The sequence below is a fragment of the Photobacterium phosphoreum genome (assembly GCF_002954725.1).
Lineage (GTDB): Bacteria > Pseudomonadota > Gammaproteobacteria > Enterobacterales > Vibrionaceae > Photobacterium > Photobacterium phosphoreum.
Window position 1 is genome coordinate 475,435 of the sequence record NZ_MSCQ01000001.1, and the last position, 54,366, is coordinate 529,800.

Annotated in this window: 47 protein-coding genes; 25 read left to right on the plus strand and 22 right to left on the minus strand. The window is 38.3% G+C overall.

Features of this window, described 5'->3' with window-relative positions; all coding sequences use genetic code 11:
* The 3 genes from BTO21_RS02070 to phnW form a co-directional block, all read left to right on the plus strand.
* On the plus strand, positions 1-311 hold a 311-nt coding region (locus BTO21_RS02070), incomplete at its 5' end, for a DUF5690 family protein (RefSeq protein ID WP_211298253.1).
* Position 312: 1 nt separating this feature from the next.
* Positions 313-1,122, plus strand: a complete 810-nt coding sequence (gene phnX, locus BTO21_RS02075; RefSeq protein ID WP_045027068.1) for a phosphonoacetaldehyde hydrolase — start codon at positions 313-315, stop codon at positions 1,120-1,122.
* Positions 1,123-1,162: 40 nt separating this feature from the next.
* Positions 1,163-2,263, plus strand: a complete 1,101-nt coding sequence (gene phnW, locus BTO21_RS02080; RefSeq protein WP_045027070.1) for a 2-aminoethylphosphonate--pyruvate transaminase — start codon at positions 1,163-1,165, stop codon at positions 2,261-2,263.
* A gap of 93 nt (positions 2,264-2,356) precedes the next feature.
* Here phnW and BTO21_RS02085 read toward each other — a convergent pair whose 3' ends face one another.
* Together BTO21_RS02085 and BTO21_RS02090 are read right to left on the minus strand one after the other, a co-directional pair.
* The gene (locus tag BTO21_RS02085) at positions 2,357-2,743 is read right to left on the minus strand and encodes a VOC family protein (RefSeq protein WP_045027071.1); all 387 of its coding nucleotides are present in this window, start codon (positions 2,741-2,743) and stop codon (positions 2,357-2,359) included.
* Positions 2,744-2,887: 144 nt separating this feature from the next.
* Positions 2,888-4,369 carry a SulP family inorganic anion transporter gene (locus BTO21_RS02090; protein ID WP_045027073.1) on the minus strand — a complete coding sequence of 494 codons (1,482 nt, stop codon included), beginning with the start codon at positions 4,367-4,369 and terminating at the stop codon, positions 2,888-2,890.
* 431 nt (positions 4,370-4,800) lie between these two features.
* On the opposite strand from BTO21_RS02090, the gene nfsA reads away from it, so the two are divergent.
* Positions 4,801-5,523 carry an oxygen-insensitive NADPH nitroreductase gene (gene nfsA / locus BTO21_RS02095; protein ID WP_045027075.1) on the plus strand — a complete coding sequence of 241 codons (723 nt, stop codon included), beginning with the start codon at positions 4,801-4,803 and terminating at the stop codon, positions 5,521-5,523.
* A 68-nt stretch (positions 5,524-5,591) separates the two neighbouring features.
* Here the strand turns inward: nfsA and uvrB are convergent, their stop codons facing one another.
* The 4 genes from uvrB to ald form a co-directional block, all read right to left on the minus strand.
* Complete coding sequence (gene uvrB / locus BTO21_RS02100) at positions 5,592-7,556, minus strand: excinuclease ABC subunit UvrB (RefSeq protein ID WP_045027076.1); 1,965 nt, start codon at positions 7,554-7,556, stop codon at positions 5,592-5,594.
* 123 nt (positions 7,557-7,679) lie between these two features.
* Entirely contained in the window at positions 7,680-8,576 is an 897-nt protein-coding gene (locus BTO21_RS02105) for a DMT family transporter (protein ID WP_045027077.1), read from the minus strand.
* 170 nt (positions 8,577-8,746) lie between these two features.
* Entirely contained in the window at positions 8,747-10,000 is a 1,254-nt protein-coding gene (locus BTO21_RS02110; protein WP_045027079.1) for an SLC5/6 family protein, read from the minus strand.
* A 155-nt stretch (positions 10,001-10,155) separates the two neighbouring features.
* On the minus strand, positions 10,156-11,271 hold the full coding sequence (ald, locus tag BTO21_RS02115; RefSeq protein ID WP_045027081.1) for an alanine dehydrogenase: 1,116 nt from the start codon (positions 11,269-11,271) through the stop codon (positions 10,156-10,158).
* 427 nt (positions 11,272-11,698) lie between these two features.
* Here ald and BTO21_RS02120 point away from each other — a divergent pair, with 427 nt between their 5' ends.
* From BTO21_RS02120 to BTO21_RS02130, 3 genes are all read left to right on the plus strand, one after another.
* On the plus strand, positions 11,699-13,159 hold the full coding sequence (locus BTO21_RS02120; protein ID WP_045027082.1) for a glutathione synthase: 1,461 nt from the start codon (positions 11,699-11,701) through the stop codon (positions 13,157-13,159).
* 128 nt (positions 13,160-13,287) lie between these two features.
* Complete coding sequence (locus BTO21_RS02125; protein WP_045027084.1) at positions 13,288-13,761, plus strand: hypothetical protein; 474 nt, start codon at positions 13,288-13,290, stop codon at positions 13,759-13,761.
* Positions 13,762-14,023: 262 nt separating this feature from the next.
* On the plus strand, positions 14,024-14,647 hold the full coding sequence (locus BTO21_RS02130; RefSeq protein ID WP_045027086.1) for a MarC family protein: 624 nt from the start codon (positions 14,024-14,026) through the stop codon (positions 14,645-14,647).
* 79 nt (positions 14,648-14,726) lie between these two features.
* Here BTO21_RS02130 and BTO21_RS02135 read toward each other — a convergent pair whose 3' ends face one another.
* The gene (locus tag BTO21_RS02135) at positions 14,727-15,116 is read right to left on the minus strand and encodes a hypothetical protein (protein WP_045027087.1); all 390 of its coding nucleotides are present in this window, start codon (positions 15,114-15,116) and stop codon (positions 14,727-14,729) included.
* Positions 15,117-15,652: 536 nt separating this feature from the next.
* Complete coding sequence (locus BTO21_RS02140) at positions 15,653-18,307, minus strand: nitrate reductase (RefSeq protein ID WP_045027089.1); 2,655 nt, start codon at positions 18,305-18,307, stop codon at positions 15,653-15,655.
* Between the two features lie 459 nt (positions 18,308-18,766).
* Between BTO21_RS02140 and cobA the strand changes: the two genes are divergently transcribed.
* The 8 genes from cobA (at position 18,767) to BTO21_RS02180 (ending at position 31,133) form a co-directional block, all read left to right on the plus strand.
* Positions 18,767-19,591, plus strand: coding sequence for a uroporphyrinogen-III C-methyltransferase (gene cobA, locus BTO21_RS02145; RefSeq protein WP_239992721.1), 825 nt, complete (start codon positions 18,767-18,769; stop codon positions 19,589-19,591).
* 14 nt (positions 19,592-19,605) lie between these two features.
* Complete coding sequence (gene nirB / locus BTO21_RS02150) at positions 19,606-22,158, plus strand: nitrite reductase large subunit NirB (protein ID WP_045027091.1); 2,553 nt, start codon at positions 19,606-19,608, stop codon at positions 22,156-22,158.
* 6 nt (positions 22,159-22,164) lie between these two features.
* Entirely contained in the window at positions 22,165-22,509 is a 345-nt protein-coding gene (gene nirD / locus BTO21_RS02155) for a nitrite reductase small subunit NirD (RefSeq protein WP_045027153.1), read from the plus strand.
* 12 nt (positions 22,510-22,521) lie between these two features.
* Entirely contained in the window at positions 22,522-23,991 is a 1,470-nt protein-coding gene (locus tag BTO21_RS02160; RefSeq protein ID WP_045027092.1) for a NarK family nitrate/nitrite MFS transporter, read from the plus strand.
* A 102-nt stretch (positions 23,992-24,093) separates the two neighbouring features.
* Entirely contained in the window at positions 24,094-25,851 is a 1,758-nt protein-coding gene (locus BTO21_RS02165; RefSeq protein WP_052672589.1) for a bifunctional protein-serine/threonine kinase/phosphatase, read from the plus strand.
* A 160-nt stretch (positions 25,852-26,011) separates the two neighbouring features.
* Complete coding sequence (locus BTO21_RS02170; RefSeq protein WP_239997972.1) at positions 26,012-27,100, plus strand: efflux RND transporter periplasmic adaptor subunit; 1,089 nt, start codon at positions 26,012-26,014, stop codon at positions 27,098-27,100.
* Positions 27,097-30,180, plus strand: a complete 3,084-nt coding sequence (locus BTO21_RS02175) for an efflux RND transporter permease subunit (protein ID WP_045027095.1) — start codon at positions 27,097-27,099, stop codon at positions 30,178-30,180. The genes BTO21_RS02170 and BTO21_RS02175 overlap by 4 nt, the downstream gene beginning before the upstream one ends.
* Before the next feature lie 458 nt (positions 30,181-30,638).
* Positions 30,639-31,133, plus strand: a complete 495-nt coding sequence (locus BTO21_RS02180) for a hypothetical protein (protein WP_045027097.1) — start codon at positions 30,639-30,641, stop codon at positions 31,131-31,133.
* Positions 31,134-31,206: 73 nt separating this feature from the next.
* Here BTO21_RS02180 and rsmS read toward each other — a convergent pair whose 3' ends face one another.
* From rsmS to dinG, 4 genes are all read right to left on the minus strand, one after another.
* Complete coding sequence (rsmS, locus tag BTO21_RS02185; RefSeq protein ID WP_082056773.1) at positions 31,207-31,383, minus strand: pleiotropic regulatory protein RsmS; 177 nt, start codon at positions 31,381-31,383, stop codon at positions 31,207-31,209.
* A 63-nt stretch (positions 31,384-31,446) separates the two neighbouring features.
* A complete protein-coding gene (locus BTO21_RS02190; RefSeq protein WP_045027098.1) occupies positions 31,447-31,998 on the minus strand; it encodes a primosomal replication protein in 552 nt (183 codons plus the stop codon).
* Positions 31,999-32,022: 24 nt separating this feature from the next.
* A complete protein-coding gene (locus tag BTO21_RS02195; protein WP_045027100.1) occupies positions 32,023-32,796 on the minus strand; it encodes a sulfite exporter TauE/SafE family protein in 774 nt (257 codons plus the stop codon).
* A 29-nt stretch (positions 32,797-32,825) separates the two neighbouring features.
* Positions 32,826-34,910 carry an ATP-dependent DNA helicase DinG gene (gene dinG / locus BTO21_RS02200; RefSeq protein ID WP_045027101.1) on the minus strand — a complete coding sequence of 695 codons (2,085 nt, stop codon included), beginning with the start codon at positions 34,908-34,910 and terminating at the stop codon, positions 32,826-32,828.
* A 536-nt stretch (positions 34,911-35,446) separates the two neighbouring features.
* On the opposite strand from dinG, the gene BTO21_RS02205 reads away from it, so the two are divergent.
* Both BTO21_RS02205 and BTO21_RS02210 read left to right on the plus strand, forming a co-directional pair.
* Positions 35,447-36,436 (plus strand): porin, encoded by a 990-nt coding sequence (locus tag BTO21_RS02205; protein ID WP_045027103.1) that lies wholly within the window; start codon positions 35,447-35,449, stop codon positions 36,434-36,436.
* Between the two features lie 162 nt (positions 36,437-36,598).
* The gene (locus tag BTO21_RS02210; RefSeq protein WP_045027104.1) at positions 36,599-37,240 is read left to right on the plus strand and encodes a YccT family protein; all 642 of its coding nucleotides are present in this window, start codon (positions 36,599-36,601) and stop codon (positions 37,238-37,240) included.
* A 104-nt stretch (positions 37,241-37,344) separates the two neighbouring features.
* On the opposite strand, the gene BTO21_RS02215 is transcribed toward BTO21_RS02210, so the two are convergent.
* Complete coding sequence (locus BTO21_RS02215) at positions 37,345-37,692, minus strand: TraR/DksA C4-type zinc finger protein (RefSeq protein ID WP_045027156.1); 348 nt, start codon at positions 37,690-37,692, stop codon at positions 37,345-37,347.
* 338 nt (positions 37,693-38,030) lie between these two features.
* Here BTO21_RS02215 and BTO21_RS02220 point away from each other — a divergent pair, with 338 nt between their 5' ends.
* The 5 genes from BTO21_RS02220 (at position 38,031) to recR (ending at position 42,574) form a co-directional block, all read left to right on the plus strand.
* Positions 38,031-38,465 carry a YbaN family protein gene (locus BTO21_RS02220; RefSeq protein WP_045027106.1) on the plus strand — a complete coding sequence of 145 codons (435 nt, stop codon included), beginning with the start codon at positions 38,031-38,033 and terminating at the stop codon, positions 38,463-38,465.
* A 126-nt stretch (positions 38,466-38,591) separates the two neighbouring features.
* Positions 38,592-39,137, plus strand: coding sequence for an adenine phosphoribosyltransferase (gene apt, locus BTO21_RS02225; RefSeq protein WP_045027108.1), 546 nt, complete (start codon positions 38,592-38,594; stop codon positions 39,135-39,137).
* Between the two features lie 285 nt (positions 39,138-39,422).
* Positions 39,423-41,606: a DNA polymerase III subunit gamma/tau gene (dnaX, locus tag BTO21_RS02230; RefSeq protein WP_045027109.1), complete on the plus strand. Its 2,184-nt coding sequence runs from the start codon at positions 39,423-39,425 to the stop codon at positions 41,604-41,606.
* Positions 41,607-41,641: 35 nt separating this feature from the next.
* The gene (locus BTO21_RS02235; protein WP_045027111.1) at positions 41,642-41,971 is read left to right on the plus strand and encodes a YbaB/EbfC family nucleoid-associated protein; all 330 of its coding nucleotides are present in this window, start codon (positions 41,642-41,644) and stop codon (positions 41,969-41,971) included.
* Positions 41,972-41,974: 3 nt separating this feature from the next.
* Positions 41,975-42,574: a recombination mediator RecR gene (recR, locus tag BTO21_RS02240; protein ID WP_045027113.1), complete on the plus strand. Its 600-nt coding sequence runs from the start codon at positions 41,975-41,977 to the stop codon at positions 42,572-42,574.
* A gap of 91 nt (positions 42,575-42,665) precedes the next feature.
* Here the strand turns inward: recR and BTO21_RS02245 are convergent, their stop codons facing one another.
* From BTO21_RS02245 to BTO21_RS20020, 9 genes are all read right to left on the minus strand, one after another.
* Positions 42,666-43,214 (minus strand): regulatory protein ToxS, encoded by a 549-nt coding sequence (locus BTO21_RS02245; protein WP_045027115.1) that lies wholly within the window; start codon positions 43,212-43,214, stop codon positions 42,666-42,668.
* Entirely contained in the window at positions 43,205-44,083 is an 879-nt protein-coding gene (locus BTO21_RS02250; RefSeq protein WP_045027117.1) for a winged helix-turn-helix domain-containing protein, read from the minus strand. Before BTO21_RS02250 ends, BTO21_RS02245 begins: the two co-directional genes overlap by 10 nt.
* Before the next feature lie 376 nt (positions 44,084-44,459).
* The gene (locus BTO21_RS02255; protein ID WP_045027118.1) at positions 44,460-45,218 is read right to left on the minus strand and encodes a F4 family fimbrial subunit; all 759 of its coding nucleotides are present in this window, start codon (positions 45,216-45,218) and stop codon (positions 44,460-44,462) included.
* A 34-nt stretch (positions 45,219-45,252) separates the two neighbouring features.
* The gene (locus tag BTO21_RS02260; RefSeq protein ID WP_045027120.1) at positions 45,253-45,987 is read right to left on the minus strand and encodes a F4 family fimbrial subunit; all 735 of its coding nucleotides are present in this window, start codon (positions 45,985-45,987) and stop codon (positions 45,253-45,255) included.
* Between the two features lie 193 nt (positions 45,988-46,180).
* Entirely contained in the window at positions 46,181-46,702 is a 522-nt protein-coding gene (locus tag BTO21_RS02265; protein ID WP_045027122.1) for a DUF5462 family protein, read from the minus strand.
* Positions 46,703-46,827: 125 nt separating this feature from the next.
* Complete coding sequence (locus tag BTO21_RS02270) at positions 46,828-47,514, minus strand: fimbria/pilus periplasmic chaperone (protein WP_170064493.1); 687 nt, start codon at positions 47,512-47,514, stop codon at positions 46,828-46,830.
* The gene (gene pefC / locus BTO21_RS02275; protein ID WP_045027125.1) at positions 47,504-49,858 is read right to left on the minus strand and encodes a PefC/AfrB family outer membrane usher protein; all 2,355 of its coding nucleotides are present in this window, start codon (positions 49,856-49,858) and stop codon (positions 47,504-47,506) included. The genes BTO21_RS02270 and pefC overlap by 11 nt, the downstream gene beginning before the upstream one ends.
* Positions 49,855-50,412 (minus strand): fimbrial protein, encoded by a 558-nt coding sequence (locus tag BTO21_RS02280; RefSeq protein ID WP_045027126.1) that lies wholly within the window; start codon positions 50,410-50,412, stop codon positions 49,855-49,857. Before BTO21_RS02280 ends, pefC begins: the two co-directional genes overlap by 4 nt.
* Positions 50,413-50,497: 85 nt before the next feature.
* Entirely contained in the window at positions 50,498-50,644 is a 147-nt protein-coding gene (locus tag BTO21_RS20020) for a hypothetical protein (RefSeq protein ID WP_170064494.1), read from the minus strand.
* 619 nt (positions 50,645-51,263) lie between these two features.
* Here BTO21_RS20020 and BTO21_RS02285 point away from each other — a divergent pair.
* From BTO21_RS02285 to tnpA, 3 genes are all read left to right on the plus strand, one after another.
* Complete coding sequence (locus BTO21_RS02285) at positions 51,264-53,030, plus strand: EAL domain-containing protein (RefSeq protein ID WP_045027128.1); 1,767 nt, start codon at positions 51,264-51,266, stop codon at positions 53,028-53,030.
* Between the two features lie 271 nt (positions 53,031-53,301).
* The gene (locus tag BTO21_RS02290) at positions 53,302-54,213 is read left to right on the plus strand and encodes an IS1595 family transposase (RefSeq protein WP_105026675.1); all 912 of its coding nucleotides are present in this window, start codon (positions 53,302-53,304) and stop codon (positions 54,211-54,213) included.
* 45 nt (positions 54,214-54,258) lie between these two features.
* Positions 54,259-54,366 (plus strand): IS66 family insertion sequence element accessory protein TnpA (tnpA, locus tag BTO21_RS20395; protein WP_420874931.1); only part of this gene is annotated, 108 nt, incomplete at its 3' end.

The window sequence follows — 54,366 nt, forward strand, 5'->3', positions numbered from 1 at the left end:
CCGCTTACATTCCTTTCAATTGTTTTATGTTCGACCGAATGATCGCTTCTCTTCAAGTCGCCGCTAATGCGGGGTTTATAATGTATCTTGCTGATTCTGCTGGTTATTTAGGCAGTGTGAGCATCATGTTATATCGTGCGTTTGGACAAGCAGATCTATCGTGGTTAGATTTCTTTATTAATACCAGTTATTTCGTTTCTTTAATAACAGGCTCTTTGATTATTGCTTCATGGATTTACTTTTCCCATATTCTTTCTGACCAACCCGCAGATATATCTGTAATGGCAGAGCCAACATTAGTGAGAGTGTAAAATGCGTCAAGTTGAATGTGTAGTATTAGATTGGGCAGGAACGGTTGTTGATTATGGCTCGCTGGCACCAACAACGATTTTTGTGAAGGCGTTAAAAGAAGCTTATAACTTTGACATTACATTGGAAGAAGCACGTATCCCTATGGGGTTGGGTAAATGGGATCATATTAATGCCTTAGGGAAACTACCGACGGTGGCTGCACGTTGGAAAGCACAATTTAACGCGCCAATGAGTGAGCAGGATGTTGATTATATTTACAATACTTTTATTCCATTACAAAAAATAAAGGTGGTTGATCATGCTGAACCTATCGCAGGGGCATTAGCGGCAATTAATTGGTTACGCCAACAAAATATTAAAATTGGTAGCTGTTCTGGTTATCCCCGTGAAGTAATGGATGCATTAGTACCTGTTGCTGCTCAATATGGCTACGCACCTGATTGTGTGGTTGCATCCGATGATCTTCCAGCAGGCTCTCGCCCTGGGCCTTGGATGGCACTTGAAAACGTAAATCAATTAGGTGTCAGTGCAGTGTGGCGTGTGATTAAAATTGATGATGCTGTTCCTGGTATTTTAGAAGGGCTTAATGCGGGAATGTGGACCATTGGATTAGCAAAAACAGGCAATGCGGTCGGGTTAACCGAGGTGGAATGGCAACAATGTTCAGCCGTAGAAAAAGAACACTTACTGCGTAAAGCGTATGGTGAACTTTACAATGCTGGCGCTCATTATGTTGTTGATGCACTTGAAGATATTGCTGCTGTTGTTAACGTGATTTCTGCGCGGATTGCCCGTGGAGAGCGTCCGTAATTTTATTGGTTATTGAACATATTATTTTAGTAGGTACACAATGAAAAATGATTATATTTTGTTAACACCTGGGCCGCTATCAACCTCAACGACTGTTCGTGAAGCGATGCTAAAAGATTGGTGCACTTGGGATGATGATTATAATAAAGATATTGTCGAAGTGATCCGTGAAAAATTGGTTAAGATTGCAACCGCTGCCAGTGATTATACCTGTGTATTAATGCAGGGGAGTGGGACTGCGGCGGTGGAAGCGACAATAGGCAGTGTGATCAGTAACCAAGGTAAATTATTGGTGATTGATAACGGTGTTTATGGGGCTCGCATGGCACAAATTGCCCAGTGCCTCAATATTCCATGTCATGTTATTTCATCGGCTGAAATGGTACCGCCAAATCTTGAACAGATTGAAGATGTATTAAAAAATGACACCACAATTAGCCATGTTGCTATTGTTCATTGCGAAACAACGACGGGGATGCTGAACCCTATTGCGGATGTCATCTCATTGGCTAAACGGTTTAATAAAGTGGTTATTTTGGATGCAATGTCGAGTTTTGGCGGGATCCCAATGGATATTGGCGAGCTAGGTGTTGATTTTATGATCAGCTCAGCGAATAAGTGTATTCAGGGGGTACCAGGCTTTGGTTTTGTGATCGCAAAACGTAGTCAAATTGAAAAATGCCAAGGACTAGCACGTTCTTTAAGTTTGGATCTGTATGATCAATGGCACCATATGGAAATCAATCAGGGGAAATGGCGCTTTACGTCCCCAACCCATACTGTTCGTGCTTTTTATCAGGCATTGATTGAATTAGAACAAGAAGGGGGGATTACTGAACGGCATCAGCGTTATCAATGTAATCAACAAAACTTGGTTGCGGGTATGCGCGAATTAGGTTTTGAAACATTGTTAGATGACAGTTTGCATTCACCTATTATTACGTCTTTTTATTCGCCATCGCACCATGATTATCAATTTAAAATATTCTATAAACGTTTAAAAGATCTTGGCTTTGTTATCTATCCGGGAAAAGTTTCTCATTCTGATTGTTTTAGGATCGGTACGATTGGTGAGGTATATCCCGATGATATTAAACGCTTAATTACCGTGGTGAAAACAGCAATGTATTGGAATGTTTAAATAAAAACGTCAGGTTTGTGAGTGAATAAATAATAAGGTGCTTAGCTTTTGTATATAAGAATATTGGTGAGCGCCTATTCGTTCTCTATTAAATTACATCACGATATAATTTGATACTTCAATTAAATTACCATCAGGATCGCGAAAATAGATCGACATGATTTTTCCTGTTGCACCTGTACGTTCAACAGGGCCTTCGAGAAGCATTACCTGTTGTTGCTCAAGCTGTTGTTTGACATCATCAAGATTGGTATTTGTAATAAAACATAAATCAGCACTACCAACTTGTACTGTGTTTGCCTTAGGCTCAAATTCTGCTCCATGCTGGTGGAGGTTGATCTTTTGGTTGCCAAAGGTGAGTGCAAACCGATTATCTCCAAAGGTGACGACTTGCATGCCGAGCACACGTTGATAGAAGTCGGCACTAATATCAATGTTAGTAACCGTTAAAACTAAATGGTCAAGATGGCTAATATTCATGTGGTACGCCTGTCATTCAATATTGAAACAGGAAAGCCAACCGTTATACTGTTCTCGTTAACAGCGTAAAGCGGTCGGCAATCTATTTAGGTTGATATTATTAGAATAAGCCAATAATAAAAGCGAACGTTTTAATTACTATTATTAGTGGCTAGCTAACAGTTTTTGATTTAGGTTTGGATCGTCATGGACAGCAAATTTATCAATCATTTTGGCGGTTGCCTCATTCATGCCAATCAGTTCTGTGGTTGCGCCTTGTGCTCTTAATTTAATAATGACTTTATCTAACGCCGTTATTGCGGTGAGATCCCAAAAATGCGCCAGCGTTAAATCAACTTTGACATGCTGAGCAACGTCATTAAGATCAAATAATGATGAAAAGTGATCCGCAGAGGCAAAAAATATTTGACCATAAACATTGTAAATCTGTTCATTGGCGGTGGTTGATTGCACGACAACACATTGGCTGACTTGATGCGCAAACAATAATGCTGACAGTAATACGCCAATGAAAACACCAATCGCCAGATTATGTGTTGTCACAACGGCGGCAACCGTTGCTAACATCACGATGTTACTTGATAACGGATGGTGTTTAATATTTTTAATGGAATCCCATGAAAAGGTACTAATTGATACCATTATCATCACTGCGACTAAAGCAGCCATTGGGATAAGTTTTAGAATATCACTTAAAAATAAAATCATTATTAATAAGGCAACACCCGCAAATAACGTTGATAAACGGCTTCTTCCTCCTGATTTTATATTGATCATTGATTGACCGATCATGGCGCAGCCTGCCATACCGCCCAGTAAACCAGTGCCAATATTTGCGATACCTTGTCCTTTACACTCTTGGTTTTTGTTACTTGTGGTTGAGGTTAAGTCATCAATAATAGTGGCTGTCATCATTGATTCTAATAAGCCAACCGCAGCAAGGGCTAAGGCATAAGGAAATATTATTTGTAAGGTATGGAAGGTAAGGGGAACATCAGGTAATAAAAAGATCGGCAGTGTATCGGGTAATTGCCCCATATCACCCACAGTTCGTACATCTAACCCCAGCAATACTGCACCGATAGTTAACGTGATAATACACACTAGAGGTGAAGGGATCAGTTTTCCAATAAGAGGGATAAGAGGAAATAGGTAAATAATGGCTAAACCACTGGCTGTTAATAGATACACAGACCACGTTGCATTTGTTAATTCTGGAAGTTGAGCCATAAAAATAAGTATTGCTAACGCGTTAACAAATCCAGTAACAACAGGTTTAGACACAAAGCGCATTAAATCACCGAGCTTTAAATAGCCCGCGATTATTTGTATCACACCTGTAAGGATAGTGACGGCCATTAAATATTGCAGGCCGTGTTCTTTTACAAGAGTGATCATCAATAATGCCATTGCCCCTGTTGCTGCTGAGATCATGCCGGATCTTGTTCCGACAATGGCAATGATAACGGTCATCGAAAATGAGGCATATAAACCAATTTTAGGGTCGACACCAGCAATAATGGAAAAGGCGATAGCTTCTGGTATCAGGGCTAGGGCAACCACAATTCCGGCAAGGAGATCTTGCTTTGTATTATATAACCAATTGTTTTTTATGTAATCTAACATGTTATCTCTATATTTTAGACGTGTAAAAGCCACGGATGAAATCCGCAAACATTTAGGATCAGGAAGTTTTAGCTATGGCAGGCATAGCAGAGTGACAGCAAGAGAGCTGCATTTTTGAAATAATGAGCAGGCGCTCATTAGAGAGAGGTTAAGGCGGCGTAATCTTCAAGTTTGGCTACTTTTATTTGAGAGTATGGCTATAAATCCATACTGTGAGTTTTAGAAGTTGATTATGCTAACATATAAAGAAATAGATAACAAAATAGTTAGTAGTCTAAACAAAATTATTGTATTTATTGTTATTCTGTTTATTTAATGCGTTGTTATTGCATTTGTTGGTAATATCAAAGTCCTTTTTAGGACAAAGCTGAAAGAAAGTTGATAGCTTTCAGTTACTTTTATAATCATGTATTTTTGATGGATCTCTATAAATGAATACTACTATTCAAACCATGCTTGGTCATCGCTCTATCCGTAAATTTACTGATGCTGCTATTTCTGACGAGCAATTAACGACTATTATTGCTGCGGGTATTGCTGCTTCTAGTTCAAGTATGATCCAAGCGACATCGATTATTCGTATCACTGATCCTGAAAAACGCGCTGCACTTGCACACCTTGCTGGCGATCAAGCTTATGTAAAAGAGGCGGCTGAATTTTTAGTGTTTTGTATTGATTACCAACGTCATTACTCTATTAGTTCTGAGATCAAACCTGAATATACTGAATTAACCTTAATTGGTGCGATTGATAGTGGCCTTATGGCGCAAAACTGTTTATTAGCGGCTGAATCTATGGGGTTAGGTGGGGTTTATATTGGTGGATTACGTAATAGCCCGCATGAGGTTGATGCATTATTAAATTTACCGCCACATAGTGCGATATTATTTGGAATGTGTTTAGGGGTGCCAGCGCAAGATCCACAGACAAAACCACGCTTACCAATGGCAATGATTTTACATGAAAATGAATATCAGCCATTAAATAAACCACTGTTAGCTGAATATGATCAACAAATGATTGAATATTATCAGCAGCGATCTACGCATAATAAACAACAAGATTGGTCTAGCGCTGTAACTGCAACGTTGTCTAAAGAGTCACGTCCATTTATCGCGGATTATTTTAAAAGCAAAGGCTTAATGACAAAATAATATTGTCGTTATGTACTATAAAGAGGGTGGCTAATATTGACGCTATAGCCACCATTTTTAGGTTACGATCACATATAAATAAACTGACGATATAGCTTATCAAGTTGTGCTCTTATCTGTTGTATTTGGTTTTCATCGTTATTATCACAAGCAATTAATAATCCTTTCTCAGTGGTGGTGATCTGCTGGCATAAATCAGCGATATTTGCACAAAATTCAGCTGAATGAATGCCTTCATCTGTGGCTGTAATGGCACTGCGCTGCGATGATGTTGGCGTAATATGATGAGCTTGATTATAGCGCTGTTGGCGCTCACGACGTTGTTGTGATTCGTCAATCGCCAGTTGCATTGCTGGGGTTATTTTATCGGCATATAAAATCGCTTTACCATTAGCGTTACGTGCAGCACGACCAATGATTTGAATCAGCGCTTGGGAAGAGCGTAAAAACCCAGCATGATCCGCATCAAGGATAGCCACTAACGATGCTTCAGGAATATCGAGCCCTTCTCGCAATAAGTTAATCCCAATTAATACATCAAATTCCCCTTTGCGTAGTGCATCTATGATCTCTACACGTTGTTGGGTTTTTACTTCAGCATGAATATAACTGACTTTAATGCCTTGTTGTTGCATTAAGTCATATAACGACTCTGCGCTTTTTTTAGTTAATGTTGTGACTAAGACACGTTCGTTTTTTATTACCCGTTGTGCTATTTGTTCTAGTAAATCATCAATTTGTGTTACTAGCGGTCGTACTTCTACAATCGGATCAAGTAAACCAGTTGGGCGAATAATTTGTTCGACAACATGGCCCTGAGATTGATTAAGTTCATATTGACCCGGCGTTGCGGATACAAAAATTGTTTGTGGTTTTATTTTCTCAAATTCACTGAATGTGAGAGGACGGTTATTTTTAGCGGATGGTAAACGAAAGCCATAATCAATTAACGTCTCTTTGCGGCTTTGATCACTGCGCTGCATCGCCGATATTTGCGGCACCATCACGTGAGACTCATCAATAAACAATAAGCCGTCTTTGGGTAAATAATCTAATAGGGTAATTGGGGGTAATGCGGGATCTCGTTCATTGATATAACTGGCGTAGTTTTCAAGCCCTGAACAATAGCCTAATTGCTGCATCATTTCGATATCATGCATGGTGCGTTCATAGAGGCGTGCGGCTTCGATAATACGATTATTCTGATTAAGTTCAGCGACGCGTAGTGCTAAATCTTGTTGAATTTTAACGCAGGCCTTGGTGAGTTTTTCTTTTGATGCGGCATATAAGGTTTTAGGTGACACAAAATAGTGCTCAATATCACCTAAGACGTTACCTGTGAGTGGATCTAACCATTGCAGAGTCTCAACTTCGTCATCAAATAATACTGCTCGAATAGCTTTTGACTCAGAATCAGCAGGATAAATATCAAACACATCACCATGAACACGAAATGTTGCACGTTCAATCGTTTTGTCACAGCGAGTATATTGAAGCGCTGTTAGTCGTTGAATAAAGTCTTCACGGGGTATTTTTGCTCCGACAAACAGCGGAATTTGGACTGCGCGGTATTGGTCGGGATCGCCTAAACCATAAATAGCAGAAACAGAAGCAACAACAATCACATCTTTACGTTCTATTAATGATTTGGTGGTGGATAACCGTAACCGCTCAAGCTGTTCATTAATCGCAGAGTCTTTACGGATAAAGCGGTCACTACCGGGAATATAGACCTCTGGCTGGTAATAATCATAATAAGAGACAAAATATTCAACGGCATTTTCAGGAAAGAAGCGTTTCATTTCGCTATAAAGCTGAGCTGCGAGGGTTTTATTATGCGCTAAAATCAGCGTTGGGCGTTGTAAGCGGTGGATCATATTGGCCATGGTAAACGTTTTACCCGACCCCGTTACTCCTTTAAGCGTTTGGTGAGTGACACCTTTTTCTACACCATCAATAAGTTTGGCTAAAGCCTGTGGTTGATCGCCTGATGGTGGGTAATTGGAATGTAATATGAAAATATTGTGAGGCATAGAGATTAGCCTTTTTATAAATATCTGCTGTTAGTATATAACTACCAACATACGCTTATTTGGATTTAATTTCGAACTCAAAAATAGACCATATTGATTAATAAGGCGGTAGATTTATTTATATTAGCGTTCATTGGGGCTGGTTTTTAGTGTTGGTCGATAATTGGAGTAGGTAATAAGCAAACCTGCAATCACAATAAATAGCCCGCCGCCAAGGGTGTTATAGGTGGGTAATTCATCAAATAGCCAATAACCAAATATACAAGAAAATACAATCTGGAAGTAAAAGAACGGTGCGACATGCGATGCTTCCGCGATATTCATGGCTTTGATTAAACACAACTGCGATATAATCGTGACGATAGGGATGGTGATAAAATAAGGTAATGCCTCTAGTGTTGGTGTTTTCCACATTTGCGGTTGCGCTAATAGCAGTAAACTTGCAACCGAGCCTAAAATAAAGAACGAGTTAATTAATACCGACAGTAACGAGATGTTTGAATCAATGGTTTTAGTCAGAAGGTTATAACCGGAGTTTGCAATCGCAATCAGTAACGGTAATAAATATACCCACTGTAAGCCACTAATATTGGTTGGATTAATCACTATTACCACACCGACAAAGCCGAGCAAGGTTGCAATTATTTTTATTGGCGTCAGAGTTTCTTTAAAAAATAAGCTGCCACCTAGCATATAGGCGATACTGCCCATTTGAACAATGATGATATACATTTCAAGTGGTATATATTTTAACGCAATCACTGAGGTCACAGCACAAACTAAAAATAAAACCGCACGAAGGATTAATTTACTGTTAGTGGCAAAAATAGCGGTTTTGGTTTGTTTCGGCATAAAAATAAGCATGCATAAAAAAGGGATAGCAAACCGAAAGAATACCATTTGAATCGGGTGGTAACCGTGTTGTATTAGGTACTTATCGGCACTGTCTTTAAGCGTTAATGATAAAGTTGCGACTATAATGAGCATTGCCCCGAGCATGTTGTGGTTTTTAATCTGCATGATATTTTATTCTGTGGTCAATGTTGTGATAAGTAAAAGATAAACAATACCTCACTAGAATAAAGTATCTATTTTTAATCTGCTATAATTTTAAACAAAGTCTTTCATCACCTATAAAACAAAAAATAACCAACCGATAAAGGTTGGCTATTCGAGTCACATACGGGGCGTTAAATAAGATTAAAGATAATCGCTGATATGGCAATTAAACCAATCACAGTCACAAAAATATTACTTATCTTTCCGCGGTACTGTTTAAGTGAATCAATATTACGAATCGCATACATTGGCATAATAAATAAAATCATTGCAATAACCGGGCCTGAAAAGGTTTCCATAATACTGAGCACACTGGGGTTAATAACAGCGGCATACCACACCGATAAAAATAATATAGCGATAGTGAGTTTATTCGCGAGTTGAGGTTTGATGTTGGTGTGTTTGGTGATAATGCCATTTAGACTTTCACGCCCACCAAGAAAATGACCAAAGAAAGAAGAGGTGATCGCAATACAGGCAATAAAAGGTCCTAGTGATTCAATCACGCTACTATTCATTTCATTGGCAAGGTACGACAAAATTGAAATGTTTTGCACTTTAGCTTCTGCTAATTGAGCCGGTGATAGGCTTAGCACACATGAGAACACAAATAATAGCACGAAGGTAATTAGCATCATGGAAGTGTGTTTTAAAATGTAATCAACCTTAGTGTTTGCTTGGTCGCCATAATGACGTTTTTGTGCAACAGCAAAACTAGAAATAGCCGCGGTGTGGCTAAAGGCAAAAATAGTGGTTGGAATGGCAAGCCAAAGGGTTTTACCGAAATCAGAGGCGGTTGGTACCGTTGCAAAATCTGGCATTTGCCAGTGTGGAATCAGATAAATTGACAGTCCAAATAAAATAAATACTAACGGATAAACAATAATCTCAAATGCGCGTAATACCATTTTTTCATTGGTTAACATAACGCCTATCATTAATGTGACTAATATCCCTGAAAGTAATATTCGCGGTGGTGGGGTCATGTGCAGCTGGTGGATAATAAAACTTTCAACAGTATTGGTTAAGCCAACGCCATAAATCATCAAAATGGGGAAAATAGACAGGAAATATAACAGTGAGATCATCAAGCCAAATTTATGGCCGAAATGTTCTTCGACCACATCAGTAAATTCAGCTTGAGGTTGCTGAGAAGATAAAATAAACCGCGCTAACCCTCGATGGGCAAGAAATGTCATTGGGCCTGCCAGTAATGCCATAATGATTAACGGCCATAATCCACTGACACCGATATTAATCGGTAAGAATAATATTCCTGCTCCGACGGCAGTACCAAAGAGGCTAATTATCCATGTTTTATCGTGTTTGGTTAAGGTTTGCTTGTTATTTTGATTGGAAAGTGTGTTTGCATTAGGGTAAGGCATATTGCTGACCTTTATAGGTATGTTTATTATAGGTATGTTTATATAGGTATGTTTATATCGATACTGATGTTGACGTTATAGGGTGTTATTTATTGAGGTTGTGACAAAGAAAGCTTCTATTTTGCAATAGAAGCTTTATGAGATAACAGTGTTATTTAAGCGAGGATACTTGCCGCAGAGACATAAGGTAAATCAAGTGCTTGAGCTACACTTTTACAAGTAACATGACCGCGATAAACATTTAATCCATTCAGTAAATGCGGGTTGTTTTGGAGCGCTTTTTGGTAGCCATTATTAGCCAATTCAACAATGTAAGGCAGGGTGGCATTATTCAGTGCGACGGTTGAGGTGCGTGCAACTGCGCCGGGCATATTTGCCACACAATAGTGCACCACATCATCAACAATATAGGTTGGCTTATCATGGGTTGTTGCATGTGATGTCGCGACACAGCCACCTTGGTCGATGGCTACATCAACAATAGCTGCACCTGGTTTCATTTTTTTGATCATCTCAGCGGTGACCAGTTTTGGCGCAGCAGCACCAACAACAAGCACACCACCAATCACTAAATCAGCCTCTAAAACATGGCGTTCAATCGCATCATTGGTTGAATAAACGGTTTTTAGTTTGCCATTAAATTGCACATCAAGTTGACGTAACACATCAATATTGCGGTCTAAAATTACTACATCTGCCTGTAATCCAAGCGCCATTTGAGCTGCATTATTACCGACGACACCACCACCAATAATAACAACTTTCGCAGGTTCGACACCAGGAACGCCGCCTAATAACATGCCGCGTCCACCGCGTGATTTCTCAAGTGCGAATGCACCTGCTTGAATTGACATCCGTCCTGCCACTTCAGACATCGGTGCTAATAGCGGTAAACGGCCGTGATTATCCGTGACGGTTTCGTAAGCAATACAAATAGCTTTGCTGCGAATAAGATCCTCTGTTTGTGCAGGGTCAGGTGCAAGATGTAGATAAGTAAATAGAATTTGCCCTTCACGCAACATTGCACGTTCAATCGCTTGTGGTTCTTTTACCTTTACGATCATTTCAGATTCAGCAAATACATTCGCTGCTGTTGGCAATATTTGTGCACCAGCATCAATATAGTCTTGATCACTAAAGCCGATTCCAGAGCCTGCTTGTGTTTCGATATACACACTATGTCCATGAGAAACAACTTCTTTTACTGCCGCTGGTACCATACCAACACGGTATTCATGAGTTTTAATTTCTTTTGGTACGCCTAGGATCATAATAATCAACCTTGATTTTTGTGTTATTGGAATGTGGTTATTTGTTATTGGTATGTTTATAGGTTAGATTAACTTTGTCGGTATGTGTAACTGTTTTTTAATATAAATGCAGTTATATTTACTACTATATTTTTCATTAATGGTTATTAAATCTAAATTTGATCGTTATCACAGTTTAAATGATTGTTTTTTGTGCGAGTTTTATAGGGGTTATATTTAAAAAGTTGTAGAGTGAAGTGATGTATCACCGATAACCATTGCTATAGATATAAAGCTAAACTATATTTCGAGTATTACGGAAGTATTACTTGCATCGAGTATAGTTATTTATGTCATAGGCTCAATTGGGCTAAATTTTATCCTTGAAATAGCGCTATTGATCTAAACCGAGTAAGAACTTTCAGCTGTATTTAAGAGCGATTAAAGTATGAGTAGCAATAATAAAACAATGATTGCACAAGCGACGATTGAAGATATTTGTGAGTGGGCAATTATGCATGGTGTTGCTTTTCGTCAAGCGGATAATACAGCAAGGCATTGCCCGTTTAGTATTGCGCCAATGACGATGGAACATGAGGTTTATAACCACTTACGGCGTGTTGTTCCGCTGCTAACTAAATTGATCAGTAATGTCTCTGAAGATCATGTTTTTTTACAATCAGCATTGGCTGACATGGCAAAAGCAGATCCTTTTTTTGGACGCCTGATGTCATTGCATCAACAGATCCATGGTAATGCTACTCACCGCTTTGATCCTGCTCGCCAGCCGTTATTATTGATGCGAACCGATTTTATGGATGATCGTCAATATGGCGCAAAAGTCATTGAATTTAATGGTATTGCTGCAGGTATGGCGCCATTTGGTCAGCGAGCAACTGAACTGCATCAATTTATGCAGCGTCAATGGCCTGAGGTTTATCATTCATGGTTAGAAGATCGTTCTGCTACACCCGCAGATAACCAAGGCTTAACCCAATTGGCATTAGGGATCACCACGGCAGCTCGCAGTATAAAAGCCGATTTTAATGATCAAGGCGCACCAGTGTTTTTGATGGTGGTTCAGAAAAATGAAGATAATGTTTATGATCAACATCTCTTAGAGGCCGCATTACAGCAACAAGGAATACGTACCGTAAGACGTACTTTTGAACAATTAAGTGCACAGCTATCAACAGGAACTGGCCAACGTTTGTTGCTTGAAGGTGTTGGCGCGATTGATGTGGTGTATTTACGGGCGGGTTATCAATATTCTGATTATTGTGCGCCAGCACTGCATGAGGCAGTTTGTTGTTATACCTTGAGTCAAATGCGGGTGTTTATCGAACAACATCATGTCGCTTTAAATGCCACGATAGGCCAGCAACTTGCAACCAGTAAAACCATGCAAATGTTATTAACCATGATGCCGGCTCAAGAGTATCTGCGTTGGGGATTAACCCTTGCAGAAGCCGAGTTAGTAAAAAGTGTGTTGGCTGAAATGAAGCCCATTACTGCGGCAACAATTGCATGGTTTAATACGCAAGCAACCAAAGCTGAATGGGTACTTAAAAATCAGGGTGAAGGTGGTGGTCATTGTGTGTTTGGAGATGATATTAGCGCAACGTTAGCAACATTAACCGTGGCGGAATATGATGCATGGGCATTAATGCAACGCTTATATCCTCATGAACGTGAAATGCCAACACTTGCTATTCGTGATGTAAAAGCAACTGTGGTGACTGATTTAGTCAGTGAAATAGGTCTGTTCAGTGCATATTTTAATGGTAAGCCAGTGACTGAGTTAGACGGTTATGCGGGGTATTTAATTCGTAGTAAACCTGCGACTGAAAATGAAGGTGGTATTCACAGTGGTAAAGGTATTTTGGATTCATTAGTGTTGATAGATTAATGTGATCGCTTTAAATATGTATAAATACGGTGGTTAACCATAAAATTGACGTAAAAACTATTGTGTTATTATCGCTAATGGGCATATTAGATGGCTGTTAGCGACATTTAGCCATTGGAGTGCACCGCGTGTTTAACCGAACCACCGTTATTTCTACATTTTTGTTTTCATTATCTTTCGTGGCACCCGCTGCATTTGCTGGTACGACTCAGCACAATAGTTATCAAGCACTTCCTGCTCAAAATGAAATTGTGACTAAAACTGATTTTGGTAATCAGACCTATGTTTTTCATTTCACGGGTAATGGTCAACGCTTATCGAGTATTGATTTCCTTGATCATATGGAAACTCAAGCTACTGCATGCCGTAATTGGTTATATGTGCCCGCATTCAGTAATCTTAATGTAGGTGATGAAATTGTATTACGTGTTAGCACTAATTATGATCCTAGCACCCATAATTGTACTGCCCATGCGTATGCTGGTAACAATGCTGGCAATCTGGATAAAGTCTTGACGTTTTTTCAAAAGAAAGAGTATGTCGATATCGCAGGGTTTAATTTATCAGCCAATGGTTTTACCTCGGCGATCGACGAATTATAAATTTTAGTTGTTATTATTTTTTAATTTTGTTAAAAAACACATTAATAAATTGTAGGAATACGGTTTATTTGATCATTTCCAGCAGCATGTTGATAATTGTTTAGTTGTAGACGATGGCTGGGATTTGGTAGTGTATTTATCAGCCTTAAGAATAAGTATTATCAGGCTATAGTTATTACTCTAACTAAAATCATTAATATAATAATTTATATATCTTACAGGTAAAGGGGTCTATTTAAATTTTTAATGTGAGAGGTGATTTTTGCTTGGTATTATGATTACTCAGTTTGTTGTTCTGTGGGCCGTGATTGATCCCGTCGGCTCGGTACCTGTTTATTTATCACAAACACAAAAATTAACCCCTAAACAGCGCCGTAAAGTGGCATTAAAAGCGGTCGCTATTGCCAGTGGCGTGTTAGTCTTTTTCTTGGTAGCAGGTCAATTACTGCTTGAAGCTATGCAAATACCCTTACCAGCGTTTCAAGCAGCTGGTGGCTTAGTATTGTTACTGTTTGCATTAACGATGATCTTTGGTGAAAGTAAACCAGAACAAGAACAAAAATTAACACAAGATGTAAGCCATTCAGATTTGGCTGATCTCGCGGTTTATCCGTTAGCAATTCCATCTATTGCTTCTCCTGGTGCAATGATGGCTGTGGTGATGTTAACGGATAATCACCGTTACTCAGTGGTGGATCAAATAATAACAGCCAGCGTGATGATGACAGTATTATTCGTTACTTTATTATTATTGCTCAGTGCTACGACTATTCAAAAATGGATTGGTAATATGGGGGCTGCTATTATTAGCCGCGTTATGGGATTAATTTTAGCGGCTGTTGCGGTGAATAATTTATTACAAGGGATTAAAGATTTCTATATTTAGTTGATTTAATCGTTGTTAATTTAGTGATATATAGAATCTGAAAATAGGGGTGGTTAAATAGATGACCACCCATTTTTGATTAGCGGCAATTACCCGTAAAACCATTTTTAATACGATTTTGTTGTTGAGTATTCCCTGAATCGATAATTTCTTTTTTTACATCATTAAGTGTTTTATTCGATAATTTAGCGTGTAATTGTTTTGCAATAATATTAACTTTTGCTGTATTACCTGAAGCCGCATAATTGGCGCCTAGTGCGATAAGTGCTGCTGAACTTCGCATGTTGTTTTCGTTTTTTGCAATGTTTTCCAAGGTGTTAAGTCCTGACATGTCACAAACGTCTAATTTTTCAGATGCTTGAATTAAGTCTTCTCCTAATACCATATTACCCGCAGCTTCTTTTATTGAATTACAACCACTGAGCACTGTGCTTGATAATAACAGTGTAATTAGTATCGACTTTTTCATAATAAATCCTTTAATTGTAATTAATAATAAAATTAATAACGACGAAATTAATTTTACGATAGAAATAATAATATTGGTTTTTGTTTAATGAGTATTTGAATAGGAGGTAGATGCTAAAGATTATTTATATTACACGCAAATATATACACGGTTATATATTTATGAGTCTGTAAATTATTATTTACAGTAGTGATAATTATTATCATTTGTGTTTGAATGTGAAATTATATGATTGCTATTCAATCTTGATATTTACTTTTATGTTACATTTTAATTCTCGTTAAATATTATTTGGTTAAATCTTATTTACTGTATTTATCGTTATTTGGAATTGCTATTTAGCGCTTAAATGTAAAATATTTTATTGTGTCGATAAAAAATATTTATCTATAATTGGTTTCATTGACAGTGATTAAAAGTTACCCATCAAACTGGTTGTTTTTCATACTTCACATAAGAAGGGAATAATGAGGACATTTTAAAATAGAGCCCACATCCTCATTAGATAGGGCGTTATATTGATGTAATAGATTTAATTAGTCTTGATTGTTGTTGAGTAAGTTTTCTATTTCAGTACAACAGCTACCACAGCCCGTTCCTGCGGTTGTTATACGACTTAGTGTCGATAGATCTTGTACTTTATTGCTGGCAATCGTATCAATAAGTTGTTGTTTGGTTATTTGTTTACACACACAAACAATGTCAGTGTCGATGAGCTTATCTTCACCATTGAGAAACTGATGCACTTTGAGATCGTTAATATCATGGTCAATAATATTAGAAGATGTAGTGAAGTAATGGTGATTATCATGAGGCAGAATGAGCAATGATCGAATACTACGGCCATGTTCAAATATCACTGCTCGACGGCTATTGTGCGTAATAGCACGTAAATCATGTTGCGTCGAATGCATGAAATACATCATTAATATTTGCTCTAAGGCGCTTGGGGTAAGGTTTGAACTGATACAATATTGATAACCTGCTTTGACTTTTTTACATACCCAATAGAGTGCTGTTGATGATGGTAGATCAGTCAATGCCACTGCTTTTGTTGTCGTTAAAATAGCATCGGTGGTGTAGGTGAGTGGGGTAAGTTGAATGGCGGTTGCCTTATATTGTGGTTGCCCTGAAATGGGATCGCATTGTTCATCAATCAGTGCGCAAACACTGCCTGTTGATGCGTTTTGTTGAGTCCAATGAATAGCAATAAATGCCTGCTTAGGGCTAACATTTGTAGTAATACGAACCCGAAAAATAGCCTCGCCGCTGTGACTTGTTACCGTTACTAATTGATTATCATTAATGTGGTAGTGATTAGCATCTGTCGGGTGTACTGATATTAGTGGCTGTTGAATATGATCAGCCAGCGAGGCGGCAAGCCCTGTGCGTGTCATGGTATGCCACTGATCACGAACTCTACCCGTATTAAGTAATAACGGATAAGACGCTGAGCGCTGAGTGATCAGAGGATGATAAGGGGTGGCAATAAAGCACGCTCGACCATTTTTAGTAGGAAAAACACCATCACTAAATAACCGCTGGTGGGTAATACCATCACCATTAATCGGCCATTGTTGCGGCACTAAAGTATCATAATCGTGCTCAGTAAGATGGCTAAGACTGCTTAAATTTAGTAAGCGTGGAGTGTGATTAGGGTGATTATTCACGCTCGTTAAAGCGACATGTTCGGCAAATATTTGGGCTTCATTGGTGTAATTAAAACTGTCTTTAAACCCCATTCGATTAGCGATTTGATTGATGATCCACCAATCAGGTTTAGCTTCGCCTTGGGTCGGCAATAAACGTCGTTGACGGGAAATACAGCGTTCTGAATTGGTGACTGTGCCCGATTTTTCACTCCAACCTTGAGCCGGAAGTTTAATCGTAGCGTGGCGCAGTGTATCGTTATTATCGACACAATCAGACACGATCACGCAGGGACATTGTGCTAATGCCTGATTGATTTTATTGCTGTTAGGTAAGCTAGCTGCTGGATTGGTTGCGATGATCCATACCGCTTTTATTGTGCCAGCTGCGATAGCATCAAACATATCAACTGCTTTAAGACCCGGCTGAGTCACCAGTTTATCGGTTTGCCAAAAATTACTCAGTAATTGCCAATGATCGTGGCGATCAAAACTAAGATGTGCCGCTAAGGTTGTCGCTAAACCCCCGACTTCACGTCCTCCCATTGCGTTTGGTTGGCCTGTAATTGAAAAGGGCGTTGCCCCCAGTTTACCGATGCGGCCGGTTGCTAAATGACAGTTGATGATAGCATTGACTTTGTCCGTTCCTGATACTGATTGATTTACCCCTTGAGAGTAAACCGTTACTGTACGGGGGTGGTTCGCAAATAGTTGATAGAAAGTGTGCAGTTGTTCTTCACTTATCCCCGTTAATTGGCTGATATTCGTATCTTGAGTGAGGGCGGTTGCTAATGCTGCCTCAATATTATTGGTATGGGCGTTGATATAGTCTTGATCAAATTTATTATGATTATGTAAGTAGCTCAGTAAGCCATTAAAGAGTGCCACGTCACTACCAGGCGCAATCGCAAGATGTAAATCAGCAATATCACCGCTTGCAGTATGGCGCGGATCAATCACCACAATCTTAGTATTGTGCTCTTTCTGTGCTTGTTTTAGGCGTTGAAAAAGAACAGGGTGACACCAAGCAAGATTAGAGCCTGTTAAAATGACCACTTCTGCTGCTTCTAAATCATCGTAACAGCCAGCAACACAATCTTCACCAAACGCCCGTTGATGTCCAGCGACTGCTGATGACATACATAAGCGTGAATTGGTATCAATATTCGCGGTACCAATAAAGCCTTTTGCCAGTTTATTTATCACATAATAATCTTCGGTGAGTAATTGTCCCGAAATATAAAAAGCTACCGCATTCGCACCATAATGGTTAATAACATCTTGTAGCTGGAGGGCGGCTTCATCTAATGCTTCATTCCAGCCAACAGGTTTATTTAATATTTGTGGCGTTAGCATCCTATTATCATTAATGAGTGTTTCTGCCAAGGTTAATCCTTTGGTACATAATTTACCTTTATTGGCTGGATGTTCTTCATCGCCTTTTATATCAAGCTGACCATTATTATTGATGCGTGACTTTATTCCACAGCCGACACCACAATAAGCACAAGTTGATTTTATCCATGAGCTTTCTTTCTTCATTGAGGATGGCTCCCTTTATTAATGCGAATAAAACAAATGACACCATTAATTACAGGCAACATGTGTACCAGAACTATTTTAATGTTATTTTTTGATTTTATTTTACTTAAGCTATTGATTTTTATTTTTATTTGTCAGGTGTTTTATTTTATTTTTATTGTTTTATTATCGGTTGTCATGAGTAACTAATCATTTTGGTGCAATGGTTGATTAATAATGCACCATAAAGGTGTTTGTTATTGTAAATAAAGTAATTAGCTTTAATGTTAAATATTATTTTATTTTTTAATTCAGTCATTTGATGAGTTTATTTGTTATTTAATAACGGATGGCATTAAGTTTGCTGTGTTACTTAATAAGGAAATTAAATATATAAAATAAATGGTTGTTATTAAAAAGGGGTGAATTGTGAAGCCATTGAAGCCGCAACAACATTCATTAGTTATTCATGACGCTAAGATTCACTGGTGTCAAATAGCACAATCGACACGCATACCACATCAGCAGGGAAAAGTGACGTTAGTCGGTGCAGGCCCAGGTGATCCTGATCTCTTAACATTAAAAGCATTAAAGACTCTCGAAAAAGCCGATGTAGTGGTTTATGACCGTCTAGTCAGTGCTGCCATTATGGCGTTGGTTCCAGCGCGTTGCCAAACCCTTTGTGTGGGTAAGGCAAAAGGACAACAAAGCATAACTCAAGCAGGAATCAATCAGCTATTAGTGCGATTAGCTCAACAAGGAAAACAAGTGTGTCGCTTAAAAGGTGGTGACGCGTTTGTATTTGGTCGAGGTGGTGAGGAAATACAATATTTACGCCAGCACAGTATCAAGGTTGATGTAGTACCGGGCATTACTGCTGCGAGTGGTTGTAGTACCTATGCCGGGATCCCATTAACCCACCGTGGTGTATCTCAGGGGTGTACGTTAGTCACAGTGCATGCGGAAAAAGATTTGGATATTCAATGGCAAGCATTAGCCAAGCTCAATCATACCGTGGTGTTTTATATGGGATTATCTAAAGTCGACTTGATCTGCCAGCAATTAGCACGAGCAGGGTTAGGGACAGAAACCCCTGCGGCAATAATAGAAAAAGGCTGCACTGATGAACAACGGTTAATTAAAGCTACATTGGCCACTCTAACAGAGCAAGTTAAGCACCACCAGATTGGATCACCCGCCTTGATTATTATTGGTGAAGTGGTGAGTTTGAGCGACAGTTTAGCGTGGTATCAGCCTCAAATAGACGCGGTAATGTCGATGAATCAGTGTCAAAAACGAGCGTAGATAAGGAGATCAACATGAATAAAAAACGGATTGTTATTGTTGGTAATGGCATGGTAGGCCATCATTTTATTGAGCAAGTATTAGCGCTTGATAGTGATCACCAACTCGCATTGATCACTTTTTCAGAAGAAGATCGCTTAGCCTATGATCGGGTTCAACTCAGCCATTATTTTAGTGGTAAAACTGCCGCAGATTTAGCGCTTGCTCATGAGGTGGATTATCAACAAGCAGGTGTGTGTTATCACGTTAATCAGCGGGTGACAGCCATTGATCGTGAGCATAAGTATGTTGTTACTGAGCAAGGTAAAAAGATTGCTTATGATCATTTGATATTAGCCACGGGATCATACCCGTTTGTACCACCGATTATCGACAATGATGCAGAGCATTGTCATGTTTACCGTACTATTAATGATTTAGAAGCCATTGCCGAATCAGGCAAAAAAAGTCGGGTTGGGGTCGTCATTGGTGGCGGTTTACTCGGACTTGAAGCGGCCAATGCGCTGCAAAATATGGCGCTAGAAACCCATGTGGTCGAGTTTGCTCCACAGTTAATGGCGGTGCAGCTTGATGAAGGGGGCGGTGAGTTATTACGTCAAAAAATTGAAGCATTAGGGGTCAAAGTACATACCCGTAAAGCGACTGAGAAAATTATTGCGGGTGATCAGTGCCGCTATAAACTTATTTTTGCTGATGGCACTGAATTAGACACTGATATGGTGGTGTTTTCTGCGGGTATTCGTCCCCAAGACGCATTGGCTAAGCAAGCAGGATTAACCCTTGGTGAACGTGGCGGAATTGTGATTAATGATCAGTGTCAGACCAGTGATACTGATATTTACGCGATTGGTGAATGTGCATTATGGAATAACCGTATTTTTGGTTTAGTTGCGCCAGGTTATAAAATGGCACGGGTTGCTGCTTCTATTATGTGTGGCATCGATGCTGAATTTACGGGTGCTGATATGAGCACCAAGCTGAAATTATTAGGGGTTGATGTTGCCAGTATTGGCGAGGTTCATACATCAGTTGATGCGGCGCAAGTGTTCAGTTTATCCAATGATGTCGAACAAAGTTATCAGCGGATTATTGTATCAAAACAAGGGGATAAATTACTTGGAGCGGTGTTAGTCGGTAATGTTGAGCAGTATTCTTCATTATTACAGTTGATGCTAAATCAATTACCATTACCCACTCCGCCGTCATTATTATTAATGCCTGAAGCGCTGGCTGCTAGCTCTCAAATGACAGCCACCGATGATCTACTCGGTGATGAAGCGCAAGTTTGTTCATGTTTTGATGTTAATAAAGGTCAAATTTGCCAAGCGGTGGCTGACGGGTGTGTTGATATGACACAGCTTAAATCAATGACCAAGGCGAGCACTGGCTGTGGCGGGTGTGCCACTTTTGCGAAACAAATAATGGAAACGGAATTGGCAGCGAGAGGCCATGAGGTCAATCACCATTTATGTGAACATTTTAGTTATAGCCGCCAGCAATTAGCCGACATTATTCGAATTAAAAAGATTAATACTTTTAGTGACTTATTAACCGAGTACGGGACAGGCTTAGGTTGTGATATTTGTAAACCCGCGGTTAGTTCTATTCTGGCGTCATTTTGGAATGATTATATTCTGGAACCGCAACATGTTGGCTTGCAAGACACTAATGATATTTACCTTGGTAATATGCAAAAAGACGGTACTTATTCGGTTGTGCCTCGTATTCCTGCGGGAGAAATTACCCCTGAAAAATTAATTATATTAGGTCAAGTTGCCCAACAATTTAATCTTTATACCAAAATTACTGGCGGACAACGGATTGATTTATTTGGAGCACAGTTACATCAATTACCCCAAATTTGGCGGTTACTTGTCGATGCCGGATTTGAAACGGGACACGCGTATGGTAAATCGGTACGAACGGTGAAATCGTGTGTGGGATCAACATGGTGCCGCTATGGAATGGCAGATAGCATGGCTTTTGCTATCAATCTTGAAAATCGTTATAAAGGCTTGCGCTCACCGCATAAACTCAAGTTTGCAGTTTCTGGCTGTACCCGCGAATGTGCAGAAGCACAGTCAAAAGATATTGGTGTGATCGCGACAGAGAAGGGCTGGAATTTATATATTGCAGGTAACGGTGGTATGCGTCCTCGTCATGGTGATTTGTTTGCTGCTGATCTCGATAACGACACTTTGATCCAATATATCGATAGAGTGTTGATGTTTTATATACGTACCGCCGATAGGTTACAGCGAACATCAGTATGGCTAGAAAATCTTGAGGGTGGCATTGATTATTTACGCCAAGTGGTGATTGATGATGCGTTAAATATTAACGCTGAACTTGAGCAAGAAATGGCCGCTAGTTTGAGTCACTATCAATGTGAATGGAAAACTACCCTTGAGTCACCGCAAGAGTTACGTCGGTTTCAACATTTTATTAATAGTCGTCAGCCTGATTTGAGTTTGGCTTACCAAACGATTAGAAATCAACGTACGCCGAGAGTGTGGCCGGAAAGTGGTGAGACTATTGCGGTTGTTAACATTACCGATCAAGGATAAATTATGATTAATCAATGGATTACTGTTTGTGATGAAGATGATTTATATCTTGATGCTGGTGCGTGTGCATTGGTGAATGGTCATCAGATAGCGCTGTTTTTGTGTAGTCATAATAATACCCTTTATGCGATTAATAATTATGATCCAATCGGTAAGGCGAATGTTCTTTCTCGTGGCATCGTCGGCTCATTAAATGGAACCGTGGTGGTGGCTTCACCGCTTTATAAACAGCATTTTTGTCTTGAAAGTGGTCAGTGTTTAGAATCGGCAGAAATGTTAGTGCCAACTTATCCTGTGCGGCGCTTTAACGGTAGTGTTCAGGTACAACTTATCGTTTCTTTAATACGCTAACAGGGAGCAATGATGTCTAATTATATTAAGTTTAATTTGTTCTCTTTTCGCGGCAAGATGAAAATACTCCATATAAGTTGGTTGGCGTTTTTTATTACTTTTATGGTGTGGTTTAATTTTGCACCTTTGTTGCAAGCGGTAAAAACGTCATTAGGATTAACCACCGAGCAAATTAAAACCTTATTAATCTTAAATGTGGCGTTAACGATCCCAGCGCGGGTTGTGGTTGGCATGCTGACGGATAGATATGGTCCACGAATAGTGTATAGCTTGTTATTAGCACTATGTGCCATTCCCTGTTTTGTGTTTGCATTTTCAACTACGTTTATGCAAGCCGCGATGGCCCGTTTTGCCCTCGGTTTTATTGGGGCAGGGTTTGTGATTGGGATTCGGTTGGTGTCTGAATGGTTTCCGCATCATGAACTCGGTACCGCTGAAGGTATTTATGGTGGCTGGGGTAATTTTGGCTCTGCTGCTGCTGCGTTTACATTGCCGTCATTAGCATTGTGGTTTGGTGGTGATGATGGTTGGCGTTATGCAATGGCGGTGACTGGCGGGTTAAGTGTTATTTTTGCTGTCATCTTCTATTTCACTGTTACAGATACCCCCAAGGGCGCAACGTATTATAAATCCAAGCATATCGGGGCGATGGAAGTGACCTCACGCAGTGATTTATTGTTATTAATCATAATGAAAATTCCGATGTATGCGGCAATGGCGTTATTAGTTTGGAAGCTATCATCGCCAGCGATTGACATGTTAGACGCTGAGATTAGTTATGCTATTTATGTGGGATTAGTAGGGCTTTATTTTATTGATATTAAACAATTATGGTTAGCTAATCGAAAGATATTAACGGAGCCAGTACCTGCCATACATCGTTATTCATTTCGTCAGGTTGCAGTGCTTAATGTGCTTTATTTTACCACTTTTGGATCAGAGCTGGCTGTTGTCTCAATGTTGCCTTTATTTTTTGCTGAGATATTTACTTTAACACCAGTGATGGCAGGGGTAGTCGCATCTTCTTATGCGTTTATGAATTTGATTTCTCGTCCTGGTGGTGGTTGGTTGTCGGATAGATTTGGTCGTAAAGCAACGTTATTGATTTTAACTGCGGGTTTAGCGATGGGGTATGTGTTAATGGCGAATATTACTGTCGGTTGGCCACTATGGAGTGCGGTGTTAGCGGCAATGATTTGTTCGTTCTTTGTTCAATCTGGCGAAGGGGCAGTATTTGCTGTTGTGCCATTAATTAAACGCCGTATGACTGGTCAAATTGCTGGGATGACAGGGGCGTATGGCAATGTGGGGGCAGTGTGTTATCTGACTATTTTATCCATGGTTGAATACAGTACTTTTTTTATCATTATCGCATTAACTGCTGTTATCGGTTTTGTGACGTTATTGGCGCTTAAAGAGCCGTCAGGAAAAATGGCCGAAATTAATGATGATGGCAGTGTGACTTTAATTGATGTCGGTTAATTGATGTCGGTTGATCATACAGATAAATCATGTCGGTTTATCATGTAGGCAATAGTATGGATTACTAGTATCAGTTAATGGTGTAAATGAATAAGGAAGATCATGACGGTAGCTAATCTGATTGTACGTTATGGTGGTTATTCTGATGCGGGGAAAAAGCAACAGAATCAGGATGCCTTTGCGGTGTTATCACCATCAAAAGCAATAGAGTTACAGCACAAAGGAGTCGTTGCTTGTATTGCTGATGGCGTCAGTTGTAGTAATCGCAGTTATATTGCTAGTCAATTGAGTGTGACTCACTTTATTGAAGATTATTTAGCGACAGCAACCACCTTATCTGTCAAAGAAGCGGCATCTTCAGTACTAAATACGCTTAATTTATGGTTATTCCATCATGGACAGCAAGCCGATTTACCACAAGATGCGCCGGTGACGTCATTGTCGGTAGTGATCATTAAATCGAATACTGCTCATGTATTCCATATTGGGGATTGTCGGGTTTATTTATGGCGTGATAATAATTGTCGTTGTTTAACCCAAGATCATCGTCGTGCTCACTATGATGGGCAGCATTATCTTACGCGAGCATTAGGTATCGACGCCCAACTGCAAGTCGATTATCAGTCAGTACCCCTGAACGTGGGTGATAAGTTAGTGATGACGACGGATGGTATCCATGATGAGAGTGATGTCGTGCAGTATCTCGATAAGATTTTCCACGTAGATAACATGCCACCATTATTATCGACCCAACATGGGTGTCAGTACTTAGAACGGCAAGCATATCAGCTTGTGAGTAATGCGCAGCAGCTTGGGTCACAAGATAATACCAGTTGTGTGATATTAGACATTGAAGCCTTACCAAGGTTAGCGTTTGATGAAGCGTTGCTTGAGTCAGCTAATAAGACCATTCCGCTAGCGCTCAAGGTTGGGCAACGGATTGATCAATTTGTGATTTGTCGAGTGCTTGATGCAGGGTGTCGAAGCTATCTTTATTTGGCGCAATCTAATGATGATAAACAGTATTATGTGCTAAAAATGCCTTCACCGAACCGAGTGGATGATAGTGACTATTTACACTGCTTTGTGCGCGAAGGCTGGCTTGGGCAACAATGTCAGCATGCAGGGGTCATGAAAATATTTAACCATAATGCGCAATCTGTGTTTCTTTATCATGTGTGTGAGTTTGTTGAGGGAATAACTTTGCGCCAATGGATCATGGATAATCCGCAGCCATCATTAACAACGGTACGAATGATTGTGGCAGACATTGTGACGGTGATGCGTACTTTGCAGCGACAGGGGATTTATCATGCAGATATAAAACCAGAAAATATTATATTACACTCAGATTTAAGTGTGACCTTGATTGATTTTGGCAGCGCGTGGGTCAATGGTTATCAAGAGTTATACTCATCAGTAAAAATGAAGCATCCATACGGAGATTTAAATTATTTGGCACCTGAATGTCATGCTGGTGGACAACCTTCCATTTTGAGTGAGCAATTCTCATTAGGGATTGTGATATATGAAATGTTGACTGGAGCATTACCGTATCAACGGTTGAGTTCGCACTCATCGCCTCCTGTGGCAATGAAAATGCATTACACGACCATTAGATCTTATCGGCAGGATTTACCTGTATGGCTAGAGATTAATTTAAAAAAAACCTGTCATCCTGATGCTCAACATCGTTATCAAGCCTTATCTGAATTGGTAAAAGCACTCAATACTCCGCCATCCACCGCCTTACCTATGCTTTTTCAGCAACCATTAATCGAACGAAATCCATTATTATTGTGGCAACTTATTAGCATAATATTGTTCATTGTTGTGTTATTACAAGGTGTTTTTTCCTAATAAATGTAAAACAGCGTAAAGTTAGCCTATGTTGGTGTATTCAAAAAACCAGCTTTGGTAGGCTTGTATACCTATTTGGTATGTTGTGTTGGTGGCAAGAGTGGTTATTCATTGCTGGTTTGTCCTAGCGCATGTTGTTTAATGTTCTAGGAAGTAGATCATGATAAAACGAAAAGTTATTTCAGTGTTGGTTATCGCAACGATGGCGTTGATGGCTGAAGGTTGCGATAGTGGTTCGAAGCCGCACTCCTCGGCTCCTTTTTCAACGACTGCACAAGTTGAAACACAATCGATTCAAGCGCGTAATTTAACCCAGCAAGTCATGGGCTACGGTGTAATAAAAAGTCATAATGTAGTGACACTAAAAAACCTGCAAACCAATAAAATAACCGCTATTTTGTTTACTGAAGGGCAACGTGTAGCCAAAAACCAAGTACTAGTGCAGTTAGATCCGCGTGTTGCAGATGCCAAAGTTGCTCATGATCAAGCGTTAGTTGTTGCTGCTAAATTGACATTGCATCGTCAAGCCGTCTTAAGCGCGAAAGGAGTAACGTCACACAGTCTTTATGATAGCAGTGAAAGTGATTATAAGCAGGCATTAGCGCAACTCACCCAAGATAAAACATTGTTATCTGAATTAGCAATTAAAGCGCCTTTTTCAGGAGTGATTAGCCAAACTGATTATCATGTTGGTGATGTTGTTACGGCAGGTACTGATATTGCAACCTTATATTCTCCGCAGCATTTAATTGTCGAATATCAATTGCCGGCCTTACAACGACAAGATTATAAACTTGGCCAACAAGTATTAGTACATTCCGAGGTCATGCCATCCATTAATGCGGTAGCTACAGTTACTTATATTGCGCCAAATACAGCCACTGGATTAGTGATCCTTAAAGCTAAATTACCTACATCCGCGCCGTTTTCCCCTGGGCAAAATGTCAAAGTTATCCAAAAAACGCATTTATTACGCCAGCAAGTGACGATCCCAACCGCAGCGTTAATGACCAATATTCAAGGTGCACAAGCCTTTGTCGTGATCAACAATAAAGCGCGTTTACGTGATGTTAAAGTCGGTAATTATTACGATGGTTATGTGCAAATTCTTTCTGGATTAACGGTTGGAGAGCAATTGGTTGTTAATGGTCAAAACTATTTACGCACAGATCAAAAAGTAGAAATTATCCATTCACAACCGTCACAACCGTCACAACCCAAAATTGAGCCACAAGTAGGTAAAGCATGAAATTAACTGAACTTTGCTTACGCCGTCCGGTGTTGTGCACCGTATTATGGCTCATTCCCGTTTTTATTGGGTTGCTGTTTTGTCAAAAATTACCGTGGCGTTATACACCACAAATTAGTCAATCAAAAATACAAATATCAGTACATGATAGTGCGCTTGCTGCGCAAAATATGATGACTGAAGTGTTGATTCCAATTCAAAATGCCATTGCTGGTACGGAAGGAATTCGCCATTTATCAGCAACAGCGCGTCAAGGTCGCGGTAGTATTATTATTGATGTTGCAACCAGTATTGATGACAGTGGAATCGATACTTTGGTGAGTGAGATCCATAATGATATTGGTAATATAGAAAGTCAGTTACCTGATGATATTTCTCCGCGAGTGTCTAAATCGGATGATCAGGGCATGCCCGCGATGCTGATTGGTTTAACGCCAGGGCCGCATCAAGCAGAATATGAGTTTCATCAATATGGCATTGATACGTTGTTGCCACAGTTAGAGCAATTACCCGCTGCTGGGGCAGTGAGTGTGGCGCCAAGTGCTGGTCAATCGGTATTGATCACTCTAAACCCAGATAAAGTGCAATATTACGGTTTAACATTAAATAATGTCATGAATAAGATCTCGGATGTTGACAGCATAACCGCGTTGAGTGGTCAAACATCGGGTTCACAAAGCCAATATCAGTTGGTATCAACAGGTGCGATTGCAAATTTAGATGAGATTAAAAATACCATTGTTGCAACGTATGCTCAGCAACCGATTCGGTTATCGCAAGTCGCAACGGTTACGATAGGTACGCCAAGCAGTCAACTTGAGGTTAAGCCCCTCATTGATTTTTCAAACAAGAGTGCGATGTTGTTCGTGCTTAATCCACAATATACCGCAACAGCAAATCCGTTAGTATTATCACAACAAGTACATCAATTACTTGATTCAACAACCTTGCCTAGTGGTATGAAGGCGACGGTTTTATTGGATAAATCGACCTTTATTGTGACTTCACTCAATGATGTTTATTTTGCGATTGGGTTAGCGGTATTGCTGGTGGCTGGTGTGATCTGGTTATTTTTAGGTAATCTGCGGATTGCACTGATCCCGATTGTGACTATCCCTGTGTGTCTATCATGTTCGTTTATTATTCTTAAACTGGCAGGGTTTAGTATTAACTCTTTGACCTTATTGGCAATGCTATTAGCAGTAGGGCTAGTGGTTGATGATGCGATAGTGGTGGTTGAGAATGTGCATCGTCAATTACGGCATCATTCATCCGTACGTAAAGCGACAGTCATTGCTTGTCGTCAAATTGGATTTGCGATTATTGCGACCACATTAACATTAGCGGCGGTTTATATTCCTGTCGGGTTAGTCGATGGAATTACGGGGCAGTTATTCCAACAATTTGCTTTCACATTGGCAGGAACCGTGATTATTTCGGGGGTGGTAGCATTAACCTTATCCCCGATGATGTGCAGTAAAATGATGAATCATAAACCCGCAGGTCGGTTTGAAGTGTGGATAAATGATCAACTGACTCGCCTTGCTGTCGCCTATCAGAGGGTGCTAGCGGTAACCATTGATTACCGTAAAACCACATTAATGATGATGGTGATTATTTTAGCCAGCAGTTATTGGCCGTTTATGCAAACACCATCAGAAATGTTACCAAGTGAAGATTCTGGGCAAATTTTCTTATTCCAACCTTTAGTGGGTAGCAGTGATGATGCCAGTGAGCAGAAAATGATTGATAATATGAATCAGCAACTGCATCAAATCCCGGATATTGAACATGTAGCAATTTTAACCAGTAGTGATTTTATTCGTGGTTTTGTGACCTTAAAACCATGGGATCAGCGTAAGTTATCAGCTCTTAAAATTAGTGAAATGATCAATGCACGTTTAAAAATTGGCGGCAATATGGTCTTTACTGGCGTGATCCCTGCTATTGATACTGGCGGTGGTCGACGTGGGAACAGTGGCGGTATTGATATTAACGTTAGTAGTAATGTTGATGAGCAAACATTGGCACAAGAAATGACAGAAGTTACCCATAAGATCCAGCAATCACCGTTGTTTGATCATGCGAGAAGTGCACTCAAGTTCGACCAGAATCAATTTAGTATTCATATTAATCGCGTATTAGCGTCGCAATATGGTGTCTCGCTATATAATATTCAGCAAGTGTTGAAACTGGCAATGAGTGGTAAATCATTCAGTAATGACATGAGCTACCAAGGCACTAATTACCCATTGCATCTGCAATTACAATCTATATACACGCTAACCCCTGATGCGATAAAACAGCTGATGATTAGCAATAATAAAGGCATATTAGTCCCGTTATCTGAGCTTATCACGATTAAAAATCAACTTGGCCCGCGTTCACTTGAACAATATGATCGTGCTACATCTGCTTCATTATCGATTAGATTAGCGGATGGTGTCAGCATGGGGCAGGGGATTAAAGCATTAAATCAGCTATTACCAACATTACTTCCTGCTAATGCCCGTTATAGTTATGTTGATGGGGCTAAGCAATATTTGGATGCTAATCATCAAATGCTATTTGTGTTTGTGGCAGCGTTAGTGTTTATTTATATGGTGCTGAGTGCGCAGTTTGAAAGCGTAGTTGATGCATTGGTGGTAATGCTGTCATTACCGATTACGTTGTCAGTGGCATTGTGGGCATTATATTACAGTGATTACAGTCTCAATGTGTATTCACAAATCGGGTTAGTCACTCTGATTGGTTTGATCTGTAAACATGGGATTTTGATCACTGAGTTTGCCAATGAATTGCAGGCACAAGGTTACTCAGCGCGTGAGGCTATTTTAGAAGCAACCAAAACCCGTTTAAGACCGATATTAATGACCTCACTGACGATGATTTTAGGAACCTTACCTTTGTTATGTGAATCAGGTCCTGGCGCTAATGCAATGGGATCGTTAGGGGTGATTATTATCGCAGGGATGGCATTAGGGATTGTCGATCCGTTATTTGTGGTGCCGAGTGTGTATTTAATGGTGCAAAAATTAAAGCGTACCAAGCCGACAGTATCCGCTACTGGTGTCGATTAAAGTGGGTATTACCACTGCTGTAGATTAGCAGCAGTGGTTTTAATACTGTTATTGTGAGCATTGATATAAGTGTTAATACTATCATTGTATCCAAAACCAACTAGACTCTAAGCATAACTATGGCTGTTGTTAGTCGATCTGTTGGCATTGATTGAGGTACGTAAAAGAATTATGCAAGAAAAGGCTAATTTGTGGTATTGCTAGCGGTTTTATACTTTTTTTTAAAATAAACTTTGCTGCGAATTAACGTTTTTATATTGCTAGACAAATAGTTACAATTAGTTGCTTAAAAATCAATCTAGCAGTGCTTTATTTTTGTTGTTGAAAACGGCAGAATGAGCATACATTTGAGCTCTGTCGCCTATTTGAACTAATTTTTGATAAAAGATATAGCAGTTTATCGAGTAGGTGGTAAGGTCTCACCGCATTCCGAATTCTTAAAGTAAAAGGTTACAAATATGTCTGATGTACCAATGTCTGTTGCAAACGTTGCCGCTGTCGCCCAGCCCGTTGCTGAATCTTCAGGTTCTATCTGGGGTTATGTTGCAGCAGGTAGTGTAGCGTTATTGGTGTTAGCGGGTATCTTCGCTTACCGCAAAATAAATCAACCAGCATTTGTTATTAAGCAGGTTCGTAAGAAAAACCTCAAAGAAATGCAAAAACAGGGTACAGAGAACTCTGAGTTTATGGTTGATATGGATCGCTTACTTGATTCTATTCTGCGCTATACAACTGAAAATAAAAAGAAAGGTTCAGATGTAGTAACATTGCTTAAGCCATTGAACGATAAAGAGCGTATTAAAACGCCACGTGATATGTATCAATCAATGATCTTCATTGCTAAAGACGTAAATGACACTGCACTTGCTAAAGATCTTCAAAATAAGTCAAAGCAAGTAAAATCAAGTTCAGCATTGATGGCTGGCCTGTTAAAGCGTGCAGGCATTAACTAATTTATTTTTAAGATAATACCGACATTCTAAAGGCTGAATATATTCAGCCTTTTTTTATACCTGTTAATTGTGATTATGATGGTTGTGGTTGAAGTTTTTTTGCAAAATCACGACGAACAATATCGAGTGCCGACAATACAGTGTGAGGATCGATAGCGTTATCTTCTAACAGGCAGATGAGATCAACGGCTAATTTAACCTCGGCTGGTGCATTGTCTAATGGTGATGCTGGGACGTTACTGTTACTCATCAATCAATCTCAAGTTAGGTGTTATTTAAGTGTAGCGTGATAAAAATTAGTGCTGGCCGTAAATTACCCTTTTCGTTCTCGACGATTAATTTCATTTTCAAGTTGAATCAAAGCGGCTTGGCAACGATTAATACGACCTTCTAATGCCAGAATTTCTTTTTGTGCTTGTTGTTGCTCAAACTGAGAATTACAACGATTAAATATTGCTTCTTTATCACGCAGCATAGACTTTAAGCGCCGTTCCCACTCTTTATGTTTATTAAGGTCTTGATAGATATCATTGATTGAACGTTGCCAACGAACTGCTTGTTTTGGTTCGTTTTTACGAATTTTTTGGGTGGCAAATTCACGCTGAATAGCATGTATTTGAGCGATTAATTTTTCACACACATGCTGGGTTCGTTCAGGTAATAGCTTTCCAGCTTGCTGTTCTTTTTGTAGGGCTACCAGTTCTTGTGCTACTTCTGCTACACAAGGTGTCAGCAATTTACTGTGATTACGGAATAATTGTTGATCAAATAATGGTCGTTGCGCTTCTCCTCGTATACGGTCTGTTTCTGCCGCTTGATGTTGTAACTGCTCAATGAGCTCTTGTAGTCGAGAAAGATCAATCATTGCAATACCTATAAATGGCGATTATTAAAACCAAGCTTGCCAAGCCAACTTAGCTGCAAGAATAAAGACCACGGTAATAAAAACGGGACGAATAAATTTAGCACCGAAATGGATGGCTGAATGTGCCCCTAGATAAGCACCTACCATTAAACATCCTCCCATTGTTAAGCCTAATGCAATATTCACATGGCCTAAAATAATAAAAGTGATTAACGAAGTAATATTGCTGGTGAAATTCATCGCTTTGGCTAAGCCACAAGCGCGTAGCATGTCTAATCGATACAGCACTAAACTTGAGACCGTCCAAAATGCGCCTGTACCAGGGCCTGCCAAACCATCATAAAATCCTAAGCTGCAACCTTGTAGCCACTGTTTATATTTGAAGGTTTTCGTTACCGCAGGAAGTTGGGTTTGATCTGGATTGGGATGAGGATGCCATAAGCTATAGATTGCAACAGCAAAAATCACCAGAGGCAGGGCTTTTTCTAACCAAGCTCCGCTAATGAGGTTAACGATAAGGGTGCCAATAATTGCCCCGATAAAGGTCGCAATAAAAGATGCTCGCCAAAACTGAGGCTTAAATAATTGTTTCTTATAATAGGTCCATGCGGCTGTTGATGAAGCAAAACTGGCGGCGAGTTTGTTAGTTCCAAGCGCAATGTGAGGCGGAAGGCCAAGGGAGAGCAATGCGGGGACGGTAAGCATACCACCACCGCCTGCTACTGCATCAATAAAGCCTGCGGCTAATGCAACAAGACCAAGTATCAATAAGCTACTTGGCTCTATCATATCAATCATTTCAATGCTTTTTATTATGGTTAAGATGATTAGTTGTATTCAATGACGCGTTTAAAAGGAGGCAAAGAATCCAGCAGTGCCTTTCCATAACGACGATTGATAATACGACGATCTAAAATGACCACTCTACCAGAATCACGTTCTTTACGCAGCAGACGACCAACCGATTGAATCAGTTTTTTGCTGGCTTCAGGAACAGAAATTTGTAAGAAAGGATTTCCGCCACGGCTTTCAATATATTCTGCATGCGCTTCTTCAACGGGTGATGTTGGCACTGCAAATGGAATTTTGGTGATAATTAGATTTGTTAATAAATCACCGGGTAAATCAAGTCCCTCTGAAAAACTGCCAGTACCAAATAAAATACTTGGCAGACCGTTTTTACAATTGTCTTTATGTTTTTTTAGGGTTTCATTACGTGATTCTTCACCTTGAACCAGTAATTGCCATTTATTTTTCTTTGCCAGAGGGCGCAGTGCCTCTGCCACTTTGTTCATCTGCCAATAAGACGAAAATAGTACTAGACTCGCAGTTTCACCTTCAAGATATTCAGGTAATACTTCGATCAGTAAGTCAGTAAATTGCTCTGCTTGTGGCTCTAGTTTTAAGGCTGGGATCACTAAACGAGCATTATTTTGGTAATCAAACGGTGATGCCAGTGCAAGAAAGCGTGTACCTTCGGTTTCAGACTCTGAGATCCCCGATTGACGACAAAAGAAGGTGAATTTATTTAATGCGCGTAATGTTGCAGAAACTAAAATAGCCCCTGCTGCGCGACTCCATAGCAATTGATCGAGACGATAGCCCACTTCTAATGGTGACACTTCAATAATGTAATCATTCTCACGTTCAGGACTTTTTTCTATCCAGCGTGCAAGTGGAGCCCCTTTTTTATGGTTTGGTTGTGCCATCAATGACCAAACTTTCTCTAAATTTTCAATACGTTGTAGGTAAAAACCGATTTCAGTAAGTGCTTGCTCACCTAAGCGTGGAATAATGATGTTTTCTTTGGTGCGCTCAGAGATAAGATCTTGAATTTTACCGAGTGATTGTAACGCTTTCTTACTGGCTTCTTTACAGCCTTTGGCTTCTTCTTCAAGCCATTGTGGTAATTCACCATGCTCAAAGCGATAGATACCATCTTTATTGAATTTGCCTGAATCAATATTATTGGCAATTTGATTTAAGGTCGGTACTAAGTGCTGAATACTGTCTTGAATGGCATTTTGGAACCGATTGGCTTTTTGATAGTCGGCTAATTCCGCAAACTTAGACACAATCTGATTGAGCTTTTCAAGCCAGGTTGCCGCCCCTTTTAGGCTTGAAGCTGCTGATGAAAAGTCACGTGCAACTTGTGGTAAATGATGCGCTTCATCAATCACATAAATAGTTTGTTCAGGTTCAGGTAAAATTACCCCGCCGCCTAATTCAATGTCAGCCATTAATAACGCATGGTTGGCCACAATCACATCTGCTTTATCTAGGTGTTCACGCGCTTTAGCAAATGGACAGCTACGATGTTTTGGCATGCCAGCATGACAGCTGTGTTTATCTGCCATGATTTGTTGCCACACTTTATCAGGAACAGTAGTGGGCCAACTGTCGCGATCACCATCCCATTTGTTTTGTTCTGTGGCTTTTAACATGCGCTTGAGTAAATCGAGGTCAGATTTTTTTGGTTTCTCTTCCCACATACCCAGCTGTAACTCACTGTCAGTTGAACAACTGGCTTCTAATTTGTGGTTACAGCAATAGCGTTGACGACCTTTAGCCAGAATAAAGCTAAATTCCCGCGGAAAAATTTGATTAAACAAAGGTAAATCTTTGGTGATTAACTGTTCTTGAAGTGCCACCGTCGCGGTAGAAATCAATAGTTTTTTATTATTGAACAGTGCAAAAGGGATCCCGCCTATTAAATAGGCAAGCGATTTACCGATCCCCGTTCCCGCCTCTGCCACAAGAATACGATTTTTTTTGTGGTATTCACCCGCAAGTGTTTTGGCTATTTCTGCGACTAAATAATTTTGCGCGCGGCGTGGAATAAAGTTATCCAGTTGATGACCAAGGTTGGTGTAGCACTGTTTGATATCGCTTTTTATGGTGTTGTGCAGCATGGTTGAAACTTCATAAGGACCGGGGAAATGCATTATAGCATGAAGCGCTAAATGTGAGCGGTAACAAAATTTTCGCTATTTATATTTGAAAATGACGGGTAGCTCACGGTTTTTTACTTTGGTTACATTTGCTTTGTAAGGGTTGTCTTTATGCAAACTAAAATTTTGCAAATGATGATAAGAAGTGGTTTTTTATTCTGATTTATAGGTGTTTTTAGGTTGATTGATAATGCAATACACAGTTATTTACATCTGTTAATCTAATGTTAATTGCATTTTTTTACTTAATTTATTGTGATTAATATCTAACTATTCTTATCTAACTTATTGTTTTTGTGATGTGTTTTATGTTTTTTTATATTTAATTTAGGTTATTTGACAAAAATATTGAACTTCTGTCAGGATGTGAGCCATAGATTACTTCCCCTTGATATTTTAGTGTTTTGTTTTTTAACAAGGCGCATCTCGAAGGGAATATAAGGACAGGGAATCTCAGGATTGAGATTTACAACAATAAGAAAGGCAGTGGACATATCATGAAAAAATCTCTATTAGCGTTAGCCGTTTTAACTGCAGCTGGTTCTGCAAATGCTGGCATCAACCTTTATGATGCAAATGGCGTTAAAGTTGATCTTTCTGGTGCGGTTGAAGTACAACTTTATGATGATTTTGAAAAGCACGGCGATTCAACTATTCGTTTAGATGATGGTGATCTAGCACTTAACGCAACGGTTGCTGTGTCTGAGAACCTAAACGTTGTTTCTGGTACTGCATTCAAATATGAAAGCCGTGATCTACAGAACTACGAGCTATGGGCTGGTTTTTCTGGTGACTTCGGTACACTAACTTTTGGTCGTCAACTTCTAGTTTCTGATGATTCAGGCATCGGTAAAGACTACGAGCTAGGTGCAGGTCAAATTGATTTTGCACAAACTGAAGGCGACCGTGTTGCTAAGTACGTTTACGATAACGGTACTTTCTACACTGCTGTTTCTCATGAAATGGATACTAATCACAGCACAACAATCACTGATGGTCGTGTTGGTTTCCGTACTGGCGGTCTAGATATTCGTGCATACGGTTATGACGGTAAGCGTATTGGCCTTAAAGGTTTAGTTGAAAATGGCGAGCTAGCTGACGGTACACCAATCATTATTCCTGGTAAAGCTGGCGAAAATATTCGTGGTTATAACCTAGAAGCACAATATGCGATGGGTGCTATCAACCTAGCAGCATCTTTTGGCCAAGTTGAATACAAAGATGCTGGTACTAAAGTAACCGATAAGAAGATTGATCTGTATGAAATCAACGGTTCATACACTATCGACAAAACAACAATGGCGCTTGGCTATGTTCGTGGCGAAGATAAAATTGCTCACGGTAACGTAATCAACAACGTATACGCAAACGTAACTCAACAATTACACAGCAATGTACGTGCATATGTTGAACTTGGTTACGCTGACGATAAGAAAGATACTTTAGAAGATTTCGGTTACGTTGCTGGTCTAGAAGTTAAATTCTAATCAAGCCATAACGTAATGATTGATAAGGCCGCCTTTATTGGCGGCTTTTTGCTATTTTCCAATTATGTGGGTAATTATTGTTATCACGCGAATTAAGCAGTAGTGATAACAATGATCAGCCAATAAAAATTAGAAATATATTAGACATATTAAGGATCAATGATGAACAATAAATTATGGTTATTAGTCGCGTTATTTTCAGTGAGTACGCATGCCGCAACGTTATCAGTAGCAGATAAAATTCAGTTATTAGCCGTTGATGGTAAAGAGGTCAAAGCTCAAGGTTGGAACACAGTCGATAGTGTTGAATTATCTGAAGGTAAACATCAAGTAGTGGTACGGTTTGATGGTGAAGTTAAGCGTGGCTCGAAATCAACTATTTATACTACTCGTCCTTATTTGTTTGAGATTGATTTAACTAAAAAAGATGCTGAAATTACTCTGCCACGTTTAACAACTGAATCACAAGCAAAAGCCTTTTTTGAACGTGGTGCTCAGTGGCAATTAATTATTAATGGTGGTGCTGTACAACCATTAGACGGTGTTGAACTGCAAGGGGAAGGTTTTGCTGCCTACCGTGACATAGAATCACTGGTTGCTGCTTATAATAGTACTAACGGTATTGTGATTGAAAAAGGTAACGCAGTAGATTTACAACAAGTTGCGGTGAATGTCGATGACAAAACCGGCAAAGTCGAAATTACAGGCGATGCATTAACACAATTAAAAATGTGGTATACCAAAGCCTCAAATAACGATAAAAAAGCGTTTAAAATCTGGATGGCAGAAAAAGACTTTAATTAAGTTGGTTAATAAACGTTTTTATTATTAATGTAATGGTTTTGTAGTTAAAAAGTAAAAGGCAACCAAGGTTGCCTTTTATCTATTAATATTGGCTATAGCGATAATTAATCATGGTGATAACGGCTATGCTCACGACATGCCTTACAGCGAGGTTGAGCCGGATCTTGTTCAAGATCGCTATATTCAATTTCTTCTTCACAATCTGCGCATAAGCCATACATACCCAATTTAAATGAGCATACAGCGGCGTCGACTTTTTCTAATCGGATGGCCATATCAAAAAGATTAGGAATAAAAGACGATTTAGCCATTACGATAAGATCATTAAGATCAGTATTATTGACAGCCGTGGTATTGTTATTTAAGTGATTGATTAACATTTCATTTTTTAATTGTTCTGCTAGGGATAAGTATTCAGTCTCTAGCGGATACTGAAAATTTTTATAATTCATATCGGTCATAGCCATAGTGATGATATTCAATAGGAAAGCCAGCGAGGTAATATAATTAGCCGTGCTTTGATTGAGTGTTGTTATACTGCGGCTAAATAAAAATCTAATGCAGTACCTCTAAGTGTTATTAGTCTAATCGAGATTCAATATGCTGTTGTGATTTGAATCAATTCTTTAAACGAATTTAATAAATATTGGTTACTTTTTGCTGCGATATAGCGCCCATCAATGGATAATAATAGATCTTAACAATTGAAATGAATTGTTGTTACAAGCGTCGAGTTGCGCAATAGAAAAGGTAGGTAGGTTGTTAAATGTATTGCTTGAGGTGCTAAACCTTGAATAAAGAAGTCGCGGTGAAAAGTCGTATAATACGCTATCTTTTAGTCGTTATTGGTTGGCTTGCTGTCGTTTTGGGTGTAGTGGGGATTTTTTTACCCTTATTGCCAACGACGCCATTTTTATTATTGGCGAGTGCATGTTTTATGCGGGGCTCACCGAGGTTAAATCAATGGTTACATCAACACCCACAACTTGGGCCAATTTTAGTGAATTGGCATCAACATGGCGCTGTCACAGCAGTTGTGAAGCGACGTGGAATAATAATGATAGTGCTCAGTTTTACCTTCTCAATTGTGATGGTGCCTTTGTGGTGGCATAAAGCAATGTTGCTTATTGGTATGGCGGTTTTGTTATACTGTTTTAATCGCTTGCCAGTGGTCGAACTCCAATCTGATTCAGCGTCAGTTGCCGAAGCTGACGAAAACCCATAAAATGCGTACTTATCACATAAAAATACAGCTGTTGTTAACGGCTTTATTTTTATGCTTTCGTCTGCAATCTGCAGGCTTTAACTTGAGATTACTCTGTTTGTAGTAAGAGTAAGTACGGAAAGAATGATGAACCAAGAAACATTAGATCTAATTACTAACAGCATTAAATCAATTCAAGATTATCCTAAGCCTGGTATTCTTTTTCGTGATGTCACTAGCCTAATGGAAGTGCCAGAAGCGTATCGTGCCACTATCGCTATTTTGGCTGAAAAATATCAAGATCAAGGCATCACTAAGATCATTGGTACAGAAGCTCGCGGTTTCTTGTTTGGCGCACCATTAGCATTAGCACTTGGGGTCGCATTTGTTCCTGTACGTAAACCGGGTAAATTACCGCGTGAAGTGATTGCTGAAAGTTATGAACTTGAGTATGGCAAAGATACGTTAGAAATTCATAAAGATGCGATTGTTGCTGGTGATAAAGTGTTACTTGTCGATGATTTATTGGCGACGGGTGGTACCATTGAAGCAACCACTAACTTAGTGCGTCGTTTAGGCGGTGATGTTGCTGATGCAGCGTTTGTGATTAATTTACCTGATATTGGTGGTGAAGCCCGCCTACAAGGTTTGGGGCTTAACGTTTATTCTATTTGTGATTTCCCTGGTCACTAATTTGTTATTAGCCACACCATCTTATTATCTCTTGTATATTAAGGTGATAGTTGGCTAATCATTGGGCGCTTACTCTAGCGCCCTCTCGCTCACTAAAGGGCACTATGCTAGCATTGATACTGAGTTCAATGTTTTACACATCTTATGACTATTTCGTTTATTTTCTTTGTTTTATAATGGTTGATATCGGTTACTATCATTATTGCTATGATGGCGAGAATAAAAGAAAGAGTGGCGAGTTTCGTTACACCAGATACAGTCCAGATTGATTAAGGTTATTTATAAATGAGTTATCAGGTTCTGGCCCGGAAATGGCGTCCCTATCAGTTTGCAGATGTGGTTGGACAATCGCATGTGTTAACGGCGTTAGGTAATGCCTTAGAACAAAATCGGCTTCACCATGCTTATCTTTTTAGCGGTACACGTGGGGTAGGTAAAACTACAATTGCACGTATTTTTGCGAAAGGGCTAAATTGTGAGCAAGGCATCACGTCTACACCGTGTGGTAAATGTACAACTTGCCGTGAAATCGATGAAGGGCGTTTTGTTGATCTGCTAGAAATTGATGCTGCATCACGCACTAAAGTTGAAGATACACGTGAATTATTGGATAACGTGCAATACAAACCTGCACGCGGGCGCTTCAAAGTTTATCTGATTGATGAAGTGCACATGCTTTCGCGTCACAGTTTTAATGCGTTATTAAAAACGTTAGAAGAGCCGCCTGAATATGTAAAATTTATTTTGGCGACGACAGATCCTCAAAAACTGCCCGTAACGATTTTATCGCGTTGCTTACAGTTTCATTTAAAACATCTCGATCATCAGCAAATTCATTCACAATTAGATAAAGTATTAACAGAAGAAAAAGTTGTTTATGAAGCGCGCGCGTTAGCATTATTAGCGCGTGCCGCTGAGGGCAGTATGCGTGATGCATTGAGTTTGACCGATCAAGCGATTGCATTGGGCAATGGTAATGTCAGTACTGAAACTGTCGCAGCAATGTTAGGTACATTAGATACCGATCAAGCGTTGTGTTTACTTGAAGCTGTAGCAACTGCTGATGCTAATACGGCCATGGCCAGTTTGCAGCAGTTAGCATCGATTGGTATTGAATGGGACAGTTTATTACGTGAACTGTCAGCACAATTACACCGTGTTGCAATGTATCAAGCGCTGCCTGCAAGTTTAGATGATAGCTTGCCTGATGCCGAGCGAATTAATTTACTCAGTCAATTAATGACACCCCAAGACGTACAATTGTGTTATCAGATTTGCTTACAAGGTCGTCAAGATCTTTCGTTTGCACCTGATGGTCGTACCGGCTTAGAAATGGTGTTATTGCGAATGCTTGCTTTCCGCCCTGTGAGTGGCGGTAGTATTACACCACAAGCTATTATTGTGCCAAGCAGTCAGCCGACATCGTTAGCGGCACCTGCTAATACACCAGAGAGTGGTGTATCACGCGTACAAGCATTAAAAGCACAAATGCAAACGCCAGTAACAAATAACGTACCGTTAGCAGCGATGCCAACCTCAGAACCGCAGCGAACACCACCTGCGGTTTCGATGCCGGCTTCGATGCCTATGTCTGAGCCGCAATCTGTTCCGGTAGTACCGTCATTGCAATCAACACAATCATCGGTACAACCTGAACCCGCATTGCAGCCTGCGCCATTAACACCGCCGCCAGCGCAACCACAAACGACTGTTGCTCCAACACGACCATCAGCGGCATCTGGGTTGTTAGCTGCGCGTAATCAGTTACGTAGCCAAACCAAACGTGGTCAAGAAGGGCAAACAGCAGCGACATTGCCAAAAAAGCCCCTAACGGCGCCAGCTAAAAAAGTCGCAACCTCAGTGATGGATCGGATTGCGAATAAGCAAACGGCAATGCCATCAATGAAAGCCAATGCGATGCCGGCGTCGACAGCTTCCAGTCATGTAGCTGAAGATGATGAATATCGCTGGAAGCCAATGGCAAAGCCAGCCGCAGAAACGGTGGTTAAACCTGAGTTAACACCACGGGTATTGAAGCGCGCTTTAGAGCATGAAAAAACGCCAGAGATGGCGAAATTACTTGTCAATGAAGCGGCAAATCAGGATAGTTGGGCGCAGTTAGTGACTCAGCTTGATGTGCCAAAGTTAATTCAACAATTAGCATTGAATTCTGCTTTTGAACGTAAAGATGATCACATTACATTGTATTTACGATCAGCGCAGAAACATCTTCAGGCTGAGCGAGCGACGGCACAATTAAATAGCGCCTTAAATGATGTATTGCACACACAAGTACAGTTATCGATTGTTTTAGGCGAACAAGGGCAGACACCCTTGGAATTACGCGAAAGTTTGTATCAACAAAAAGTGCTACAAGCGCGAGAAAGTTTAGCGAACGATCCTAATGTTAACTTCATTTGTCAGCGTTTTGCTGCACAACTGGATGATGACAGTATTAGACCCGTTTAGAGATTTTTAACCAGACCCGATAGAGAGAGAAGAGTATGTTTGGTAAAGGCGGTATGGGCAACATGATGAAGCAAGCGCAGCAAATGCAAGAGCGCATGCAAAAGATGCAAGAAGAAGTTGCAAGCATGGAAGTTACTGGTGAATCTGGTGCTGGCCTTGTTAAAGTAACGATTACTGGTAGCCATAGCGTACGTCGTGTTGAAATCGATGAAAGCTTAATGGAAGATGATAAAGACATGCTTGAAGATTTGATTGCAGCGGCATTCAATGATGCTGCACGTCGTATCGAAGAAACACAAAAAGAGAAAATGGCAGGCGTTACCGGTGGTATGAATTTACCCGCTGGCTTTAAGATGCCTTTCTAATCAATGCGAACCAGTCATTTACTTGAGCATTTGATGGAAGCCTTACGTTGTCTGCCTGGCGTTGGTCCTAAGTCAGCTCAGCGTATGGCTTTTAATTTGCTACAACGAAATCGTCAGGGTGGCTTACAGCTCGCTGACGCGTTAAATCAAGCCATGACTGAAATTGGTCATTGTCGTGATTGCCGTACATTTACGGAAGATGATATTTGCGCTATTTGTGATAATCCTCGTCGTAAAGAAAATGGCATTATTTGTGTGGTCGAAAGTCCTGCAGATATTGTAGCGGTAGAGGCGACGGGGCAATTTTCAGGGCGTTACTTTGTTTTAATGGGCCATTTATCACCACTTGATGGTATTGGTCCGGCTGATATTGGTCTTGATACACTAGAGTTTCGTTTGCAAAAAGAAGTAATTAATGAATTAATTTTAGCCACCAACCCAACGGTTGAGGGTGAGGCTACAGCCCATTATATTGCTGAACTTTGTCATGAATATGATGTACCTGCGAGTAGAATTGCTCACGGTGTACCCGTTGGTGGCGAGTTAGAATTAGTCGATGGCACCACGTTGTCGCATTCTCTTGCTGGACGGCAGCGATTGTAACTATGGTTATGATTGCGATAAAAAAAACCGCGTTCTTTGAGCGCGGTTTTTTATTGGTTGTTATTTAGTTATTACTCATCAATAAACAGTGTTATTTGGTTGAGAACAATACTTTTGAACCATGAGTCAGGCTAGTTAGCAGCAAGGTATGTTCATTGATGACATCAATGCGGCGACTTTCTTGAGCGTTCATTCTAAAGATATCTTTAATAATATTGAGTTGTTTACTATCAAAATCATGGTTTGAACCCGAAGTGATATCTTTAAATTCTAGTGGTTCAGTTAACAAATAACCGCCACTGACATCCCAACGACCGGATTCGGAAATATGAATCGTTAGTGGTTGTGGCTGATCACTGTGTAGCTCAAGAATAGTGATGCGTGAATAAGTATGGTTTGGTAAAAATACCATATTACTATTTTGTTTTACTTTGCGTAGCTGTTGCAGTGAATCTTGTGGTAACGACTCTATCTGACTAATAGTAGTACTTTGCCATTCACGTGACATCAATAATTGTTGTTGCTTGTAATCCGTTGAAAAATAGACCCATGAGCAAACGATAATAGAACTTATCAGAATCAGCAGTGGCCAGCATTGACGTAATAGACGCGTTAATGAGGTTGAGGCGGTTAGCGACATAAGTTCGAATTATCCTTATCACTAGTGAGTAAACGTACGGTTACGTTTTCTGCTGGCATCTTACTATTATGTAAGTAATTTAAATACAGCTGGTTGTTTTGACCACCAGTGACAATAATTTCAAACGGTTTTTGATCCGGGTTCTTGTGGTATTGAATATAATTGTGAGCACAGGTTTTTATCATACTATGCCATTGTTTTATATCAGGGTTATTCTTGGGTGTATAAATTTTCACCCCGTCAACATCAAATAAAGGAGTAAACGCCGCAGATTTGGGAGGCATGCTGATGTTAACAATAATCGGTAATATAAAAGCAATGATCAGTGCGAGCCAACCTTTCCACGAAATTAAGGTTGATTTACTCTCAGTGGATGATTTTGCGTGTTGAAAATAGACTGGCGTCGAAAGGTTAAGCTGCGATTCTTTGCGCGGCGAAGAGAGTATCGGTTCAAATTCAGGCGGCGTAGAAAGAATCGCGGGCTCATTGATATCGATATTGGATTCTACCGGTGGTTTTTGACAGATGTAACCTTCCACACTGGCAATCATTTGATAGCCACGTTTAGGGACAGTTTTAACAAACTCTGGTGATTTAGTTGAGTCTTTTAAGGCTTTACGCAAGGTTGAAATCGCTTGTGTAAGGCTTGAATCATCAACTTCGAAACCTTGTTCGCGCCATACATAATCATGAATTCGTTGGCGAGTAATAATTAGGCTAGGATCTTCAATGAGCAAACTTAAAGCTCGACTTTCATTGCTACCAAGTCGAGTTAATTCATTATTATCACATTTATCTATTAAGCTGTTATCATTAGGATCGAAAATAAAACGATTTCCAATCAAATACTTAGTTGCATTTGCTGTCATTGGTTTAGCCTTGCCAAGGGTTTTATATAAACAGTATTTTATATGTTTTTTCTGAATACTGTCTGAATCTAAAAATATAAAACCGTTACTCAAAAAATATAAAAATAAAAAACATGTTATTTTAGGTTGAAATCATACAGTTTGACCATATTTATCTTTAAAATAACAACAAACATTTTTTTAAAGTTGAGTTTGCATTGTAAATTATTGATTTTTATTGGAAGGAATAGCTTAAAAGTGAAGTAGTTATCTTATTTACTAATCTGTTTATTTAGATGAGGTTTTTTTACTAAAAAGAATACGGATAATAATCTAAAAGATATAGATTGCCTATCGACTAATAGGCAACCTATTGATATACAAGTTTAAATTACTTTTAACTTATCGTTACAGTTATTGGTAAAGATGCTGTCCAACTCGATGGAATAGAAGCTGAAGGAAACGTGAGTTTAATATTATTCACTGAAACTGATGTTACGCTAGCCAACCAAGAGATAACAGATGACTCAGGTGCTGTAGCTGATTGAATAGATTCAATAAAATCTGAGGAAACTGCCCCTTCAGTTGTAGTTATATCACCTAAAACTATGGTTTGTGCTATCATGGCTGCTTTGATTCTTTGTTTGATTTCTAATGAAGTATCTAAGTATACAAGATTGGCTGTTTCATTTCCTGGCACTTTAAATGCCATTGCTGATGCTTTAAATACATTGAGCGTAAGAACTCCATTTTCTCCATTCTTGCCTAACGCATTTATCTGAACACCGAATGGTGCACCCTCAGGTATGGGTGTACCTCCGACAGCAATTCGTGGAATAATCGATTTTTTGCCATCTACGACTTTTTGGGTCTTACCATCAAGAATATATAATGTTCCTTTGCTCGAGAAATTGAATATAGTATTACTGTTAATCGCTATTCCCTCAGCTTTATCTATCGTCCAATCCTGAGCAGCAGCAATTGTCTCTGCCGGAATCTCCCAACCCCAGAGCGGTGTTGTATCGACAAAAGAACCACTTATTGTCAATGAACCACTTCCGCCACTACCGATAGGGGCTTCAGTTAGTGCAGCATTTGCCATGCTCATCAAAAATAATGGTGTCAAAGTCGTTGCAATCAGCAATGTTTTTTTCATTTTTTGTTCCCTCAAATTTAATATTATAAACAATTTATTTCATTGTAACTGTAACGGGTAAGATAGTACTCCATGTGGATGGAATTGAACCCTTAGGAAAAGTCAAGCTGTAATCGCTGATTTTTACTAAATAGCCACCAGATAGATTTTTATTTACTACTTTAGTAAATTCTGTTTCCGCCTCTGAAAAAGACCCGCTACCTTCAACTAGCGTCGGATAGTTAGTTGAAAAATTAACCTGATTTGCAACAACCGTTTGAGCTTCTACTGCGCCAAATTTCTGCCCACTGCTATATACACCACCTAGAAACCCTTTTACTTTAAGCGACATTTCTCCAGCTGCAACATCACCGTCTGATATATCCTTACCGTTAGCAACTAATTTAATAGTTTGTAAGGTTCCATCTAAAGTGGTGGCACTATCAATAGGCCCAACTTTAATCAGTGGTGTGACACCAATCCCACCCTCAGAAATCGGAGATTTCATAAAGCCCTGAATTAAATTAAGTGCTGGTTTACTTGGGAATGTCCATGTTGTATTGGAATCAGCGACAACGCCATCCCTTACATCTACGATCCACCCTGTTGCTGAGGATTTTGTTTCTTCTGGAATTTCCCACATCCAGATAGGTGTCGTATCAGTAATTGTACCGCTAAAATCTAGCTGCCCAGAGAAATTACCACTTGTACTTTTTAACATTGCTGCATTAGCAGAACCTGCCATTAATAATGTTGATAAAACTGATGCAGCCAAGAGTGTCTTATTCATTTTTAATATCCATTTATTAATATACAAGATCGTTCCAAGCGTATTAAAATATACAAACACATATATGAAACGATAGTGTATTTATAGTTTGAATTACATGATTTAATACATACAATTAAGTATGAGGAAGATAAAGAATATACTCTATTGTTATATTACCTTTAATAATAAAATTATCTTTTTATAAGATTTATTAGAGTTCACCTCCTTCAATATCTAATACAAAATTCAAATCACCACGATAATATAATGGAATGTGAATTTTTAATGGATTTACTATTTTAAGTTCCATCCAATTAAATTTTTTAGGTATGATTACTCTAATGGTACTACCAATTTGATCGCCTGTTATATTGACATGACGTCCATCCAAAAATAACTCTAATGCAACTTCTATATTAATATCGCCTTTAACTGTAGGTTGAGTTATAACAATAGAAATATCCCCATTATGGTTTTTATTTAATACGGCATTTTTAATTATTAATGATTTTACTTCAGTATTTAAGTCTGATTGTTTAACCGATACTAAAGTAGTATGACTTAATACTTTAGTAATAGAGATATATTGATTATTTATCACATCACCATTAACTGTACCTAACAAAATAGAATTTTGATTAATAATAGGTTGTGAAAAAGCTGTTCCCCTATGGATTAGACTTAAAATGATCAATAACAAAAATGTAGAAAAAAAAACCATGTTATTATTCATAATGATACCTATTTAACATTAAAGTAAAAAATAAAATAACAATTAAGTTAGTTTAATTTTAAATTGTTGGAGGTGACTTATATTTGATTCTACAGGTATTGTAAAATACAGTTTTATTTATATAGTTACTTAACTTGGTTATTTAATACATATGTTTCTAAACTACCATAATCATTTAATGCACTTACGGATTTAACGATCTTTCCCGTTATATTTACTTTATCTCCAGGCCTAAACATTGATAAATTATCTTTATCCATATTATTGAAAATTAAAGATTTATTTTCATTATCAAAAACGTCACTAATAGTAAATATATAAGGTGTGCTATTTACTAGCCATTGTTGTCCAGGTAAATGCTGAATAGTTATGTTTTTTTCAGCACCAGAACGACCTTCAATAATAGCTTCTGGACGGTAAATTAACTTAACTCGTGTGCGAATAGCCATTGATAGTCCATTTCCTTTATTAGCAGGCGGAATTTCTTGTAAATTTAACCAATAGATCGACTCCTTGTCTTTTGGCATATGATCCGACATTTTCATAATACGAAACACTTGCCGTCCTTTACCATTAATTTTGAAAAATGATGGTGTTGTAACAAACGTAGGACGTGTATCACTTTCAGTAATATTGTCGATCCATACCTGTCCACCGTACATTTTATCTGATTCGTTATTTGCTATTGCTGAAATAAAAGATGTATTACCATTATAAATATAACGTGTCACATCCAAAGCCAAAGCTGCATTAGCACTATTAGAGACTATTAAAGGAAGAAAGACTGCTAATAATATTTTTTTAATTTCCACATACCACCTCTTGTAATTCATGCGTATCTTTAATTACTGAACCCAAAATTTCACAACTACCTAAGAGAACACTAGTAGGTTTATCTATACTACTAATAAACAACACACCATATTGGGAAATAAACCCAAGAGGCAATCCTGTTGCTGAGCTCGCCCATGTTCCATTTGGAACAAATTGTCCATTTTTATCTTTTATTTGTAATAGATAACGTTTAACTGTTATTGAGCTAAAAGGCATATAAACAACAGCACCACTCGTAGGGACCACCGTTGCATTAGTTTTTAATAACTCTTTATTTCCAGGCAAAGTTGAACCATCTAATGTAATATTATTAATGTTGTAACCACTGATAGGTATAATTGCATTTCCTTTACTATTTGTTGAATAAGGAGAGGACATAAACTTTACACCTTCCGTATCTTCCACATTAGCAATTGCTATAGTATCAGTTGTATTTCGCGTAAAAATAACATCATCTTTTGTTGGTAATATAATGGCAGACCCTGAAACAGAAGCTGAGCCCATTATATTTTCCCCTGATTTAGATAGTTGAGCATTCAGGAGTATACGATCACCTCTATAAGTTGATTGCAAAGAATATGTAGAGTCACTATTAGGGTGTGACAATCCAACACTAGCAGAATAATCAATATTGTCAGTTAGTGTTGATGAAATACCGCTATTCATACTCATACTTCCATCATCGGTAATATTTACGCTAGCATAAGAATTATATTTACGACTAAATACATCAAAAGGTACCGACATCGATAATGATATCCCATATCCTTTATTATTACCTGTTTTCGAATAAGTACTCCCCAAGTTTAGATTAAACTGTTCGAATCGGGCTGATAGATTGCTATTAAAGCCTATATTCGTCTCATTATCTTCCCAATACTGTCGACGCCAACCTGATAAACCAATATCAATATTGTCAGACAGCCTATGAGTGAGGCTCAGTTCATATTGATTTTTTTGCTTCCTATGTTGTTCGTTTTGCTGTTGCCATGGCATAAAGTCGGAAAATTCAGTATAATTTTCTAAAGTATGAGAGCTAGCTACTTGAAAGCTTGTATATCTACTGAATGTTTTAGCGTATGTTAATAAAATTTTTGCGCCACTTCGTTTTCTACCATTATTATATTTACCATAAGAATAAGCTCCTTGAGCAGAAATAGCCCCCAATTCACCGAAACCTCGTACCCCTCCAAGACCCACATTAGTATATTTTCCATGTAGTAATGTACTTGACTTTAACGTATATTTTTCAAATCCATATCCATAAGATAATGCTGTAAAAATACCATCAAGTTTTTCCCTCCCTTCATCTTCTCTTAATCCTGCAAATATCCCGTACTCATATTCATCTGGGCTTAACATACTTGGTACGATTGTTAACGGAAATAACTGTTCTGAAACGGAACCATCTGATTCTGTCACTATCATGGTGACATCACCACTACTCAATAAGTTAGCATTTTTAATTTCAAACGGTCCCGGAGGTACAATTTCTGAATATACAGTACTACCATTTTGAACCAAGGTTATGCGTGCATTCGTTCGTGCGATGCCTGAGAATATAGGCGTGTATCCTTGCTTATTTGGCAACATAGCATTGTTACTGGTTAAACTTACACCTAATAGGCTTGCACTACCTGCTAATGAATTACTTATGAATGTTTTTCCTAACGTCAAATCAGCATTTAGTTTTTGTAAAGCACGAGTAGTACTAACCATGGGTACATGAATATCTGTTTGGCTGACATTCATGGATGTTGTTGCTAACCACTTTCCCATGTTTGCCTTAATGTCTGTTGCACCATAAACATCAACTCCCAATTTATTAACACTTGCATTGGTATTATAATTAAGACGAATGGCTGTGATGCCATAATCCCAATCAGAACGAATCGCTGATTTACGTAATAACCCTTTTTGCGGCAGAGAAAAATGAATATTTTGTGTTGAAAAATCAAAATCAACACGGCTATTAGGTTCATTTCCCAATATATAACACTGACGTTTTGCGCTAAACACTTTGGCATAGAATTGTGGTTCAATAGCAATTCCAGCATCATGTAACCACTCGTTACTTAAACATAGGCTGTCTTTATCTTCACTCGTAACGGTGATAATACGTTTCCCAAAATCTTTATCATTCAGTACTAAATCTACTAAATAGCGTCCAGGTGTGTATTTGTTATTTAAACTGTTCCAATAGGTACTATCAACTTTTGCCCCTCCTTGCAAAAAACTGAGATTTAATTCATCAGCTTCTAATATTGAGCTATAGCAAGCCAAGAGAATACTTACAGTAAAAAGTGAATAACTACTCATCATTGGTATGTCACCACTAACGATAACGATCCAAAATAGTCGCCCACTTCAGCATTATCCAATCCGTTAGCTGTTGCCATAAAGCCAAGTACACCTTTTGCTGCAAATTGGTTTGGATATGTTAACTGGTTATTATTCACTGTTATTGGATTACGATTATTTACTACCCCAATATCTGTAGATGAAATAGAAATACGAATATTATCCCCAGCACCTTTTGTAATAACACCACGTTTATCTAACTGCCTAAACGATTTATCTCCAAAAGTAAATGTCACAGAGTTATTACCAGCTAAAAATACACTACATCCTGGTACACTTGCCTTTTTTTCATAAAGCTTAATGGTAAAAGGTTGGCTTTTAGGTCCTCGATGATTTGATTTATTTTTGTCGTAAGTTCCGAATTCAATAAGTCCATGGCGAGAAGCACCACTATCAACCACTACCGAACATGCTGAACCAACTACATTTCCATTAATATATGTTTGACTTTTAAATGCTGTTTTTGATGATGCGAATGCTACCATTGGGATAAATAACAATATTAATTTTTTCAAAAACAAACCCTTGTTCTCTATGTTGATGAAACATAAAGATGTATATTTATGGCCATGAAAATAAAGATTAACTTCTATTAGTTAACTACAAACTTTCAAACTCAAGCAAATATTCGTCATACAAATAAAGTAACTCATTTATTTTTCCTTTATTGTTTTCTTTAACGGCTTTAACTAATTCTTTACGTGTTTTATCCATGTTTTTTTGTAATAACGCCCATTTCATTAGCATAGGATTGAATCCTCACTCACTGTAATAAATATGTTACTTGTACTGTATGAAAGAACTGCCAAGTAAGTTGTTTAAAAACGTATGTAAAGCTAAATTTCGTAACTATAGTATCAACGATAGCCCCATAAACAAATACAGATAATTCCTACAAAGATTAAACGAAAAGTTAACAAAAGATGTAACGAGTCCACTTAACTTTTGTGGCTATTTTGTTAGTTATTGTATTTTAAAGGTGTTGTATAAACTGGAAGATAAAATAAACAATACTTAATAATGAATTTATTTGGATGACTTCAACACTAAATATTTAATATTTAATATATTGATGGTTGTTGTTTTTGAAATGATATCGTGATTAAATCATTGATTTTTAATCAAAAAATAAAATTATTACGATCGCGACCAATAGATTGTACATAAAAAGAATTTTTATTAATGTGCATTAAATTTTGTACTGTATTAAAGTGCAATAAACTGAGATTTTTGTTGATAAACAGGAAAATTCTTACAACAAACTTCTTGATAACAAATTGGATATATATAGAATCATCTTAAGAGCCAAATAAAGCTATAATTAATTAATAATAGTAAAAATTGTTAATAATTTGAAATTAAGTCAATGAAAAAAGAAGAAATTAAATTAACTATGAAGATACTGATTATTGAAAATGATAAGGTTCAATCGGATAAATTGAAAAACATCTTATTTGAGCTAAATATTATCGACCTTACTATTCTTAATGATACGACTTTTATTATAAAAGAGTTACAGGCAAATAGTTTTGACTTCATTTTTTGTAATGCAGAAAGTGCTGATGTTGTAACTATATTGTTGAAGTTTGTTCGTAACAAAGAAACCCAGAACGTAATCATTATGAATTCGGGTAGTGAAAATATATCTCAGCTTATTTATGATATGTGTATTGAATTAAACTATAAATTTGTTTCCATTCTCTACAAACCATTTGATGTAGATTCATTAAAAAAACTATTATGTGGAGTAGATAAGAAAAAAAATCAAATCAATGTTGTAAAGGAAGAGAAAAAACTTTCAAATAGTGATGTTATTAAAGCTTTTAGTGAAAATTGGATATTTTTGCTATATCAACCACAATTTGATTTCAGAAATGGTGATTTATTAGCAGTGGAAGCACTCGCTCGCATAAGGCATCCAATTTATGGAGATATAGAACCTAAATTTTTTTTACCGATAATAGAGAAAATGGGTTTAATGTCACATTTGTTTCATCTTGTATTAGAAAAGGCAACATCGGCATTGGGAACACTCGGGTGTAATGTTAAATTATCTGTTAATATAACCAAAAATATACTTCAAGAAGATATCTGTGATTTTATTTTAAATACTTGTAGAAAAAATAACTTTCAATGTTCAAACGTTACGCTTGAACTAACTGAAGAACAAGCATATCGAAGAACTCCAAAGTTGCTTGCTAACTTAGCTCGGTTAGAGATAAATGATATAAAATTATCTATTGATGACTTCGGTACTGGTTATGCTTCACTTGAGCAATTAATTAATCTTCCAGTTTCTGAAATTAAAATTGATAAAAAATTTATTTCAGGAATATGTTATGATTATAAACGCCAACAGATGACTAAATTATTATTGTTTTTAGCTCAATCATTGGGAATTAACTGTGTTGCAGAAGGTATTGAAGATAAAGAAACTTGGGAGTATTTACGTGAATTAGGTCTAGATGTCTGTCAAGGGTATTATACAGGAAAACCTCTTCCTATACATGATTTGAAAGAGTTATATAATCTATTTATAGAAACGAAGAAAAATCAACCTTTAATTTACAAAAGTACAAAAATATTAATATTTATTGATAACTCTTTAAGTATGTTAGCCTTAGAAAAGTTATTATCTAAAGAACTAAAAGACGATTCAATTATTATTGCATCGAATACAGACTCTATTAACTATATTTTACGTGATTATCCAATAAATTATATAATATCTGATATATTATCAATTGATAAGTTAAATGAGATTAATTTGGAAAAAAAACTAAATAATAATAATGTTTCATTGCTGTTATTTATTGATAAGGATGAAGAATATTTCATAAATGATAAAAATAATATTATAAAAATAAGGAAGTCGGGAACATTACAAGAGGATGTGAAAAATATTATTTACAAAATACAAAAGAATAAATCAGAATTATATTCTGAATATGACTCATTATCAAAACAAGAAAAGCTAGTAACTAAACTTCTTATTGCTGGTTTAACAAATAAATATATTGCAAGAGAGCTTGATTTAAATGAAAAAACGATAAGTACATACAAAAAAAGAGTGCTTAATAAACTTAATGTTAAATCAACCGTTGAGCTTTATCAAATACTTGGAAATAGATGAAATTCAATTTTAAGCTATGGATTCATATAGAATAGCCATCAGTATTAATATGATATTAATCACCGAAAATCATAAACTATTGTAGTTGACTGTACTTTTTATGATAAATAAAATTTCGGTATTATATTTATTGTAATAATACATGTTCATAAATAATTTATGTAAAAAATAGTAAATTACAATTGTATATTAAAACCTGATTACCACTATTTAACAGCTACTGTTAAATTATCTCCTATACTTCAAGATATTGAAGTATAGGAGTGACGTTATGCCTAAGAACTTAATCCAATTTCAGAAAGACTTCTCTATACCCGAATTTATGCAAATGTACGGGACAGAAGTACAATGTAGGGAACGTTTATTTAATATTCGATGGAAAAATGGTTACGTTTGCCCTAACTGTGCTTCTAAAAGCTATTGTGAACTTAAATCACGGTCATTATATCAATGCAATAAGTGTCACCATCAGACGTCATTGACGGCCGGTACTTTATTTTCTCATTCAAAATTACCGTTAACTACCTGGTTTTTAGCTATTTATCTCATAACTCAAGATAAAAATAGTATTTCAGCATTAGAACTAAAGCGTAAATTAGGGGTTTCTTACAATGCAGCATGGAGAATAAAACATAAGCTCATGCAAGTAATGAAAGAGCATGATGATAATCGAAAGTTAGGCAATATCGTGCAATTGGATGATGCATATATTGGAGGTAAACAAAAAGGAAAGCGAGGGCGTGGTGCAGAAGGTAAAACACCCTTCGTATCAGCGATCTCTTTGAATGAAGAAGGTCATCCTATTTATATGCGGCTAAGTGTTGTTTCTTGTTTTAAAAAACAAGAAATTACAGATTGGGCAAAGAAGCATTTAAAAGAAAAAACATTAGTTATATCAGATGGTTTACCCTGTTTTAATGGTCTGGTAGCAGCCGATATTATTCATGGTTCATTACCAAAAAATGGTAAAGAACTTCATCAATATAAAGCTGCATTTTATTGGGTCGACACCATGATTGGTAACGTTAAAAATTCGATAAAAGGAACATATCACGCAATTAGAGAAAAACATATTCCTCGTTATCTTGGCGAATTCTGTTTTCGATTTAATTATCGGTTTCGAGTTGAATATATATTCAATACGCTGATTAAATGTAAGCGTCTAATTAACCACACATTCTAATTACAGCCTGCTTTTGTCATAGTTTTCCGATTAAAAGGAGGAACTATGACACAATTCGAAAAACATCAATATTGGACAGCCATCGTTAACCAGCAGCAAAATAGTGGTATTTCAATACCGCAATTTTGCAAACAGAACGATATCAATTACGCT

Excerpts from the sequence above, each read along its gene's own strand:
- dinG (WP_045027101.1), bottom strand. The coding sequence starts at position 34,910 with ATGCTGCACAACACCATAAAAAGCGATATCAAACAGTGCTACACCAAC.
- BTO21_RS02255 (WP_045027118.1), bottom strand. The coding sequence starts at position 45,218 with ATGAAAAAAACATTGCTGATTGCAACGACTTTGACACCATTATTTTTG.
- BTO21_RS02265 (WP_045027122.1), bottom strand. The coding sequence starts at position 46,702 with ATGAATAATAACATGGTTTTTTTTTCTACATTTTTGTTATTGATCATT.
- BTO21_RS02105 (WP_045027077.1), bottom strand. The coding sequence starts at position 8,576 with ATGCAGATTAAAAACCACAACATGCTCGGGGCAATGCTCATTATAGTC.
- BTO21_RS02235 (WP_045027111.1), top strand. The coding sequence starts at position 41,642 with ATGTTTGGTAAAGGCGGTATGGGCAACATGATGAAGCAAGCGCAGCAA.
- BTO21_RS02175 (WP_045027095.1), top strand. The coding sequence starts at position 27,097 with ATGAAATTAACTGAACTTTGCTTACGCCGTCCGGTGTTGTGCACCGTA.
- dnaX (WP_045027109.1), top strand. The coding sequence starts at position 39,423 with ATGAGTTATCAGGTTCTGGCCCGGAAATGGCGTCCCTATCAGTTTGCA.
- rsmS (WP_082056773.1), bottom strand. The coding sequence starts at position 31,383 with ATGAGTAACAGTAACGTCCCAGCATCACCATTAGACAATGCACCAGCC.
- BTO21_RS02195 (WP_045027100.1), bottom strand. The coding sequence starts at position 32,796 with ATGATTGATATGATAGAGCCAAGTAGCTTATTGATACTTGGTCTTGTT.
- nirB (WP_045027091.1), top strand. The coding sequence starts at position 19,606 with ATGAATAAAAAACGGATTGTTATTGTTGGTAATGGCATGGTAGGCCAT.
- BTO21_RS02215 (WP_045027156.1), bottom strand. The coding sequence starts at position 37,692 with ATGAATTATAAAAATTTTCAGTATCCGCTAGAGACTGAATACTTATCC.
- BTO21_RS02120 (WP_045027082.1), top strand. The coding sequence starts at position 11,699 with ATGAGTAGCAATAATAAAACAATGATTGCACAAGCGACGATTGAAGAT.
- phnW (WP_045027070.1), top strand. The coding sequence starts at position 1,163 with ATGAAAAATGATTATATTTTGTTAACACCTGGGCCGCTATCAACCTCA.
- BTO21_RS02085 (WP_045027071.1), bottom strand. The coding sequence starts at position 2,743 with ATGAATATTAGCCATCTTGACCATTTAGTTTTAACGGTTACTAACATT.
- BTO21_RS02245 (WP_045027115.1), bottom strand. The coding sequence starts at position 43,214 with ATGTCGCTAACCGCCTCAACCTCATTAACGCGTCTATTACGTCAATGC.
- ald (WP_045027081.1), bottom strand. The coding sequence starts at position 11,271 with ATGATCCTAGGCGTACCAAAAGAAATTAAAACTCATGAATACCGTGTT.
- BTO21_RS02285 (WP_045027128.1), top strand. The coding sequence starts at position 51,264 with ATGAAAAAAGAAGAAATTAAATTAACTATGAAGATACTGATTATTGAA.
- BTO21_RS02165 (WP_052672589.1), top strand. The coding sequence starts at position 24,094 with ATGACGGTAGCTAATCTGATTGTACGTTATGGTGGTTATTCTGATGCG.
- BTO21_RS02140 (WP_045027089.1), bottom strand. The coding sequence starts at position 18,307 with ATGAAGAAAGAAAGCTCATGGATAAAATCAACTTGTGCTTATTGTGGT.
- recR (WP_045027113.1), top strand. The coding sequence starts at position 41,975 with ATGCGAACCAGTCATTTACTTGAGCATTTGATGGAAGCCTTACGTTGT.
- BTO21_RS02250 (WP_045027117.1), bottom strand. The coding sequence starts at position 44,083 with ATGACAGCAAATGCAACTAAGTATTTGATTGGAAATCGTTTTATTTTC.
- nfsA (WP_045027075.1), top strand. The coding sequence starts at position 4,801 with ATGAATACTACTATTCAAACCATGCTTGGTCATCGCTCTATCCGTAAA.
- uvrB (WP_045027076.1), bottom strand. The coding sequence starts at position 7,556 with ATGCCTCACAATATTTTCATATTACATTCCAATTACCCACCATCAGGC.
- BTO21_RS02180 (WP_045027097.1), top strand. The coding sequence starts at position 30,639 with ATGTCTGATGTACCAATGTCTGTTGCAAACGTTGCCGCTGTCGCCCAG.
- BTO21_RS02110 (WP_045027079.1), bottom strand. The coding sequence starts at position 10,000 with ATGCCTTACCCTAATGCAAACACACTTTCCAATCAAAATAACAAGCAA.
- apt (WP_045027108.1), top strand. The coding sequence starts at position 38,592 with ATGAACCAAGAAACATTAGATCTAATTACTAACAGCATTAAATCAATT.
- BTO21_RS02210 (WP_045027104.1), top strand. The coding sequence starts at position 36,599 with ATGAACAATAAATTATGGTTATTAGTCGCGTTATTTTCAGTGAGTACG.
- BTO21_RS02135 (WP_045027087.1), bottom strand. The coding sequence starts at position 15,116 with ATGAAAAAGTCGATACTAATTACACTGTTATTATCAAGCACAGTGCTC.
- pefC (WP_045027125.1), bottom strand. The coding sequence starts at position 49,858 with ATGATGAGTAGTTATTCACTTTTTACTGTAAGTATTCTCTTGGCTTGC.
- BTO21_RS02160 (WP_045027092.1), top strand. The coding sequence starts at position 22,522 with ATGTCTAATTATATTAAGTTTAATTTGTTCTCTTTTCGCGGCAAGATG.
- BTO21_RS02190 (WP_045027098.1), bottom strand. The coding sequence starts at position 31,998 with ATGATTGATCTTTCTCGACTACAAGAGCTCATTGAGCAGTTACAACAT.
- BTO21_RS02290 (WP_105026675.1), top strand. The coding sequence starts at position 53,302 with ATGCCTAAGAACTTAATCCAATTTCAGAAAGACTTCTCTATACCCGAA.
- BTO21_RS02090 (WP_045027073.1), bottom strand. The coding sequence starts at position 4,369 with ATGTTAGATTACATAAAAAACAATTGGTTATATAATACAAAGCAAGAT.
- BTO21_RS20020 (WP_170064494.1), bottom strand. The coding sequence starts at position 50,644 with ATGCTAATGAAATGGGCGTTATTACAAAAAAACATGGATAAAACACGT.
- BTO21_RS02260 (WP_045027120.1), bottom strand. The coding sequence starts at position 45,987 with ATGAATAAGACACTCTTGGCTGCATCAGTTTTATCAACATTATTAATG.
- BTO21_RS02170 (WP_239997972.1), top strand. The coding sequence starts at position 26,012 with ATGATAAAACGAAAAGTTATTTCAGTGTTGGTTATCGCAACGATGGCG.
- phnX (WP_045027068.1), top strand. The coding sequence starts at position 313 with ATGCGTCAAGTTGAATGTGTAGTATTAGATTGGGCAGGAACGGTTGTT.
- BTO21_RS02205 (WP_045027103.1), top strand. The coding sequence starts at position 35,447 with ATGAAAAAATCTCTATTAGCGTTAGCCGTTTTAACTGCAGCTGGTTCT.